Annotated in this window: 51 protein-coding genes (1 of these 51 only partly in view); 28 read left to right on the top strand and 23 right to left on the bottom strand. The window is 73.5% G+C overall.

The window, feature by feature from the left end; genetic code table 11:
* A protein-coding gene (locus AB0H75_RS47595) for a carbohydrate-binding module family 20 domain-containing protein (RefSeq protein WP_367808207.1) crosses the window boundary here: on the top strand, positions 1–1,011 show its 3' portion. It extends 696 nt beyond the left edge of the window; 1,011 of the gene's 1,707 nt are visible here — the last part of the coding sequence; its start codon lies beyond the left edge, outside the window; it ends in the stop codon at positions 1,009–1,011.
* 21 nt (positions 1,012–1,032) lie between these two features.
* Here the strand turns inward: AB0H75_RS47595 and AB0H75_RS47590 are convergent, their stop codons facing one another.
* Positions 1,033–1,566 (bottom strand): hypothetical protein, encoded by a 534-nt coding sequence (locus AB0H75_RS47590; protein WP_367808205.1) that lies wholly within the window; start codon positions 1,564–1,566, stop codon positions 1,033–1,035.
* 497 nt (positions 1,567–2,063) lie between these two features.
* Here AB0H75_RS47590 and AB0H75_RS47585 point away from each other — a divergent pair, with 497 nt between their 5' ends.
* The 7 genes from AB0H75_RS47585 (at position 2,064) to AB0H75_RS47555 (ending at position 9,916) form a co-directional block, all read left to right on the top strand.
* On the top strand, positions 2,064–2,234 hold the full coding sequence (locus AB0H75_RS47585) for a hypothetical protein (protein WP_367808203.1): 171 nt from the start codon (positions 2,064–2,066) through the stop codon (positions 2,232–2,234).
* A gap of 396 nt (positions 2,235–2,630) precedes the next feature.
* Entirely contained in the window at positions 2,631–3,620 is a 990-nt protein-coding gene (locus tag AB0H75_RS47580; protein ID WP_367808201.1) for an aldo/keto reductase, read from the top strand.
* Between the two features lie 145 nt (positions 3,621–3,765).
* Positions 3,766–6,264 (top strand): glycoside hydrolase family 3 protein, encoded by a 2,499-nt coding sequence (locus tag AB0H75_RS47575; protein ID WP_367808199.1) that lies wholly within the window; start codon positions 3,766–3,768, stop codon positions 6,262–6,264.
* Positions 6,265–6,442: 178 nt separating this feature from the next.
* Positions 6,443–7,468, top strand: coding sequence for a LacI family DNA-binding transcriptional regulator (locus AB0H75_RS47570; protein WP_367808197.1), 1,026 nt, complete (start codon positions 6,443–6,445; stop codon positions 7,466–7,468).
* Positions 7,469–7,618: 150 nt separating this feature from the next.
* Entirely contained in the window at positions 7,619–7,990 is a 372-nt protein-coding gene (locus AB0H75_RS47565) for an STAS domain-containing protein (RefSeq protein ID WP_367808195.1), read from the top strand.
* 75 nt (positions 7,991–8,065) lie between these two features.
* A complete protein-coding gene (locus AB0H75_RS47560) occupies positions 8,066–8,668 on the top strand; it encodes a chemotaxis protein CheB (RefSeq protein ID WP_367808193.1) in 603 nt (200 codons plus the stop codon).
* A 351-nt stretch (positions 8,669–9,019) separates the two neighbouring features.
* Entirely contained in the window at positions 9,020–9,916 is an 897-nt protein-coding gene (locus AB0H75_RS47555) for a TauD/TfdA dioxygenase family protein (RefSeq protein WP_367808191.1), read from the top strand.
* A gap of 54 nt (positions 9,917–9,970) precedes the next feature.
* Here the strand turns inward: AB0H75_RS47555 and AB0H75_RS47550 are convergent, their stop codons facing one another.
* Genes AB0H75_RS47550 through AB0H75_RS47505 form a run of 10 tightly spaced genes read right to left on the bottom strand, consistent with a single transcriptional unit; the run spans position 9,971 to position 21,166 of the window.
* Positions 9,971–11,632, bottom strand: a complete 1,662-nt coding sequence (locus tag AB0H75_RS47550; protein WP_367808189.1) for a dipeptide ABC transporter ATP-binding protein — start codon at positions 11,630–11,632, stop codon at positions 9,971–9,973.
* Entirely contained in the window at positions 11,629–12,507 is an 879-nt protein-coding gene (locus AB0H75_RS47545) for an ABC transporter permease (protein ID WP_367808187.1), read from the bottom strand. Before AB0H75_RS47545 ends, AB0H75_RS47550 begins: the two co-directional genes overlap by 4 nt.
* Positions 12,508–12,513: 6 nt before the next feature.
* Complete coding sequence (locus tag AB0H75_RS47540) at positions 12,514–13,419, bottom strand: ABC transporter permease (protein ID WP_367808185.1); 906 nt, start codon at positions 13,417–13,419, stop codon at positions 12,514–12,516.
* Positions 13,416–15,020, bottom strand: coding sequence for an ABC transporter substrate-binding protein (locus tag AB0H75_RS47535; RefSeq protein ID WP_367808183.1), 1,605 nt, complete (start codon positions 15,018–15,020; stop codon positions 13,416–13,418). Before AB0H75_RS47535 ends, AB0H75_RS47540 begins: the two co-directional genes overlap by 4 nt.
* Positions 15,017–16,111 (bottom strand): MsnO8 family LLM class oxidoreductase, encoded by a 1,095-nt coding sequence (locus AB0H75_RS47530; RefSeq protein ID WP_367808181.1) that lies wholly within the window; start codon positions 16,109–16,111, stop codon positions 15,017–15,019. Before AB0H75_RS47530 ends, AB0H75_RS47535 begins: the two co-directional genes overlap by 4 nt.
* Positions 16,108–17,142 (bottom strand): LLM class flavin-dependent oxidoreductase, encoded by a 1,035-nt coding sequence (locus AB0H75_RS47525; protein ID WP_367808179.1) that lies wholly within the window; start codon positions 17,140–17,142, stop codon positions 16,108–16,110. The genes AB0H75_RS47530 and AB0H75_RS47525 overlap by 4 nt, the downstream gene beginning before the upstream one ends.
* Entirely contained in the window at positions 17,139–18,308 is a 1,170-nt protein-coding gene (locus AB0H75_RS47520) for an LLM class flavin-dependent oxidoreductase (protein WP_367808177.1), read from the bottom strand. Before AB0H75_RS47520 ends, AB0H75_RS47525 begins: the two co-directional genes overlap by 4 nt.
* Positions 18,305–19,624: an NtaA/DmoA family FMN-dependent monooxygenase gene (locus AB0H75_RS47515; RefSeq protein WP_367808175.1), complete on the bottom strand. Its 1,320-nt coding sequence runs from the start codon at positions 19,622–19,624 to the stop codon at positions 18,305–18,307. The genes AB0H75_RS47520 and AB0H75_RS47515 overlap by 4 nt, the downstream gene beginning before the upstream one ends.
* Positions 19,621–20,550, bottom strand: coding sequence for a glutathione S-transferase C-terminal domain-containing protein (locus AB0H75_RS47510; protein WP_367808173.1), 930 nt, complete (start codon positions 20,548–20,550; stop codon positions 19,621–19,623). The genes AB0H75_RS47515 and AB0H75_RS47510 overlap by 4 nt, the downstream gene beginning before the upstream one ends.
* Positions 20,551–20,563: 13 nt before the next feature.
* A complete protein-coding gene (locus AB0H75_RS47505) occupies positions 20,564–21,166 on the bottom strand; it encodes a flavin reductase family protein (protein ID WP_367808171.1) in 603 nt (200 codons plus the stop codon).
* A gap of 860 nt (positions 21,167–22,026) precedes the next feature.
* On the opposite strand from AB0H75_RS47505, the gene AB0H75_RS47500 reads away from it, so the two are divergent.
* From AB0H75_RS47500 to AB0H75_RS47475, 6 genes are read left to right on the top strand one after another with little or no spacing between them, the layout of a single operon-like run.
* Positions 22,027–23,367, top strand: a complete 1,341-nt coding sequence (locus tag AB0H75_RS47500) for an extracellular solute-binding protein (RefSeq protein ID WP_367808169.1) — start codon at positions 22,027–22,029, stop codon at positions 23,365–23,367.
* Between the two features lie 57 nt (positions 23,368–23,424).
* Complete coding sequence (locus AB0H75_RS47495) at positions 23,425–24,381, top strand: carbohydrate ABC transporter permease (RefSeq protein WP_367808167.1); 957 nt, start codon at positions 23,425–23,427, stop codon at positions 24,379–24,381.
* A complete protein-coding gene (locus tag AB0H75_RS47490; RefSeq protein ID WP_367808165.1) occupies positions 24,378–25,208 on the top strand; it encodes a carbohydrate ABC transporter permease in 831 nt (276 codons plus the stop codon). The genes AB0H75_RS47495 and AB0H75_RS47490 overlap by 4 nt, the downstream gene beginning before the upstream one ends.
* Positions 25,205–26,614 carry a GH1 family beta-glucosidase gene (locus tag AB0H75_RS47485; protein ID WP_367808163.1) on the top strand — a complete coding sequence of 470 codons (1,410 nt, stop codon included), beginning with the start codon at positions 25,205–25,207 and terminating at the stop codon, positions 26,612–26,614. The genes AB0H75_RS47490 and AB0H75_RS47485 overlap by 4 nt, the downstream gene beginning before the upstream one ends.
* The gene (locus AB0H75_RS47480) at positions 26,595–27,593 is read left to right on the top strand and encodes a LacI family DNA-binding transcriptional regulator (protein WP_367808161.1); all 999 of its coding nucleotides are present in this window, start codon (positions 26,595–26,597) and stop codon (positions 27,591–27,593) included. Before AB0H75_RS47485 ends, AB0H75_RS47480 begins: the two co-directional genes overlap by 20 nt.
* Before the next feature lie 24 nt (positions 27,594–27,617).
* Positions 27,618–28,673 carry a phosphotransferase family protein gene (locus AB0H75_RS47475; RefSeq protein WP_367808159.1) on the top strand — a complete coding sequence of 352 codons (1,056 nt, stop codon included), beginning with the start codon at positions 27,618–27,620 and terminating at the stop codon, positions 28,671–28,673.
* Here the strand turns inward: AB0H75_RS47475 and AB0H75_RS47470 are convergent.
* On the bottom strand, positions 28,569–30,905 hold the full coding sequence (locus tag AB0H75_RS47470; RefSeq protein WP_367808157.1) for a M64 family metallopeptidase: 2,337 nt from the start codon (positions 30,903–30,905) through the stop codon (positions 28,569–28,571). The genes AB0H75_RS47475 and AB0H75_RS47470 overlap by 105 nt on opposite strands.
* A 42-nt stretch (positions 30,906–30,947) precedes the next feature.
* A complete protein-coding gene (locus tag AB0H75_RS47465) occupies positions 30,948–32,006 on the bottom strand; it encodes an anti-sigma factor (protein ID WP_367808155.1) in 1,059 nt (352 codons plus the stop codon).
* Positions 32,007–32,124: 118 nt separating this feature from the next.
* Between AB0H75_RS47465 and AB0H75_RS47460 the strand changes: the two genes are divergently transcribed.
* The 3 genes from AB0H75_RS47460 (at position 32,125) to AB0H75_RS47450 (ending at position 35,670) form a co-directional block, all read left to right on the top strand.
* Positions 32,125–33,342, top strand: a complete 1,218-nt coding sequence (locus AB0H75_RS47460) for an FAD-dependent oxidoreductase (protein WP_367808153.1) — start codon at positions 32,125–32,127, stop codon at positions 33,340–33,342.
* A 61-nt stretch (positions 33,343–33,403) separates the two neighbouring features.
* Positions 33,404–34,741, top strand: a complete 1,338-nt coding sequence (locus AB0H75_RS47455) for a class II 3-deoxy-7-phosphoheptulonate synthase (protein ID WP_367808151.1) — start codon at positions 33,404–33,406, stop codon at positions 34,739–34,741.
* A gap of 161 nt (positions 34,742–34,902) precedes the next feature.
* On the top strand, positions 34,903–35,670 hold the full coding sequence (locus tag AB0H75_RS47450; RefSeq protein ID WP_367808149.1) for an SAM-dependent methyltransferase: 768 nt from the start codon (positions 34,903–34,905) through the stop codon (positions 35,668–35,670).
* An 87-nt stretch (positions 35,671–35,757) separates the two neighbouring features.
* On the opposite strand, the gene trxA is transcribed toward AB0H75_RS47450, so the two are convergent.
* Positions 35,758–36,132 carry a thioredoxin gene (trxA, locus tag AB0H75_RS47445; protein WP_367808147.1) on the bottom strand — a complete coding sequence of 125 codons (375 nt, stop codon included), beginning with the start codon at positions 36,130–36,132 and terminating at the stop codon, positions 35,758–35,760.
* A 120-nt stretch (positions 36,133–36,252) separates the two neighbouring features.
* Positions 36,253–37,953 carry an ExeM/NucH family extracellular endonuclease gene (locus AB0H75_RS47440; RefSeq protein ID WP_367808145.1) on the bottom strand — a complete coding sequence of 567 codons (1,701 nt, stop codon included), beginning with the start codon at positions 37,951–37,953 and terminating at the stop codon, positions 36,253–36,255.
* A 105-nt stretch (positions 37,954–38,058) separates the two neighbouring features.
* On the opposite strand from AB0H75_RS47440, the gene AB0H75_RS47435 reads away from it, so the two are divergent.
* Positions 38,059–39,399 (top strand): pentapeptide repeat-containing protein, encoded by a 1,341-nt coding sequence (locus AB0H75_RS47435; protein WP_367808143.1) that lies wholly within the window; start codon positions 38,059–38,061, stop codon positions 39,397–39,399.
* 78 nt (positions 39,400–39,477) lie between these two features.
* A complete protein-coding gene (locus tag AB0H75_RS47430) occupies positions 39,478–40,146 on the top strand; it encodes a permease prefix domain 1-containing protein (RefSeq protein WP_367808141.1) in 669 nt (222 codons plus the stop codon).
* A gap of 3 nt (positions 40,147–40,149) precedes the next feature.
* Here the strand turns inward: AB0H75_RS47430 and AB0H75_RS47425 are convergent, their stop codons facing one another.
* A complete protein-coding gene (locus AB0H75_RS47425; protein WP_367808139.1) occupies positions 40,150–40,485 on the bottom strand; it encodes a PadR family transcriptional regulator in 336 nt (111 codons plus the stop codon).
* Positions 40,486–40,580: 95 nt separating this feature from the next.
* Here AB0H75_RS47425 and AB0H75_RS47420 point away from each other — a divergent pair, with 95 nt between their 5' ends.
* The 8 genes from AB0H75_RS47420 (at position 40,581) to AB0H75_RS47385 (ending at position 48,716) form a co-directional block, all read left to right on the top strand.
* The gene (locus tag AB0H75_RS47420; RefSeq protein WP_367808137.1) at positions 40,581–41,750 is read left to right on the top strand and encodes a cytochrome ubiquinol oxidase subunit I; all 1,170 of its coding nucleotides are present in this window, start codon (positions 40,581–40,583) and stop codon (positions 41,748–41,750) included.
* Positions 41,751–41,760: 10 nt separating this feature from the next.
* The gene (locus AB0H75_RS47415; protein WP_367808135.1) at positions 41,761–42,525 is read left to right on the top strand and encodes a cytochrome d ubiquinol oxidase subunit II; all 765 of its coding nucleotides are present in this window, start codon (positions 41,761–41,763) and stop codon (positions 42,523–42,525) included.
* 6 nt (positions 42,526–42,531) lie between these two features.
* Positions 42,532–44,361 (top strand): thiol reductant ABC exporter subunit CydD, encoded by a 1,830-nt coding sequence (gene cydD, locus AB0H75_RS47410; RefSeq protein WP_367808133.1) that lies wholly within the window; start codon positions 42,532–42,534, stop codon positions 44,359–44,361.
* A 26-nt stretch (positions 44,362–44,387) separates the two neighbouring features.
* Positions 44,388–46,070 carry a thiol reductant ABC exporter subunit CydC gene (gene cydC, locus AB0H75_RS47405; protein WP_367808131.1) on the top strand — a complete coding sequence of 561 codons (1,683 nt, stop codon included), beginning with the start codon at positions 44,388–44,390 and terminating at the stop codon, positions 46,068–46,070.
* An 82-nt stretch (positions 46,071–46,152) separates the two neighbouring features.
* Positions 46,153–46,776 carry a hypothetical protein gene (locus AB0H75_RS47400; RefSeq protein WP_367808129.1) on the top strand — a complete coding sequence of 208 codons (624 nt, stop codon included), beginning with the start codon at positions 46,153–46,155 and terminating at the stop codon, positions 46,774–46,776.
* Positions 46,773–47,096: a transcriptional regulator gene (locus AB0H75_RS47395; protein ID WP_367808127.1), complete on the top strand. Its 324-nt coding sequence runs from the start codon at positions 46,773–46,775 to the stop codon at positions 47,094–47,096. The genes AB0H75_RS47400 and AB0H75_RS47395 overlap by 4 nt, the downstream gene beginning before the upstream one ends.
* A complete protein-coding gene (locus tag AB0H75_RS47390) occupies positions 47,093–47,983 on the top strand; it encodes an ABC transporter ATP-binding protein (RefSeq protein WP_367808125.1) in 891 nt (296 codons plus the stop codon). Before AB0H75_RS47395 ends, AB0H75_RS47390 begins: the two co-directional genes overlap by 4 nt.
* Positions 47,976–48,716: an ABC transporter permease gene (locus AB0H75_RS47385; protein WP_367808123.1), complete on the top strand. Its 741-nt coding sequence runs from the start codon at positions 47,976–47,978 to the stop codon at positions 48,714–48,716. Before AB0H75_RS47390 ends, AB0H75_RS47385 begins: the two co-directional genes overlap by 8 nt.
* 99 nt (positions 48,717–48,815) lie before the next feature.
* On the opposite strand, the gene AB0H75_RS47380 is transcribed toward AB0H75_RS47385, so the two are convergent.
* The 7 genes from AB0H75_RS47380 to AB0H75_RS47350 all read right to left on the bottom strand — a co-directional run bounded on the left by AB0H75_RS47380 (position 48,816) and on the right by AB0H75_RS47350 (position 55,686).
* Positions 48,816–50,057, bottom strand: a complete 1,242-nt coding sequence (locus tag AB0H75_RS47380; protein ID WP_367808121.1) for a S1C family serine protease — start codon at positions 50,055–50,057, stop codon at positions 48,816–48,818.
* Positions 50,058–50,290: 233 nt separating this feature from the next.
* Positions 50,291–50,512, bottom strand: coding sequence for a hypothetical protein (locus AB0H75_RS47375; RefSeq protein ID WP_367808119.1), 222 nt, complete (start codon positions 50,510–50,512; stop codon positions 50,291–50,293).
* A 6-nt stretch (positions 50,513–50,518) separates the two neighbouring features.
* Positions 50,519–52,063: an acyl-CoA synthetase gene (locus AB0H75_RS47370; protein WP_367808117.1), complete on the bottom strand. Its 1,545-nt coding sequence runs from the start codon at positions 52,061–52,063 to the stop codon at positions 50,519–50,521.
* A gap of 63 nt (positions 52,064–52,126) precedes the next feature.
* Entirely contained in the window at positions 52,127–52,972 is an 846-nt protein-coding gene (locus AB0H75_RS47365; protein ID WP_367808115.1) for a MetQ/NlpA family ABC transporter substrate-binding protein, read from the bottom strand.
* Positions 52,973–52,981: 9 nt separating this feature from the next.
* Entirely contained in the window at positions 52,982–53,638 is a 657-nt protein-coding gene (locus AB0H75_RS47360) for a methionine ABC transporter permease (RefSeq protein WP_367808113.1), read from the bottom strand.
* Positions 53,635–54,588, bottom strand: a complete 954-nt coding sequence (locus AB0H75_RS47355) for a methionine ABC transporter ATP-binding protein (RefSeq protein ID WP_367808111.1) — start codon at positions 54,586–54,588, stop codon at positions 53,635–53,637. Before AB0H75_RS47355 ends, AB0H75_RS47360 begins: the two co-directional genes overlap by 4 nt.
* A 285-nt stretch (positions 54,589–54,873) precedes the next feature.
* Positions 54,874–55,686: an SAM-dependent methyltransferase gene (locus tag AB0H75_RS47350; RefSeq protein WP_367808109.1), complete on the bottom strand. Its 813-nt coding sequence runs from the start codon at positions 55,684–55,686 to the stop codon at positions 54,874–54,876.
* A 40-nt stretch (positions 55,687–55,726) separates the two neighbouring features.
* Here AB0H75_RS47350 and AB0H75_RS47345 point away from each other — a divergent pair, with 40 nt between their 5' ends.
* A complete protein-coding gene (locus AB0H75_RS47345; RefSeq protein ID WP_367808107.1) occupies positions 55,727–56,161 on the top strand; it encodes a winged helix DNA-binding protein in 435 nt (144 codons plus the stop codon).
* Positions 56,162–56,259 lie beyond the last annotated feature (98 nt).

Here is a 56,259-nt window from a genome sequence, read left to right as displayed (position 1 = left end):
CGGCTGAACGGCTCGCCCTACATCTACCAGGAGGTCATCTACGGCTCCGGCGAGGCGGTCCAGCCCGGCCAGTACACCGGGCTCGGCGACGTGCTGGAGTTCCAGTACGGGCGCTACCTGCGCGAGAAGTTCGCCGGCGGCGCCATCGCGGACCTGCGCACGTTCGGCGCGTCGTGGGCCGGCATGCAGCCGTCGGGCAAGGCGGTCACGTTCGTGGCCAACCACGACACCGAGCGCGGCGGCGGCACGCTCAGCTACAAGGACGGGGCGGCGTACCGGCTGGCCACGCTCTTCCAGCTCGCCTGGGACTACGGCACGCCCCAGGTGTACGACGGCTTCACCTGGAGCGACCGCGAGGCCGGGCCGCCGCACTCCGGCGGGTTCGTCACCGACGCGGTGTGCGGCGCCGGCTGGCAGTGCCTGCACCGCGACCCGGCGGTCGAGGGCCTGGTGCGCTTCCACAACGCCGTCAGGGGCACGCCGGTCGCCAACTGGAGCTCCCCCGGCGCGAACGTCATCGCCTTCGGCCGCGGCGCCACGGGCTGGACCGCGCTCAACAACGGCGGCGGCGCCCACACCGGCACCTTCGCCACCGGCCTGTCCGCCGGCACCTACGCCGACCTGGCCGGCGGCGGCCTGGTCACCGTGGACTCCGCCGGCCGGGCCACGGTGACCGTGCCCGCGGGGGGCGCGGTCGCGATCCTCGCCGGGACGCCGTCCGCGCAGGTCGCGGTGACCTTCGACGTCACCGCGACGACCACCTGGGGCACGAACGTCTTCCTCGCCGGCTCCCTCGCCGCGCTCGGCGGCTGGGACCCCGCCAGGGCGGTCCCGCTGCCCCCGGCGGCCTACCCGGTGTGGAGCGCGACGGTCACGCTGCCCGCGAACACCACCTTCGAGTACAAGTTCATCAAGAAGGACGGCGGCGGCAACGTGACCTGGGAGAGCGGCGCGAACCGGACCCACAGCACCGGCTCGGCCGCCTCGACCGTCACCGCCACCTGGAAGTAACCGGGCGCGCCGCTCCCGGGGTCAGCCCCCGCAGTGGACGGGGTAGACCGCCTCGGCGGACGGCTTGTTCTGCGTCAGCACCTCGATCCGCACCGTGCCGTCGGTCCTGGCCGGGCGGGACCAGTTCGAGGACTGCAGGGCCAGGACGCCGCTGTCCGGGACGGTGTGCGTGTACTGGCCGAGCACCGCGCCGTCCACCACCCAGCGGTAGGTGATCTCCGTTCCCGCGGGGGCGCTGAGCCTGGCGTGCGCCCCGAGGTAGGGCGCCTCCGCGCAGTCGCCGTAGTACGCCTGCGGCCGCAGCTCGCTGACCCGCACCGGCGTGGCCGACGGATCGGCCGGGGCGCACGTCCAGGAGTAGGCCGCCTGGTTGGCGGGCCGGTTGTGGTTGAGGATCTCCACGCGGACCACGCCGCTGCCGCTCGCCCTGGCGTTGGTGTACCAGAAGTCGCCGAGCTTGCTCCTGACGCCCGGCTGGAGCTGCGCGGTGCGCAGGGCGCCGGCCCTGCCGTCCACGACGAGGCGGTACTTGACCTCGGCGGCGCGGTCGGTCATCACCAGGGCCTCGGCGCCGAGCGAGAAGGAGGTGCCGTCGCACTCGCCGTGGTGGACGGGGGCCAGCAGGTACTGGAAGGAGAGCTGGGCGTCGCCGCCCTCGGCCGCGCAGGCGAAGGTGAAGGAACGGGTGGCGGCCGGTGGCCTGGTAGGCGACGGGCTCCAGGCAGCTTCCCTCGTAGTCCCCGGGGGTCAGCTCGGCGATCCGCGGGACCGGCGGCTGCGCGGGCGGCGGCCTGGTGGTGGGGGTGGTCGTCGGCGTGCGGGTGGGGCGCGGTGACGGCCCGCCGGCGCGGCAGCGGACGGCGTAGGCGGCGCGCCCCGAGTCGTGCCCGGGCGTCAGCAGCCGGACGGCCTTCCAGCCGCTCGTGGAGCCGCCCGCCGTCAGCGGCAGCCTGACCCGCTTGACCCGCGGGCCGCCCGCGGCGAAGGCCAGCGACGCGGCCCGGCCCTCGCCGGTGGCGCTGTCGATCCAGCGGTAGGCGACCTCGGCGGGCGTGCGCGAGACCTGGATGGTGGCCGTGAACGTCAAGGTCGCGGGGCAGGCGCCGCGGTGGGCGGCCGGGCTCGCGGTGACGTGGGCGGAGGCGGTCAGCGGCGCGCCGGGCCCGGCGGGCAGCGAGTGCGCGGGGTCGTACACGACGGGGCCGCCGTCGCAGGTGACCTAGAACCGGGCCTTGGCCGACAGCGACTTCCCGCCGAGGAGGCGGCGGAGAAGCCGACGGTGGTGGGGCAGGTGCCGGTCTTCCCGGCGGAGCTCGCCTTCGCCTTGGCGACGGCCGTCCTGATCACGGCCGGCTTGGCGGCGGCGGCGGGGGCGGCGAGCGCGGGAGGGGCGGCCAGCAGGCTGCCGAGCGACGCGGTGCCCAGCAGCAGCGCCGTCCTTCTCATCGAGGGGGTTCCCTTTCTTGACGACGATGGCGCGAAAGGGACTCATGGTGGTGGAACGGGCTTGTGAGTCACTTGGAGTCCGCTGGTCAGGGCCCTGGACGGCCCGTTCTGCATAGATCGGTACAAAAGGGACGGATGCGCTAACGTAGCCGGTAAAACGTTTCATCGCGATCATGCGGAAGGTCACCTTGGACTACGAACGCCAGCCGTACCGCAGGTGCGGCCGCAGCGGGCTCCTGCTCCCCGCCGTCTCGCTGGGCCTGTGGCACAACTTCGGCGAGGGCAAGCCCGTCGAGAGCCAGCGCGCGATCCTGCACAAGGCACTGGACCTGGGGATCACCCACTTCGACATCGCCGACCGGTACGGCCCGCCGCTCGGCGCCGCCGAGGCCGCGTTCGGCCGGATCTTCCCGGCGTCGCTGCGTGACGAGGTCGTCGTCACCACCAAGGGCAGCAACCCCATGTGGGACGGCCCGTACGGCAAGGGCAACTCCCGCAAGCACCTGCTGGCCACGCTGGACCGCTCGCTGGCCAGACTCGGCCTCGACCACGTGGACATCTTCTACCTGCACCGCGACGACGAGGAGACGCCGCTGGAGGAGCAGGCGGCCACGCTCGACCACATGGTGCGCACCGGCCGCGCCCTCTACGTCGGCGTGTCCAACTTCTCCCCCGAGCGCACCGCCGAGATCTCCCGGCTGCTGCGCGGGCTCGGCACCCCGCTGCTGGTGCACCAGCCGCCGTACTCGCTGCTCGCGCGCGGCATCGAGGAGCGGCTGCTGGGCGTGCTGGAGGCCGAGGGCGTGGGCTGCGTGGTGTACTCGCCGCTGGCGCAGGGCCTGCTCACCGACCGCTACCTCGACGGCATCCCGGCCGACTCGCGGGCCGCCGAGGGCCGCTTCCTCACGCCCGACCGGGTGACGCCGCAGGTGCTGGCGTTCGTACGGGCGCTGGCCGGCATCGCCGCCGGGCGCGGGCAGACGGTCGCGCAGCTCGCGCTGGCCTGGGCGCTGCGCGACCCGCGCGTCACCTCCGTCCTGGTCGGCGCCTCCAGCCCCGAGCAGCTCGAGGCCAACGTGGCCGCCGTGGACCACCTCGGCTTCACCGACGACGAGCTGGCCGCCATCGACGACGCCGCCAAGGAGGCCGGCATCGGGGCGTAGCCCCCGCGCGAGGTGGGCGCGCAAGGTAAAAGTCGGGGCGGGAAGTCCTCCGTTCGGCGGAGAACGCGGTGTCCGGCCCCCGCCGCACCCTTATGTTTCGGGGCGCAACCGAGCCTGTCAGCCCACCTCGTGAAGGAGCTGTCCCATGGCCGTAGCGCCCGACCCCGCGCTGACGCGCCGCGACGCGGCCCGCCTGCTGGCCGGAGCCGCCGCCCTCGTCACGCTGCCCAGGGCCGCCCGCGCCGCCGACGGCGGCGGGCGGCCCGGCGTGGACGCCCTGCTGCGCGAGCTGACGCTGGAGGAGAAGGTCTCGCTGCTGCACGGGGCCACCGACCCCGCCTCCAAGGGCCAGGCCGGGTACGTGCCCGGCGTGCCGCGCCTCGGCATCCCCGAGCTGCGCCTGGCCGACGGCCCGGCCGGGGTGCGGGTCGCCGCCCGCGCCACCGCGCTGCCCGCGCCGGTCGCGCTCGCCTCGACGTTCGCCCCGGACCTGGCCCGGCGCTTCGGCGCGGCGGCCGGGCGGGAGGGCCGGGCCCTCGGCATGGACGTCCTGCTGGCGCCGATGACGAACATCGTCCGCGTCCCCCAGGCCGGCCGCGACTTCGAGACGTTCGGCGAGGACCCGGTGCTGGCCGCCGCCCTGGTGGCCGCCGAGGTGCGCGGCATCCAGGACGAGGGCCTGATCGCCACGGTCAAGCACTACGCCGCCAACAACTTCGAGCGCGACCGCCAGAGCGTGGACGTGCGCGTGGACGAGCGGACGCTGCGCGAGATCTACCTGCCGGCGTTCGAGGCGGCGGTGGCGGCCGGCGTGGGCGCGGTCATGGCGGCCTACCCGCGCGTCAACGGCCTGTACTGCTCGCAGAACCCGCACCTGCTCACCGGGATCCTGCGCGAGGAGTGGCGTTACCAGGGCTGGGTGATGTCGGACTGGGGCGGCACCCGCAGCGGCGTGCCCGCGATCACCGCGGGGCTGGACATGGAGATGCCCTCCGGGGCCCGGTTCGGGGGCCTGGCCGGGGCCGTCGCCTCGGGGCGCCTCGCCGAGGCCGTCGTGGACCGGGCGGTGCGGCGGATCCTCGTCCAGCTCGACCGGTTCGGGCTGCTCGGCGGCGGCCGGCCGCGCCCGGCGTACGACGCGGCGGCGGGGGCGGCGACGGCGCGCGCGATCGCGCTGGCGGGCGCGGTGCTGCTGCGCAACGAGCGCGACCTGCTGCCGCTGGACCGCGCCGACCTGGCGGATCTGGCCGTCATCGGCCCCACCGCGGCCGGCCCGCTGGTCGGCGGGGGCGGCAGCGCCCGCGTGGTCCCCGCCACGGCCGAGGCCCCGCTCGACGCGCTGCGCCGCCGGGCGGGGCGGAAGGCGCGGGTGCGCTTCGCCACCGGCGTGGACCTGGAGGGCGTGCCCGTCCCGGCGAGCGCCCTGTCGCTGCGGCGCACCCGCCGGGGCGGCGGCGCGGAGAACGTCGCCCAGGTGGACCACACCGGCGACGCCGCGCTGCCCGCCGGATCGGCGTGGACGTGGACCGGCACGATCACCGCCCCCGCGACCGGCGACTACGACCTGCGCATCCAGGGCGCGGGCGGCGCGCCGTCGTCCCGTGGCTCGATCACGCTGACCGTGGACGGCACCAGGATCGGCTCGGCCGGGGCGCTGTTCGACGGCGGCAACAGCCTCATCGCGACCACGGACGGCCTGGACAACGCCGGGGCCCTCGTCCGGCTGGAGGGCGGGCGCCCCGTCCCCCTCCGGATCACCGCCACCGGCACGGCCGGGACGCCGCTGCGGGTCCGGCTGGCCTGGGTCACGCCACGGCGGCGGCGGGAGGCGCTGGAGGAGGCGGTGGCGCTGGCCCGCGGCGCGCGGGCGGCGGTCGTGTTCGCCTTCAACGAGGGCACGGAAGGGGCCGACCGGGCGGGCCTGGCGCTGCCGAAGGCGCAGGACCCGGTGATCGAGGCCGTCGCGGCGGCCAACCCGCGCACCGCCGTCGTCCTCAACACCGGCGATCCGGTGCTCATGCCGTGGCTGGCGAGGGTGCCGGCGGTCCTGCAGATGTGGTACCCGGGGCAGGAGGGCGCGGACGCGACCGCGGCGCTGCTGCTCGGCGCGGCCTGCCCGGGCGGGAAGCTGCCGGTGACGTTCCCCGCGCGGGCGGAGGACGCGCCGGCCGCCGACCCGCGGCGCTACCCGGGGAAGGGCGGGACGGCGCTGTACGGCGAGGGGGTGTTCGTCGGCTACCGGCACTACGACGCGCGCGGGATCGAGCCGCTGTTCCCGTTCGGGCACGGGCTGTCGTACACGCGGTTCGCGTACTCGGGCCTGTCGGTGCGGCCCTCCGGCGAGGGGCTGCGCGTCGCCTTCACCGTCGCGAACGCGGGGCGCCGGGAGGGCGTGGAGGTGGCGCAGGTGTACGTGTCGCCGCCCGCGGACCCGCCGGTGCCGATGCCGCCGCGCCTGCTCGCGGGCTTCGCCCGGGTCCGGCTCGCGCCCGGCGAGCGGCGTCGGGTCACCGTGACGGTGCCGGGGCGGGCGCTGCGGTACTGGGACGGCGGGCGGTGGGTGCTCGCGGCCGGGCGGCGCGCGGTCCACGTCGGCTCGTCCTCCCGGGACCTGCGGCTGCGCCAGGAGGTGACGGTCCGATGACGGCCGGGCGGCGGCGCGGGATCGGCGTAAATCGTTTCACAGGCGCCGCGCCCGCCTGAGGTATGCTCAGGCAGGCGGATCCGGTGGTGATGTGAGGCTTTTGACGACTTAAGAGCTTGGCACGATTCAACTCCTGTTGTCATGCCGTCCGCGCGCCGCCCACCTGACACGAGGAACGATGTCGAGCATCAAAGAGGTCGCCCGCCTCGCCGGAGTCTCTGTCGGCACCGTGAGCAACGTGCTCAACAGGCCCGACGTGGTGGCCCCCGACACCCGGCAGCGCGTGCAGGCCGCGATCGCGCAGCTCGGCTACGTCCGCAACGGCTCGGCCCGCCAGCTGCGCGCCGGGCGCAGCCGCACGCTCGCCGTGGTGGCGCTCGACCTGGCCAACCCGTTCTTCATCGACGTGCTCAGCGGGGTCGAGGGCGCCGCGCAGCGCGACAAGCTCACCGTGATGGTGTTCAACAGCAGCAAGGACGCCGAGCGGGAGGCGCGGCTGCTGGAGGAGCTGGAGGAGCAGCGGCCCCTCGGCGTGCTCATCACGCCCGTCAACGACCGGGGGCAGCGCGAGCGGCTGGACCGGCTGGTCTCCCGCGGCATCCCGGTCGTGGTGTTCGACAACTCCGCCCGGCTCAGCCACGGCTGCGCGGTGGCGGTGGACGACGTGCTCGGCGGGCGGCTGGCCGGGCGGCACCTGCTCGACCGCGGGCACCGGCACATCGCCTACGCGGCCGGGCCGTTCAGCGTGCGGCAGGTGGAGGACCGCCACGACGGGCTGGCCGGCGTGCTGGGCGAGCGCGAGCGGCTGACCGTCATCCGGCTGCCCGACCTCAACGTGGCCACCGGGCGCACGGCGGGCCGGGAGATCGCGGAGCTGTCCCCCGGCGCCCGGCCCACGGCGGTGTTCTGCGGCAACGACCTGGTGGCGCTGGGGGTGCTGCAGGAGCTGACGCAGCGCGGCCTGCGGGTGCCGGACGACGTGGCGATCATCGGTTACGACGACATCGACTTCGCCGCGGCGGCCGCGGTGCCGCTGTCGTCGATCCGGCAGCCGCGCGAGCAGATCGGGCACACCGCCACGGTGATGCTGCTGGAGGAGGCCGACCAGACGTCGGGGCACCAGCACCGGCACGTGCTCTTCCAGCCGGAGCTGGTGGAGCGGACGTCCACGGCGGCGCGGGCCCCGGTGACGTCCGCGCTCTGAGGCCCCGGCCCTCAGGAGGGGCTTCGGGACGGCGCGCCTTCCTCCGAGGTCCGGCCGCTGCCGTCACCCTGGAAACGTTAGGGTCGTCGCTGGTGCGCCGGGGTGTCCGGTCGGTGGCGCCCGCACCGATCCTTGGAGAGCCCGATCGAGATGCCGCCCACCGATCCCGCCGCAGGCGACGACTTCTCGATCAGGATCCGCACCTTCGGGGGCGTCCTGCTGATCCAGCTCGACGGCCCGCTGTCCGGCACGCCGGTGGACATCGTGCGGATGTACCTCATGCGCACGCTGGTCACGCAGCCGCTGCCCGCGCTCGTCGTGGACCTCGCCGGCGTGACCGCGCTGGAGGAGGCGGGGCGCGAGGTCCTGCGCTCGGCCACCGGCCAGGCCCGGGAGGCGGGCGGCCGCCTGGTGGTCACGGGCGTCCCGCCGCTGCTCGGCACGGCCGGGGAAGCCGGCCTGGACCTGCTCCCCACGATGGGCGACGGCCTCACCGCCCTGGGCGCGCCGCAGGAGCGGTGAGCGGCGCCCAGGGACGAACGGCCCTACCCCGGGCAGTGGCGGTTGGGGAGGATGGGTACGAGGAGAGGGGACCTGATGCCACGCGCACCCGCCGGCCCGGGAAGGTTCCCGGTCATCGCCCTGGTGTCGTCGGCGGGGGGCCTGACGGCCACCGGGCGGGTCCTGCACGACCTGCCGGGCGGCACTCCCGCCGCGATCATCGTGCTGCAGCACATCTCGCCCACGCACCGTAGCCTGCTGCCGGACATCCTGGGCCGGCGCACCGGCCTGCCCGTCGCCGCGGCGCGGGACCGCGAGCCGCTGCGGCCGGGCCGGGTGTCGGTCGCGCCCTCCGGCCACCACCTGCTGGTCACGCCGGGGTGGCGGCTCGCGCTCATCGAGGCGGGCTCGGCCCCGCCGCCCCGCCCCTCGGCCGACCTGCTGCTGACCAGCCTGGCGCTGGCCTGCGGCCCGGACGCCATCGCGGTGGTCCTGTCGGGGCACGGCAACGACGGCGCGACCGGCGCGACCGCGGTCCACCGGTTCGGCGGCACGGTCGTCGCCAGCGACGCCACCTCCAGCGACCACTTCTCCATGCCGCAGGCGGTGATCGCGCGGGACGAGATCGTGGACCACGTCGTGCCCGTGGGCGACATGGGGCCGCTGCTGCACGCCATGGTGCGCGCCCCGGCGACCTGAGCGCCGCCTCCCGAGGGTGCCGGTCCGCGCCATCGCGAAGTTCGGGACCATCGGCCGTACGGCCCGGGCCCTTCGCCTCTCCGCCGGGAGGGCGGGACGGGCGGAGGCTGGAGGGGTGCGCGCGCCGCCGGGGCGAGCCCACGAACCCGCCCCGGCCGCCGCAGGGCCACATCCCCTATTTCATGTATTCCCTACTGGATATGTTGACTTGGTGGTAGGCCCGATCTACGTTGGACGCGTGACGACCACGGCTCTGACCATCCGGGGTCACGTGGACTTCTGCCGCGTGGCCAGCGCCCTGTGTCCCTCCTTCCGACCGCAGGCCCACCCTCTACCGGAAGGACGAAACCCATGTCATCCCTGTCCATCGCCCCCGTAACCGGCCGCGTAGGCGCCCAGGTCACCGGCGTGCGCCTCGGCGGCGACCTGCCCGCCGGCGTGGTCGCGGAGATCCGCCAGGCCCTCCTCCAGCACAAGGTCATCTTCTTCCGCGGCCAGGAGCACCTCGACGAGCACGGCCAGGTGGCCTTCGCCCGCCTGCTCGGCGAGCCGACCGCGGCCCACCCGACCGTGCCGTCCCTCGACGGCAACGCCCACATCCTCGACCTCGACTACCGCAACGGCCACAAGGTGGACCGCTGGCACACCGACGTGACGTTCGTGGACCGGCCGCCGCTGGCCTCGGTGCTGCGCGCGATCACCGTGCCCGAGGCGGGCGGCGACACGCTCTGGGCCAACACGGTCAGCGCGTACGAGCACCTGCCCGCCGAGCTGCGCGACCTGCTCGACCGGCTGCGCGCCGTGCACACCAACCAGTACGACTACGCCCGGCTGGCCGGCGGCGACCGGCGGGCACGCGAGTACGCCGAGGTGTTCACCTCGACGGTGTTCGAGACCGAGCACCCGGTGGTGCGGGTGCATCCGGAGACCGGCGAGCGCTCGATCCTGCTCGGCGACTTCGCCAAGCGCCTGGCCGGCCTGTCGCCGTCCACCTCGGCGGCGCTGATCCGGCTGATCCAGGAGCACGTCACCGCGGTGGAGAACACCGTCCGCTGGCGGTGGGCGCCCGGCGACGTCGCCGTCTGGGACAACCGGGCCACCCAGCACCGGGTGGTGCACGACTTCGGCGACCGCCCGCGCCGCCTGCACCGGGTCACCATCGCCGGTGACGTGCCGGTCGGCGTGGACGGGCGGCCCAGCGAGGCGCTGTCGGGCGACGCGGAGGCGTACTCGCCGGTCGCCGCCTGACCCGCCCGGGCGGCTCCGGCTCCGGCCCCGGCGGCGTGGCCGGGGCCGCCCGGCTCAGGCGGGCCTGGAGGGCAGGCGGGGCACGGCGGCGACCAGCGCCCGCGTGTACGGGTGCCGCGGCCGGGCGAACACCTCCTCCGCCTCGCCCTCCTCCACCACCCGCCCGTCCTTCATGACCAGCACCCGGTCGGCGACGTGGTGGACCACGCCCAGGTCGTGCGAGATGAACACCATCGCGGTGCCGTACTCGGCCTGGACCTCGGCCAGCAGGTCGAGCACCTGTGCCTGCACCGACACGTCCAGCGCCGAGACCGGCTCGTCGCACACGAGCACGTCGGGGCGGGGGCCGAGGGCGCGGGCGATGGCGACGCGCTGCCGCTGCCCGCCGGACAGCTCGCGCGGGTGCCGGCCGGCGGTCTCCGGCGGCAGGCCGACGCGCCGCAGCAGGTCGAGCACGCGGGCGCGGCGCTCGGCGCGGGGCAGCCGCAGCGGCTCGGCGACCAGGCGGCCCACCGTGTGCCGGGGGTCGAAGGAGTCCAGGGGGTTCTGGGAGACGAGCTGGACGCGGGGGCGCAGCGGCCGGCGGCGGCGCTCCCGCAGGCCGGTCCAGGGGCCGCCGCGCAGGGTGATCGCGCCGTGCTCGGGGTCGAGCAGGGCGAGCGCGAGGCGGGCGAGCGTGGTCTTGCCCGAGCCCGACTCGCCGACCACGCCCAGGGTCTCGCCCGGCCGCAGCGAGAAGGAGACGTCGTCCACGACGCGGCGCGGCCCGTACGAGCGGACGAGCCCGCTCCCGGCCAGCACCTCCCCGCCGGACCCGGGGCCGGTGGCGGTGGCCGTGGCGAGAGCGAGAGCAGGGGCGGGGGCGGGCCGGGGCAGCGGCTCTCCGGTGGTGAGGCGGGTGCCGCGCGAGGCCGCGGACGGCACGGCGGCCAGCAGCGACCTGGTGTAGTCGTGGGCGGGCGCGGCCAGCACGTCCGCCGCCCGGCCCTCCTCCACCACCCGGCCGTCCTTCATGACGAGGATGCGGTCGGCGATCGAGGCGACCACGGCCAGGTCGTGGCTGATCAGCAGCAGCGCGGTCCCCGCGGCCTTGCGGGCGGCCAGCAGCCGCAGGACCTGCGCCTGCACGGTGACGTCGAGCGCGGTCGTGGGCTCGTCGGCGATGATCAGGCCGGGGTCGGCGGCGATGGCCGAGGCGATGAGCACGCGCTGCCGCAGCCCGCCGGAGAGCTGGTGGGGCCGCTGGCGGGCGCGCAGCTCCGGCTCGGGCACGCCCACGGCCTCCAGCAGCTCCAGGACCCGGGCCGCGCGGCCGGCGCGGGGGGTGACCTCGTGCGTGGCCAGGACCTCGGCGATCTCGGCCCCGACGGTGCGCAGCGGGTCGAGCGAGACCAGCGCGTCCTGAAGGACGAGCCCGGCGAAGCGGCCGCGCAGCCGCCTCCAGTCGCCGGGGCCGAAGGCGAGCGCGTCCCGGCCGTCCACGGTGAACGCCGCGGCCCGTACCTCGGCGCCCGGCCCGGCCAGGCCGAGCAGGGTGCGGGCGGTGACGCTCTTGCCGGAGCCGGACTCGCCGACGACCGCCACGCACTCGCCGGGCGCGACCGACAGCGACACGCCGCGGACCACCTCGGTGCCGCCGAAGCTCACCCGCAGGTCCTCGACGGCCACCAGGGTGGCCAGGGCGGGCGGAGCGTGCCCGATCATCGGTGCGGTCATGGGGTCCTCCCCTCGAAGCGGCGTTGCAGGCGCCGCCCGGCGACGGTCAGGCAGACGACGGTGAGCGTGATCGCCAGGCCCGGGAACAGCGCCTCCCACCAGGCGACCCGCAGGTAGTTGCGGGCCTCGGAGAGCATCGCGCCCCATTCGGCGGCCGGCGGCTGCGGCCCCATGCCGAGGAAGCTGAGGCCCGAGCCGGCGATGACGGCGGTGCCGAGCCCGATGGTGGCCAGGACGGGGATCGGGCCGAGCACGTTGGGCAGCACGTGGCCGAGGGTGACGGCCAGGCGGGAGCGGCCGAAGGTGACGGCGTGCTCGACGTAGCCGGCGTGGCGGACGACGAAGGTCTGGGCCCGGATCACGCGGGCGTAGTTGGGGAGCTGCGCGATCGCGATCGCGAGGGTCACGTTGACGGTGCCGGGGCCGGTGATGGCCACGACGAGCAGGGCCAGCAGCAGCTCGGGCAGCGTGGACAGGACGTCGAACGCCCGGGCCAGCGCCTCGTCCAGCCACTTGGGGGCGAGGCCGGCGGCCAGGCCGAGCAGCACGCCCGCCGAGACGGCCAGGGCGGTGGCCACCGCGCCGATGCTGAGGGAGTGGCGGGCGCCGTGGACGACCCTGGCCAGGACGTCACGGCCGAGGTGGTCGGCGCCGAGCCAGTGCCCGGGACCGGGCGGCGCGAGCGCGGCGAGGGGGTCGGCGGCCAGCGGGTCCGCCCCGGCCAGCACGCCGGGCGCCGCCACGGCCACGCCCAGGACCACCAGGAACCCCATCGCCGCCGGCAGGCCGATCCCCCTCGCCCGCCGGCGCCCCGCGGTGGCGGCCCGGCCGCTCGCGGCGGCGGGGCGGGCCAGGTCGGGAGCGGTTGACGTCATCCTCCCTCACCCCCTGATCCGCGGGTCGATGACCCGGTAGGCGAGATCGAGCAGGGTGCTGATGGTGACGTACACGACGGCCGACAGCAGCACGACGGCCATCACCACCGGCAGGTCGCGCCCGGTGACCGCCTGCATGGCCACCTGGCCGAGCCCGGGCCGCCCGAACAGCACCTCGGTGATCACCGCGCCGCCCAGCAGCGTCCCGGTGAACCAGCCCGCCAGCGTCACGGCAGGGATGAGCGCGTGCCGCAGCGCGTGCCGGACGACCAGCGCCCGCTCGGTGAGCCCGCGCGCCCGCGCCGTCACGGCGAACGGCTGCTCCAGCGCCCGTTCCAGCCCGCCGCGCAGCACCTGCCCGAGCACGCCCGCCAGCGGCAGCCCGAGGGCGAGCGCGGGCAGCACCAGCGCCCGCGCCCCCTCGGCCCCCGAGACGGGGAACCAGCCGAGCGTGAACGAGAACACCGACAGCAGCACGATCCCGATGAGGAACGGCGGCACCGACACCGACACCAGCTCGGCCGCCGCCGCCACGCCGCGCCACCACCGGCCCCGGCCCGCCGTGACGACCGCGATGGCCCCGGCCAGCAGCACCCCGGTCCCGGCCGCGGCGAGCGTGAGCTGCGCGGTCGGCCCGACCTGGGTGGCCAGGATCTCGCCGACGCCGCGCTGGAGCTGGTAGGAGCGGCCGAGGTCGCCGTGCAGCAGCCGCCACAGGTAGGACAGGTACTGGACGGGCGCGGGCCGGTCGAGCCCCCACTCGGCGATGATCCCGGCCCGGATCTCGGGCGTGTCGGGCCCCTCGCCGACCAGGATGTCCACGGTGTCGCCGGGGGCCAGCAGCAGCGCCAGGTACGCGGCCGTGGCCGCCGCCCACAACACGCCGGCCCCGGTGGCCAGCCGTTTGATCATGTGCCGATCCGCACGTCGTAGGCGCTCGCCGGGGTGCCGGAGGCCGGGTCGAAGCCGAGGCCCTGCACGCTCCTGCGGGCGGCGATCTGGTCGGCGGGCACGTAGATCGGGAAGACGACGGCGTTCTCCCGCACCGCGGCCTGCTGCACCTTGGTGTAGAGCTTCTTGCGCTCGGCCTGGTCGGAGGTGGCCGAGGCGGCGGCCAGCCACTTGTCCACCCGCGGGTCGGAGAAACGGGTGCGGTTGATGGCGGCCTTGGCCGGCAGGATGAGGTTGAGCGCGGCGCCGGCGTCGGAGTCGCCCCGCGAGTTGCCGAACAACTCGTAGGCGTCGTCGTCGAACGCCTTCTCCGCCGTGCCCTGGTCGACCATCCTGACCTGGAAGTCGATGCCGGCCCGCTGCTTGACCTGGGCCTGGACGGCCTGGGAGAGGATGTCGCGGCGGTCGCGCACGAACGCCGCGGAGGCGACCTCGCGCACGGTGAGCCGCTTGCCGTCCTTGGTGCGGTAGCCCTCGGCGTCGCGGCCCGTCCAGCCGGCCGCGTCGAGCAGGGCGTTGGCCTTGGCCGCGTCGCCGCCGAAGGAGCGTTCCAGCGAGGCGTCGTAGAAGGGGCTCTTCTGGCCGACGATGCTCCAGGCCCGGGTGGCGGTGCCCTGGTAGACCGCCTTGAGCACGGCGTCCACGTCCACGGCCTCGCGGAACGCCTCGCGCACGCGGCGGTCGTCGAAGGGCGGGTGGGAGGTGTTGAAGTAGTAGGAGTAGGCGGTGCCGGAGTTGAGCGAGGTCGTGAGCGCCAGCTCGGGGTCCTTCTTGATCAGCTCGACCTCGGTGGCGGGGACGCCCTCGATGACCTGCACCTGGCCGGAGGTGAGCGCGCCGACCCGGACGGCGGCCTCGGGCAGGAACCGGTAGGTCAGCTCGGTCAGGTGGGCGGGGCCCTGGTGGGCGGCTCCGGCGGGCGGCCAGTTGTAGGCGGGGTTGCGGCGGTAGCGGATCTCCTGGCCCTGCACGTACCGCTCCAGGATGAACGGCCCGGTGCCGGCCAGGTCGGGGCCGCCGAACTTGAGGTCCTTGGCGTTCTTCAGCGACTTCGGCGAGATCTGCCCGGAGTAGGGCGAGGCGAGGAAGTCGGGGAACAGCGCGTCCGGCTCCTTGAGCGTGATCGTCACCTGGTACGGCCCGGTCACCTCGGCCTTGTCGAAGGCGTGCAGCTGGATCGCCGCCACGGACGGGTTGTAGCCGGGCACCTGGAACTGGTCGAGGTTGGCCTTGACGGCGGCGGCGTCGAACGTCGTCCCGTCGTGGAAGGTGACGTCCTCGCGCAGGTCCAGCGTGTACGTCCTGCCGTCCGCCGACACCCGCCACGCCTTGGCCAGCCACGGCTGGAACGAGCCGTCCGCGCCCCGCGACAGCAGCGCGTCGAACTGGTTGAACACCAGCAGCCTGGCCTTGTTCTGGGCCCAGAGCTGCGGGTTGAGGGTGATGGGCTGCGTCTCGACGGCCCAGGTGAGGGTGGTGGTGGCCGTGGTCTCGGCGGCGGGCCCGGTGCCGCAGGCGGTCAGGGTGAGCAGCAGGGCGGCGGCGGGTATCAGGCGTCTCACGGGCGTTCCCATGCCTCGGCGAGCAGCTCGTAGGAGCGCACGCGGTCCTCGTGGTCGTGGGTGATGGTGGTGACCAGCAACTCGTCGGCGCCGGTCACCCGGCGCAGCACGCGCAGCCCCTCGGCCACCTGGTCGGGCGTGCCGACGAACTGGGTGTCGAGGCGGTCCTTGACCAGCGCCCGGTCCTCGTCGGTCCAGACGTGCGCGTCGGCCTCCTCCGGCGTCGGGTAGGGGATCGCGCCGGCCCCGGTGCGGATGCTGCGCACCCACAGCCCGTACGGGCGGGCCAGCTCGCGGGCGCGGGCCTCGGTCTCGGCGACGACCACGTCGGCCGAGACGACGACGTACGGCTCGGCCAGCGTGTCGGACGGCTTGAACGCCTCCCGGTAGCCCTCGACGGCCTCCAGCACGCTGGAGGGGCTGACGTGGTAGTTGGCCGCGAACGGCAGGCCGCGCTCCCCCGCGACGCGGGCGCTCTGCCCGCCGCTGCTGCCGAGGATCCACACCTGGAGGTCGGCGCCCTCGCCGGGCACGGCGTGCGCCTGGTGCGTGCCGGCCAGGAACGCCAGGACGTCGTCGATCTGGTCGGCGAAGTCCGGCGTGCGGGCGCCCGGCTGTTGCAGCAGGGTGGCGTAGTGGGCGAGGTGGGGGTGCTTGGCCAGCCGGGACCAGTCGAACGGCGGCGGGATGAGCAGCCCGTCCACGATCTTGGCGTCCCGGCGTTCCAGCGCCGGGTTGGCCGTGGCGAGCTCGGCGCGGCGCTGGCCGGAGCGGCCGATGCCGAGGTCGATGCGGCCCGGGTGCAGCGCGTCGATGAGGCCGAACTGCTCGACGACCGACAGCGGCGTCTGGTGGCCGAGCTGCACGGCGCCGGAGCCGACGCGCAGGGTGGAGGTGGCCGCGGCGACCAGGGCGATGAGCACGGCGGGGGCGGAGCTGGCCACGCCGGGCGCGAAGTGGTGCTCGGCCAGCCAGTAGCGGCGGTAGCCGAGCCGCTCGGCGTGGCGGGCCAGGTCGAGGGTGTTGCGCAGCGCGTCGGCGGCGGTCCCGCCGGAGGAGATGGGGGCCAGGTCGAGGATGGACAGGGTCATGGCGTGCCTCCGGGGAAGGGCCTGCTCGGGATCTCCGCGCGCAGCACGGGCGCGATCTCGGCCTGGAACAGCTCCAGCGCGTCCCGGTGCTGCCGCTGGGTGAGGCCGTCGGCGTCGGCGTGCAGGTGCATGACCTCGTGGCCGAACCGCTTGTGGTAGCGCAGCACCTTGTCGACGATCTGCTGGGGGCTGCCGACCAGGATGGAGCTGCGCTCGATGGCGTCCTCCAGGGTGGGGAAGACCACCGGCAGGCCCAGCTTGCGCTGGAAGGCCACCCGGGCGTCGTAGACGGGCCGGTAGGTGGCGACGGCCTCCTGGGAGGTGCGGGCCGCGTAGTAGCCGGCGGTGCCGGCGCCGACCAGCGCGGCGGCCGGGTCGTGGCCGTGGAAGGCCCAGCGCTCGCGGTAGTGGTCGATCAGCTCGGCGTAGGGGTCGATGGGGTGGGTGACGTTGGCCGAGAACAGCGGGTCGCCGTGGCGGGCGGCCAGCTCGACCGACTCCTTGCTGGTGGCGCTGCCGTGCCAGATCCTGATCGGCCGCTGGAGCGGGCGCGGCCAGGTCTCGGCCTCGGTGAGCGGCGGGCGGAAGCGGCCGGTCCAGGTGACCTTGTCCTCCCGCCACAGGCGGCGGAACAACTCGTAGCCCTCGCGGTTGCGCTCCCACTGGTCCTCGGGCGTGACGTGGAAGAGCTGGGCCTGCGCCGCGCCGTTGCCCTTGCCGATGATCAGCTCCAGCCGGCCGCCGGACAGGTGGTCGAGCGTGGCGTAGTCCTCGTAGGCGCGGACCGGGTCCAGCAGGCTGAGCGTGGTGACCGCGGTGAACAGCCGGATCCTGGACGTCCTGGCCGCGATGTGGCTGAGCACGACCGGCGGCGAGGAGGAGATGAACGGCCGCTCGTGCCGCTCCCCCACCCCGAACCCGTCGAAGCCGAGCTCCTCGGCCAGCACCGCGTTGTCCACGACCTCGCGGAAGCGCTCGGTGGGCGAGCGGTCGTCGTTGTGCACGATGAGCGTGATGGCCAGGAACTTCACGGCGCCGCCTCCGCGTACCGGCTGGCGGGGCGGGGCAGGCCGAGCAGGCCGCGCAGGGTGGCGGCCTCGTAGGCGTGCCGGAAGGCGCCGCGGGCGCGCAGCTCGGCGGTCAGGTCGCGGGCGATCCGCTCCAGGTCGTACGGCAGGACGCCGGGCCGCAGCCGGAAGCCCTGGACGCCGGCCCGCCGCCACTCCAGCAGCACCTCCGCCAGCTCGGCGGGCGTGCCGGTGAAGATCGCGGCGTCGGAGGCGAGCTCGGCCCCGTCGAGCTCGTCGAGGCGCGCCTTGCGCCGGGCCGCGTCCGCGCCCAGGAACACCAGCAGGTCGGCGAAGATCTTGATGTCCGGGGACAGGCCCCTGACCTCCTCGACGATGGCGCGGGCCTGCTCGGCGGAGTGCGGGGTGACGTACACGACGTCGGCGGCGCGGGCGGCGAACTCGTACGGCAGCCGCGCGTGCGCCAGCGCGGTCACCACCGGCTGCCCCTGCGGGGAGCGCGGGGTGATCGACGGGCCCTTGACGGAGAAGAACCGCCCGGCGAAGTCGATGTAGTGCAGCTTGTCCCGGTCGATGAAGCGGCCGGTCGGCAGGTCGCGGATCTCGGCGTCGTCCTCCCAGCTGTCCCACAGCCGGCGGGCCACCTCCACGGCGTCGCCGGCCTCGGCGAACAGGTCGCGCACGTGCGGGTCGGCGGACAGGTCCGCGCCCCCCGGCCGGTTCAGCACCTGGTCGAGGGGCGGGAACTCGCGGCGGCCGAAGTGCCGGGCCTCGGTCGCGCCGGCGGAGATCCGCGGCCGCCAGCCGGCCCGGCCGCCGCTGACGTGGTCGAGGGTGGCGATGCCGATCGCGACGTGGAACGGCTCGGTGTGGGTGGTGGTGGCGGTCGGGACCAGCCCGATCCCGCGGGTGAGCGGGGCCAGGCGGGCGGCCAGCAGCACCGCGTCGAAGCGGCCGCGTACCTGGTCGGTGCGGTCGTCGGGGCCGTCGGGCAGGGTGGACTGCAGGGCGAGGGCGTCCTCGATGGTGACCAGGTCGAGCAGGCCGCGCTCGGCCTCGGCCACCAGCCCGGCCCAGTAGGGGGCCGAGAAGACGTCCGCCGGGGACTCGCGCCAGGCGGCGGGGTGCCAGCCCGCGCCGTCCAGCGCCACGGCGAGGTGCAGGGTCATTCGAGCTCCAGGTGGTCGCGCAGGGTGGCGCCGGTGTAGCCGGTCCGGACGGCGCCGCGCTCGCGCAGCAGCGGCACCACCCGGTCCACGAAGTCGTCGAGACCGCCGGGGGTCAGGTGCGGCACGAGGATGAAGCCGTCGGCGGCGTCGGCCTGGACGTGCTCGTCGATCTGCCGGGCGACGCTCTGCGGGGTGCCGATGAACGTCTGCCGCCCGGTCACCTCGATCACCAGCTCGCGGATGGTCAGCTTCTTGTCCTCGGCCAGCGCCCGCCAGCGGGCGGCGACCTCGGCCCGGTCCTTGATCGCGACGCGGCCCTGGGAGAGGTCGTGCGACAGGTCGGGCTCGACGTCGGGGAACGGTCCATCAGGGTCGTGGGCGGACATGTCGCGGCCCCACACCTGCTCCAGGAAGGCGATCGCGGTCTGGGGGCCGACCTGCTGGCGGCGGATGACGGCGGCGTTCTCGGCGGCCTCCTCCTCGGTGTCGCCCAGCGCGTACGTCGCCGCCGGCATGATCTTGAGCTGGTGCGGCTTCCTGCCGTACCGGGCCAGGCGGCCCTTGACGTCGGCGTAGAACGCCTTGCCCGCCGCCAGGCCGCCGTGCCGGCTGAAGATCACGTCGGCCTCGGCGGCGGCGAACTCCCGGCCCTCGTCCGAGTCGCCCGCCTGGATGATCACCGGGTGCCCCTGCGGGGCGCGGGGCAGGGTGAACCGGCCGCGCACGGAGAAGTGCGGGCCCTGGTGCTGGACCTCGCCGATCGCGCCCGGCCGGACGAACGTGCCGGACTCCCGGTCGGCGGCGACCGCGTCCGGCTCCCAGGAGTCCCACAGGCGGCGGGCCAGGCGCACGAACTCGGCCGCCCGCTCGTAGCGGTCGGCGCGGTCGAGGAATCCGCCGCGGCGGAAGTTTTCGCCGGTGAAGGCGTCGGAGGTGGTGACCACGTTCCAGGCGGCCCGGCCGCCGCTCAGGTGGTCCAGCGTGGACAGGCGGCGGGCCAGCTCGTACGGCTCGTTGAAGGTCGCGTTGACCGTGCCGGCCAGGCCGAGCCGGTCGGTCACGGCGGCCAGCGCGCTGAGCACGGTCAGCGACTCGGGCCGGCCCACGACGTCGAGGTCGTGGATGCGGCCCTTCAGCTCGCGCAACCGCAGCCCCTCGGCCAGGAAGAAGAAGTCGAAGGCGCCGCGCTCGGCCGTGCGCGCGAGGTGGACGAACGAGGCGAAGTCGATCTGGCTGCCGGAGCGGGGGTCGGCCCAGACGGTGGTGTTGTTGACGCCGGGGAAGTGGGCCGCCAGGTGGACGCGCTTGCGGGTCATGCGCCCCGCCCGTGCGGCCGGTCCCAGGAGGCGGGCAGCCCCTCGGTCGTCTCGCGGAAGGCCGGGCGCTGGTAGAGGTCGCGGGCGTAGGGCCACAGGTGCTCGAAGTCGCTCAGCTCGCGCTCGCTGACCAGGTGGTCGCGGTTGTACTCGGCGTCGAACCTGGCCAGCGTCACCCACAGCCGCACGTCGGCCTCGGTGATCGTGTCGCCGGTGAGGAAGCGCTGCTCGGACAGGCGCTCGTCCAGCTGTTCCAGGGTGGACACCACGCGGTGCCGCTCGGTCTCGCGCTCGCCGTCGGTGGCGGCGCGGGCCACCCGGGTGACGCCGGTGTTGACGTCGTGGTAGATCCAGCCGTTGAGCTTGTTGATCTCGGGGCGGAGCGCGTCCGGGTACAGGTCGATCGAGGTGTCGGCCCACCGCTCGAACTGGGTGGCCAGGTCGAGCGTGATGTCGGGGAAGTTGTTGCTGACGATGCCGCCGGTGTGCCGGTCCCACAGGACGGGGACCGAGATGTGGCCGCCGTAGCCCTTCTCGGTGGCGTCGTAGGCCTGTTCGAGCAGGGTGAAGCCGTTGACCGGGTCGGCGCCGCGGCGCTGCCTGAACGCCCAGCCGCGGCCGTCGCGCTCGTCGTCCACGTACGACAGGGAGACCACGTCCTCCAGGCCCTTGAGCTTGCGGACGATGGCGGCGCGGTGGGCGTACGGGCAGACCCAGGCGACGTAGAGGTGGTAGCGGCCGGGCTCGGCGCGGAAGCCGCTGGAGCCGTCGGCGGTGACGCGGCCCTGGAAGGGGTAGAGCGGGCGGCTCCAGTCCGGGGACAGGTGCAGGCGGCCCGGGCCGTAGTGGCCGTAGGCGACGTGGTCCACCGGGGTGGCGTAGCCGGGCTGCGTGATGGTGCCCGGCTGCGTGGTGATGGTCGTCACTCGTGGCTCCAGGTCAGGATTCGGGGTGGGCCAGGAAGCGGCCGAAGCGGCCCTGGTGGTACAGCAGGGGGCGGCCGGGGCCGTGCACGCGGGCCTCGGCGACCAGGCCCACGACCAGCTTGTGGTCGCCGACGTCGGCGGTCTCGTACGGCAGGCAGATCAAGTGGGCCGTGACGTCCTGCAGCAGCGGCGCGCCCAGCGGGCCGGCGCGCCAGCGGGTGGGCTCGGCGAAGCGGTCGATGCCCTTGCTGGCGAAGCGGGCGGCCAGCTCGGCCTGGTCGCTGGCCAGGATGTTGACCGCGAAGTGGTCGGCGGCGCCGAGCCGGGGCCAGGTGGTGGAGGCGCGGTCGACGTAGAAGGAGACGAGCGGCGGTTCGAGGCTGACGGAGGAGAAGGAGGTGGCGGTCAGGCCGACGGGGGCGCCGGCGTGCTGCGCGGTGATCACGACGACGCCGCTGGCGTGCACGGCGAGCGCCTGCCGGAAGTCGGCGGCGGTGACGGAGCGGCCCGGCAGGCCCTCGGGCTCCGGCAGGGCGTCGGGCAGGCCCTCGGGCAGATCGTCGGGCAGATCCTCGGGCAGGGTGTCCGGCAGGGAGTGGGGCAGCGTGTCGGTCATGCGTGCGCCCCGCTCCTGGACGTGCGGGACATGGCTGAAGGGTTGATCACGAGAAGGTTCCTCACGGGTGGAGACAGGCTCGCGCGACGCCCCGGGACGGCGGGGCGCGGGAATGGGGTCGGCGGTGGCGTGGGCGGCGTCGGCCACGCGGGAGCACGAGGGTGGAGGGAGGCGACGAGGTCCGTGATCAGCGACACTGGGCGCTGGTGACGTGGCCGAAGTCCACGTGGGGGCGCCTGGTCAGGAGGAGTCCCTGGCTCATACCCATGACGGTAGGCCGCCCGCGGCCGTAAGTCAACATTCCCTACTGGTTTTGAAGGGAACTAGGACGGGAAAGGAAGGCCCCGCGGCCGCGGAACGCCCGGCTCCGTGATCCAGCCGGGCCGGGCGTTCCCGTGTGAGCGGTCTCAAGCGGCGGCGGTCACCGGCCCGCCCTCAGGACCCCGGGCGGCGGCGCCGCGTCCGCTCGTGCGAGGCGTCGCGGTATCGATCACCCCTCTCGGTCGGAACGGCCCGAGTCCACCACCGCGCGGCTGCATCTCACTTGGATCGTCTTGCGGCCTGGTTGGAACCGTCCTTTCTCGCGGTAAGAGCCCTGCGTGCGGGCGACATGCCCTTCATGCGACACAAAACGTGTCTGTTGTGATGGGAGCGCTCCCAATCCGCCTTTTGCGTGATACCTCCCTCGGAATCCCTTTTCACGGTTACAAATCGCACCATTGGTAACGGTTGCGTTTCGGTGGATTGACGTGCAGAGCAGGCAAGTGCACCCTTTGTGGGAGCGCTCCCAAAGTCTCCCACCGCGGCGGAGCGCGTGCCGCGGTGCACTCCCCCAACATTCACCCGAGAAGGGGTTCCCCATGATGATCAGCAAGCGTCGCGGTGGTCTGGCCGCGGCCTCGGTGCTCGCCGCGGCGGCGCTGACCGTCGCGTCCTGCAGCTCAGGAGGCGGCACTTCGCAGTCCGGCGCTCCCGCCTCCTCCGGGGCCGCCGCGCCCGTCACCATCCGCGTGCAGACGTTCGGCGGTGGCACCAACTTCGGTTACAAGAACGCCATCGCCAAGTGGAACGCCGAGCACAAGGACATCCAGATCAAGGAGGAGCACCTGACGGACCAGTTCGAGCAGCAGTACTGGCCGCAGATGATCCAGTGGCTCACGTCCGGGACGGGCGCGGGTGACGTGGTCGGCATCGACGAGGGCGGCATGGGCCTGGCCAAGGCGCACCCCGAGTGGTGGGCGGACCTCAAGGAGTACGGCCTGGACTCGCGCAAGGCCGACTTCCCCGCCTGGAAGTGGGAGAACGGCGTCACCGCCGACGGCAAGCTGTTCGGCCTCGGCACCGACATCGGTGGCATGAGCCTGTGCTACCGCGCCGACCTGTTCAAGAAGGCCGGGCTGCCGAGCGAGCGCGACAAGGTCAGCGCCCTGTGGCCGACGTGGGACGAGTTCATGAAGGTGGGCCAGCAGTTCCAGTCGAAGGTCAAGGACACCAAGTGGGCTGACGGCACCAACACGCTGTACCAGGTGTACCTCTACCAGGAGGCCGCCAAGAACGGCAACGTCACCTACTTCGACCAGCAGAACAACCTCATCGTCGACAAGAACCCGGCGGTGAAGAACGCCTTCGACTTCGCCTCCAAGATGAGCCAGCAGGGCCTGACCGCCAAGCTGCGCAACTTCACCGACGAGTGGGCGGCGGGCACCCAGAAGGGCGCGTTCGCCACGGTCGGCTGCCCGTCCTGGATGCTCGGCGTGGTCAGCGGCAACGCCGGCGACGACGCCAAGGGCAAGTGGGACGTCGCCTCCGTGCCCGGCGGCGGCGGCAACTGGGGCGGCTCGTGGGTGGCCGTGCCCAAGCAGTCCAAGCACCCGAAGGAAGCGGCCCAGGTCGCCGACTACCTGACCCAGGCGCAGACCGAGGCCAGCATCTTCACCGACTTCGGCAACATGCCGAGCAACACCAAGGCTCAGCAGGACCCGGCCGTCCAGGGCGCGAAGAACGCGTTCTTCAACGACGCCCCGATCGGTGAGATCTTCGCCAAGTCCGCCTCCTCCCTCCAGCCGGTCTTCCTCGGCGTGAAGCACGCCCAGGTCAAGAACGCCGTGGAGTCGGTCATCCAGGGCATGGACGACGGCTCGGTCGCCTATGACAAGGCCTGGCAGCAGCTGGTCGACGACGCGGTCAAGGCCGCGGGCTGATCCTCCCGCCCGGCCCGCCGACAGCGGGCCGGGCATGTTGCCGCCGAAAGGTCTGTTATGAGTCTCGACACCCTCCCGCGGGCGGCACGGAGCAACCATCGCCGCTCCCGCCCGCCCGGCCGCCGCTGGCGCTCGCGATTCGACGTCAAGGCGATGCCGTACGCACTGGTGTCCCCGTACTTCCTGCTGTTCGCCGCCTTCGGGCTCTTCCCGCTGGCCTTCACGCTCTACTACTCGCTCTACGACTACGACCTGGCCGGCACCACCGAGTGGGCCGGGCTGGGCAACTACACCGCCCTGCTGGGCGACGAGGACTTCTGGCGGGCCGTGATCAACACGGTCGGCATCTTCGTCCTGGCCACCGTGCCGCAGATGTTGCTGGCGCTGTTCCTGGCCAACGCGCTCAACAAGCGCTTCAAGTTCCGCCTGGCGATCCGCATGAGCGTGCTGCTGCCGCTGGTGACCTCGGTGGTCGCCGTGGCCGTCGTGTTCACGCAGCTCTTCGCCCGCGACTGGGGCCTGGTCAACTGGATCCTGAGCTGGTTCGGCATCGACGCCTTCAACTGGCGGGCCGAGCGCATCCCGTCCTGGATCGCCATCGCCACCATGGTCGACTGGCGCTGGACCGGCTACAACGCGATCATCTTCCTGGCCGGCATGCAGACGATCCCCCGCGACCTGTACGAGGCCGCCGCGATCGACGGCGCCTCGCGCCGGCGCCAGTTCTGGCAGATCACGCTGCCGATGCTGCGCCCGACCCTGATCTTCGTGGTGCTCAACTCCACGATCGGCGGCCTGACGCTGTTCTCCGAGCCGACCACCTTCTACAACGGCAACGTGGACGGCGGCTCGCAGGGCCAGTTCCAGACGGTGGCGATGTTCATCGTCAAGCAGGGCTTCCGCGAGTTCGACTACGGCTACGCCGCCGCGGCCGCCTGGCTGCTGTTCCTGCTCATCCTCATCGGTGCCGCGATCAACTTCCTGTTCGTGCGCAGGATCGGAGGCACGAAATGACCAACTGGTCTCCGACCGTCTTCACGCGCGTCATGCTGGCGCTGGCGGTGCTCCTGTCGGCGTTCCCGCTGTACTGGATGCTGGTGATCGCCTCGCGCACGAACGCCGACGCGGTGTCGGTGCCCCCGCCGTTCCTGCCGGGCGGCAACCTGGGCGACAACATCATCGCGGTGCTCAACAACGAGGACGCCAAGTTCCTGCTGGGCCTGACGAACTCGTTCATCGTCGCGGCCACCGTGACGGTCTCGGTCGTCATCATCTCCACGCTGGCCGGCTTCTCGTTCGCGAACCTGCAGTTCAAGGGGCGCAACGCGCTGCTGGTGCTGGTGCTGCTGACGATGGCCGTGCCGCTGCAGCAGATGGGCGTGGTGCCGCTCTACCGGCTCATGGTGAGCCTGGAGTGGACCGGCACGCTCAAGGCGGTCATCCTTCCGTACCTGCTCAACGGGTTCGGTGTGTTCCTCATGACGCAGTACACGCGCCAGGCCGTGCCGATGGAGCTGGTCGAGGCGGCCCGGGTGGACGGCGCCGCGACGCTGCGCATCTGGTGGAACGTCGTGCTGCCGGCGGTGCGTCCCGGCATGGCGGTGCTCGGCATCAACACGTTCATGCTCATGTGGAACGACTTCATGTGGCCGCTGATCGTGCTCACCCCGGACAACCCGACCGTGCAGATCGCGATCACCTCGCTCAACGCCAGGTTCTCCACGAACTACACGTTGATCTTCGCGGGCACGGCGCTGTCCATCATCCCGCTAGTCGCAGTATTCATCGCATTCGGCCGTCAGATCGTGGGCGGACTCATGGAAGGTGCGGTCAAGGCGTGACGACACAAGAGGAACAGACGCGTTCCGGGCTACGCTTCCCCACGGGCTTCACATTCGGCGCGGCGACCTCGGCGTACCAGATCGAGGGAGCCGTCGCGGAGGACGGGCGGGGCACCTCGATCTGGGACACCTTCGCCAGGACGCCGGGCCGGATCCTCAACGGGCACAACGCGGACGTGGCCACCGACCACTACCACCGCTTCCGCGAGGACGTCGCGATCATGGCGGACCTGGGCCTGACCGCCTACCGGTTCTCCGTGTCCTGGCCGCGCATCCAGCCGACCGGCTCGGGCAAGGTCAACCAGAAGGGCCTGGACTTCTACAAGCGCCTGGCCGACGAGCTGCGCGGGCACGGCATCGACCCGTGGCTGACCCTCTACCACTGGGACCTGCCGCAGGAGCTGGAGGACAAGGGCGGCTGGCCGAACCGGGACATCGCCTACTGCTTCGCCGAGTACGCGGCGACCGTCCACGCGGCACTGAAGGACCACATCCACACCTTCAGCACGGTCAACGAGCCATGGTGCGCCGCGTTCCTGGGTTACGCCTCCGGGGAGCACGCCCCCGGCAGGCGCGAGCCGGAGAACGCGATCAGGGGCGCGCACCACCTCAACCTGGCCCACGGCCTGGCCGTGCAGGCGATGGGCGCGCGCCGGGTCGGCGGCTGCGTCAACCTGTACGCGGTCAGCCCGGCGACCGGCAGCCCCGAGGACCTGGACGCCGCCCGGCGCATCGACGGCCTGCAGAACCGTTTCTTCCTGGACGCGCTGCTGCTCGGCCGCTACCCGGAAGACGTGCTCAACGACGTGCCCGGCGAGATCGACTTCATCAAGCCGGGCGACATGGAGACCATCAACGCGCCCATCGACGTGCTGCTCGTCAACTACTACAGCCGCTTCACGGTCTCGGGAGCACCAGGCGGCAAGAAGTCGGCGGCGGCGGCCCCCACGGACGCGGGTTCTCCGTGGGTCGGCAGCGAGCACGTGTCGTTCGTCAACGGGGGCCGCCCGACGACGGCGATGGACTGGGAGATCGACGAGGGCGGCCTGGTGGAGGTCCTCACCCGGGTGGCGCGGGACTACCCGCCGGTCGCGATGGTGGTCTCCGAGAACGGCGCCGCGTTCGACGACGTCATCGAGGACGGCCGCGTGCACGACCCGCAGCGGCAGGCGTACGTGGAGGCGCACCTCGGCGCGTGCCGGGAGGCCATCGACGCCGGTGTGCCCCTGGAGGGGTATTTCGCCTGGTCGCTGATGGACAACTTCGAGTGGGCGTGGGGCTACGGCAAGCGGTTCGGCCTGGTCCATGTGGACTTCGACACCCAGGAGCGGCTGCTCAAGGACAGTGCGCTCTGGTATTCGGAGATCATCCGGCAGAATAGGACCCATGAACCGACCGACTCTTGAGGCCGTCGCGGCCCGGGCAGGTGTAGGCCGGGGCACGGTGTCGAGGGTCATCAACGGCTCGCCCAACGTCAGCGCCAAGGCTCGCGAGGCCGTCGAGCTGGCCATCCGTGAGCTGGGCTACGTCCCCAACCGTGCGGCGCGGGCACTGGTGACGCGCCGCACGGACACGGTGGCGCTGGTGGTGTCGGAGTCACAGCTGCGGGTCTTCGACGAGCCGTACTTCGCCGGCACCATCCGCGGCATCGGCTCGGCGCTGGCCGAGACGGGGCTGCAGCTCATCCTGGCGATGGCGCGCACCCCGGAGGAGCACGCGCGGCTGGAGCACTACCTGACGGGGCAGCACGTCGACGGCGTGCTGCTGCTGTCGCTGCACGGCGCCGACCCGCTGCCGGAGCGGCTGGAGGCGATGGGCGTGCCGACCGTGCTCGGCGGCCGCCCCGTCGGCCTCGATCCGTACAGCTACGTGGACATGGACAACAGGGCCGGGGCCCGGCAGGCGGTCAAGCACCTGCTGGGCCTCGGCCGCGGCGCGATCGCGGCCATCGCCGGCCCCCAGGACATGGGCGTGGGCGTCGACCGTCTGGCCGGCTACCGCGACGCGCTGCTGCCCTCGGGCCTGTCGGAGCTGGTCGCCTTCGGCGACTTCTCCGAGCAGAGCGGCTCGGCGGCGATGGTCGAACTGCTGGCGCGCCATCCCGACCTCGACGCGGTCTTCGCGGCCTCCGACCCGATGGCGCTCGGCGCGATGCGCGTGCTCAAGGCGGAGGGCCGCCGGATCCCGCAGGACGTCGCGGTGATCGGGTTCGACGACTCCAAGGCCGCGCTGCACGCCGACCCGCCGCTGACCACCGTCCACCAGCCGACCGAGGCCATGGGCCGGCAGATGGCCCAGCTCCTGGTGGCCCGCATCAACGGCGAGGAGCTGCGCCAGCCCGTCGTGATCCTCGACACCCATCTCGTCCGGCGGGAGTCGGCCTGACCCCGGCCATGTGAGGGAGCCCTTGTGGACAGCAGGACCAAGCGCCGCTTATCGGCCGCCGAGCTCGACGCCCTGGCCCGGCGGGCCCTCGGCACGGGCGTGCGGTCCGCCACCGAGCTGACCGACGGCTTCGCCAACGCCGTGTGGCGGCTGACCCTGGACGACGGGCGCGAGACGGTGCTGAAGCTGGCGCCGCCGCCCGAGCTGGATCAGCTCAGCTACGAGCGCGACCTGCTGCGCATGGAGGCGACGGCCATCGCGCTGGCGGGCGCGGCCGGCGTGCCGGTGGCGGAGCTGCTGCACGCCGGGTTCGACGACCCGGTGCTGGGCGGCGACTACCTCATGCTGGCCGCCCTCGACGGGGTGTCCTGGAACGCCGTCAAGGACGCGGTGGAGCCGCTGCACGGCGCCGAGCTGCGCCGCGAGCTGGGCCGCCACCTGGCCAGGTTCAACGGGGTGACCGGCGAGGTGTTCGGCTACCCGCACGCCGGCATCACCGGCGCGACCTGGCGGGAGGCGTTCCTGGCGATGGTGCGGGCGCTGGTGGGCGACACCGAGCGCTACCCGACGCCGCTGCCGCGCCCGGCCGGCGAGGTGCTGGCGGTGTTCGAGGCCGCCGCGCCCGTGCTCGACGAGGTGACCACGCCCCACCTGGTCCACTTCGACGTGTGGGTGGGCAACGTCTTCCTGGACCTGCGCGGCACGCCGCGGATCCAGGCGCTCATCGACCACGAGCGGGCGTTCTGGGGCGACCCGATCGCCGAGTTCGTCACGCCGACGATCTTCGACGAGCTGCGCGAGGACGACCCGCTGCTGGCGGGCTACCGCGAGGTGACGCCGCTGGAGCTCACGCCGTCCGCGCTGACCCGGCTCGACCTCTACCGGGCCTACCTGTCGCTGATCCTGCTGGTGGAGAACGGACCCCGGCAGTACCCCGAGGAGGAGTACGCCGGGCTCCGCGACGCGGCCTTCGCCTCACTGGCGCAGGTTCTGGACCGCCTCGTACGCTCCGCCCCGGACGTCCGCTCTCCCCTGGGCACCTCTCCCCTGGGCACCTCTCCCCTGGACACCGTGGGATAGCGGCGCGCACTGGCCGGACCCGGCGCCGGCCAGGTCGTTCGGCACGCCCAGGTCGGCCGGGGCCGCGCTGTTGCCCGAGCAGGCGAGCGCGCCCCTGACGGCGGTGCCGGACAGCACCGGCGCGGCGTTGCCGGTCAGCAGCGCGGCGCCGCGCACGTCGGCGCCGACGACCACCAGCTCCCCCGCGCCGGAGACGGTCAGCGCGCCCTGGACGCGGGTGCCGAGCAGGTGCACGGCGGCCGGGCGGGCGGCGGCCAGCGCGCCGGTGACCCGGCCGCCGGTGGCCACCAGCGAGGCGCCCTCGCGTACGGTGACGGGGCCGGTGACCCGGGCGCCGTCGAGGCAGGTGACGCCGTCGGCGACGACGAGCGGGCCGCGGTGCTCGCCGGTGACCGTGCGGGTGCAGGCGGGCGGCGGCGCGATCGTGGTGACCGTGAAGCTCCCGGCCGCGCCCGTGTTGCCGGCGGCGTCGATCGAGCGGTACTCGACCGTGTGGCGGCCGCGCGGCAGCCTGCCGTAGACGAGGGAGTCGATGACGGTGCCCTGCTCGGAGAAGGTCCACGGCAGCTCGGAGGAGGTGGGCCAGCCGAAGTAGTCGAACCAGCCGTCGCCGTCCACCCGCGACTGCGAGACGACGTGGCCGGCGCGGTCGTCGTCGCCGGTGAGCCGCATGGTGAAGGGGCCGTTGTAGACGTAGGTGTCGCCGGCGCGGGCCAGGGGCCGCGACAGCTCGTACGCGGTGACCGGCGGCTCGGCGTCCACCTCCCAGGTCAGCGTGCGCCCGGCGAGCGCGGCCGTGACCGTGTGCGCGCCGGGCGCGAGGCCGAGCGCGCCCAGGTCCAGCTCGGTCGTGCCCGGCACCGGCCCGCCGTCGAGCGCCCAGGAGACGCGCGGGATCGCGGCGGCCGGGTGGGTGGTCTCGACGTGGACGACGGCGGCGTGGCCGAGCGGCCGGTCGGTGGGCGTGGCGGAGACGATCGCCGGCTCGGTCCCGTCGGACGGGGTGGTGAGCGCGGTGTCCACCGTCCAGGTGCGCGTGGCGGTGAGGGCGGCCCTGATCTCCGGGTCGCGGACGAAGCCGGTCGGGTCGGTCACGGTGGCGGTGACCGTGTGCGTGCCCGGCGCGAGACCGAGGTCGCGCAGGTCGAGGGCGTCCCGGTCGCCGGGCAGGGCGCGGCCGTCCACGCTCCAGGCCGTCGTGAGCGAGTGCCTGGCGGGGTGCATCGGCTCCACCCACAGGACGCGGTCGGCGCCGACGGGCGCGGCGGCGGGCGCGGCGTCCTGGACCACGGCGGTCCTGGCCGTGATGCGCTGCGTCATCACCTCGCGGGCGACCTGGTCGAAGGCGTAGCCGAGGGTCTTCATCATCGAGTGCGCGCTCGGCCGCCACACGCCGGTCGTGGCGTACAGGCCGCCCTCGTAGCGGCCGATCGGGCCGCCGGACTCGCTCGGCTCGCCCAGCCAGCGCCACCACTTCTTGCGCTGCTCGCGCAGCTGCCGCTCGGTGAGCAGGGTGTGGTGGGCGCTGGCCGGCTCGGGGCCGGTGTAGGCGCCGCCGGGGACGCCGCGCTGGTAGTAGTCGTACTCGTCCTGCAGGCCGCCCAGCGAGTGGCCCAGCTCGTGCGGGCTGATCAGGGCCGACATGCTGTTGCTGCCGGAGGCGGTGGCGTACGAGCCGCCCGCGCCGCCGTAGGTGCCGCTGTTGGCCAGGGCGAGGATCTGCCGGTTGCCGGGGGTCGTGCCGGTCACCAGGTCGGCGTAGCGGGTGGCGGCGGCGTTGTCCATGGTGATCAGGCGCTGGACGCTCGCCGGGTTGCAGCCGCCCCAGAAGCCCATGCTCAGGGGGGTGGCGCGGCGCGGGGCGTCCAGGCCGGGGTCGCAGCTCACGCCGGACTCGCCGGAGACGATGTCGATCCGGTAGACGTTGACGTAGGTGCGGTAGGACGCGAACGGCTCGATCGACCACATGACGTTGAGGTGCCGGTCCACGTCGGCACGGAACTTCGCCTGGTCGGCCTCGGTGTAGCCGTCGCCCATGACGATGAGGTTGAACCTCTTGCCCACGGGGCCGGTGACCTGGACGGGAACGACGGTGGCGGGGGGCGCGGCGGCGGGGGTCGTGGCGGCTGCGGTGGCGGCGGCTGCGGTGGCGGCGGCTGCGGTGGAGGGGGCCGCGGTGGCGGGGACGTGCAGCAGGGCTGCGGCCAGGGTCAGGGCCGCTAATCTACGCATGCCCCGCACTATCCCCCCAAGACGATCTCTTGCCCAGATCCCTCAGCCGGCCGGCAGCTCGGCGAGCATGACCGGCTCCGTGGTCGGCCGCTCCGAGCCGCCCGCCGGCTCGACGGTGAGCGCCACCCGGGCGTCGTCGCGGCGCGGCGCGACCACGACCGGCCGGGTGACGCCGTCCTCGGCGCGGCCCAGGAGCCCGGCCGGGCGCGGGCCGTCAGGACCCATGAGCCACAGCTCGTACCCTCGGGACCTCGGCAGCTCCGGCAGCCCGGACGAGGCGAACACCATGCGGCCGGCGGCGCGCGAGACCACGACCGTGCCGGTGCCGCCGGAGGTGAGCGGATGGCGCAGCGTCTCGGCGTCGGGGGCGGACAGCACGGCGGCGACCTGCCGGTCGGCGGCGGCCAGCAGGCGGTTGGCGGCGGCCAGGCCGGCGGCGTCGCGGCGGGCGTCCAGGGCCGTGGCGCCGAGCCCGACGGCGGCCGCCGCGCACACGGCGGCCAGCCCGGCCAGCACCCTCGACGACCGCCCGCGCCACCCCGCCCGCGCACCGGACCGCCCGAGGACGGGCCACCCGGGGACGGGTTCCGCGACGGGCTCCGCGACGGGTTCCGGGGCGGGCTCCGGGGCGGGGCCGCGCGTCATCCGGAGGGTGCGCCCGCCGGGAGGGGCGGGTTTGGGCGGGACCCAGAGAGTGGGGGCGTCGTCATGGGGCTGAGCCGGGGGCGGCAGCGGAGCGAGGGGCGGTGTCGCGACCGGGGGCCGAGCTGTGGCCGGGGGCCGAGCCGGAGCCGGGGGCCGAGCCGGAGCCGGGGGCCGAGCCGGAGCCGGGGGCTGAGCTGTGGCCGGGGGCTGAGCCGGGGGCGGGGGGCCGGGCCACGGGCGGCGGCGGTAGGCGGCGGTGAGCAGGCGGGTGCGCAGCGGGGCGGGCGGCGGCACGGCGACCGCCTCGGCCAGCCGGGCGGCTGTCTCCCGCAGCCGCCGCACCTCGGCGCCGCACACCCCGCACCCGCGCAGGTGCTCCTCGAACACCACCCACTCGGCGTACGGCAGCGCGTGCACGGCGTAGGGGCCGGAGAGGGCGTGGAGGTCGTCGTTCATGGTCTACTTCCGGGGTGAGAGGCGGCTCACCCTTGTACTTCGGCCGCTCCGGCGCGCCGGATGCCCCGGCCCTTGCTTCTTTCGCGGAACGTGAGACGATATCAACGGGTGATGAATTATGACATGCGTGATAGCGGGCGGCGGCCCGGCGGGCGCGATGCTCGCCCTGCTGCTGGCCAGATCGGGTGTGCGGGTCACGCTCCTGGAGAAGCACGCCGACTTCCTGCGTGACTTCCGGGGCGACACCGTCCACCCCTCGACCCTGCGGATCCTCGACGAGCTGGGACTGGCGGACGAGCTGCTGAAGCTGCCGCACCGGAAGCTGCGCGACCTCGGCATGGTGACCGACGACGGCGAGATCCGGCTGGCGTCCCTGCGCCGGCTGCCCGCCCCCTACGACTACGTCGCGTTCGTCCCTCAGTGGGACTTCCTCAACGTCGTCACCTCGGCGGCCCGGCGCTACCCGGGGTTCCGGCTGCTGATGCGGGCCGAGGCGTACGACCTGATCCGCGAGCGCGGGGCGGTGCGCGGGGTGCGCTACCGCGACGAGTCCGGCGAGCACGAGCTGCGCGCGGAGCTGACCGTCGCCGCCGACGGCCGGCACTCGGCGCTGCGCGGCCGGGCGGGCCTGGTGCCGCGCGAGCTGAGCGCGCCGATGGACGTGCTGTGGTTCCGGTTGCCCTGGCGGGAGGGCGACCCGGAGGAGACGTTCCTGCGCGTCTCGCGCGGCCACATGATGGTCGGCATCAACCGGGTGAGCTACTGGCAGCTCGCCTACCTCATCCCGAAGGGCGGCTACGACCGGCTGGCCGGCCTGGGCATCGAGGCGCTGCGCCGGCCGGTGGCCCGGCTGCTGCCGTTCCTGGCCGACCGGGTCGGCGAGCTGGCCGGCTACGACGACGTCAGCGTGCTCACCGTCGCCGTCGACCGGCTGCGCCGCTGGCACCGGCCCGGCTTCCTGTGCATCGGCGACGCCGCCCACGCCATGTCGCCGGTGTTCGGGGTCGGGATCAACCTGGCCGTCCAGGACGCGGTCGCCGCGGCCAACCTCCTGGCGGCTCCCCTCGGGGCCGGCGGGCCGGTCCCCGAGTCGCTGCTGCGCCGGGTGCAGCGGCGCCGCATGCCGGCCGCCGTGATCACGCAGGCGGCCCAGCGGGTGGCCCAGAACGTGCTCATCAGCAGGGCGCTGCGCGGGCGCTTCGACGCCTCCGGGCTGCCGCGCGACCTGACGCGGGTCCCGCTGCTCAACCGGCTGGCCCCGCGCCTGGTGGGTTTCGGTGTCCGGCCCGAGCACGTGCGGACGCCGGAGGTGGTGCGGCCGCCCGCGCGCGGGTGATGGCCAAAACGTGGACAACGGGGTCGGTAGCGGCGGGCTCTGTGGAATACCCTCGTATCTCGTGAGCAGCAATCTACTGGATCTCGATTCCTGGCGAGCCCTCCCCGCGGCCCAGCAGCCCGACTGGCCCGATCGCAGCGAGCTCGACAAGGTCGTCGCCGAGCTCGGCGGCCTGCCCCCTCTGGTGTTCGCCGGCGAGTGCGACCAGCTGAAGGACCAGCTGGCCGCCGTCGCCCGCGGTGAGGCGTTCGTCCTGCAGGGCGGCGACTGCGCCGAGACCTTCTCCGGCGCGACCGCCGACAACGTGCGCAACAAGCTCAAGACCTTGCTCCAGATGGCGATCGTGCTGACGTACGCCGGCAAGGTGCCCGTGGTCAAGATCGGCCGGGTGGCCGGCCAGTTCGCCAAGCCGCGCTCCAAGCCCACCGAGGTCCGCGACGGTGTCGAGCTGCCCGCCTACCGCGGCGACATGGTCAACGGGTTCGAGTTCACCGCCGAGTCGCGCAGGCCGGATCCGTGGCGGCTGCTCAAGGCGTACCACTCCTCGGCCGTGACGCTCAACCTGGCGCGCGCCTTCACCAAGGGCGGCTACGCCGACCTGCGGCAGGTGCACGCCTGGAACCAGGACTTCGTGGCCGGCTCGCCCGCCGGCCGCCGCTACGAGCAGCTCGCCCGGGAGATCGACCAGGCGCTGGCCTTCATGCGGGCCTGCGGGGCCGACCCCGAGGAGTTCCACACCGTCGAGTTCTACTCCTCGCACGAGGCGCTGATCCTCGACTACGACCGGGCGCTGACCCGCATCGACTCGCGCACGGGGCTGCCCTACGACGTCTCGGCGCACATGGTCTGGATCGGCGAGCGCACCCGCCAGCTCGACGGCGCGCACGTCGACTTCTTCGCCCGCATCCGCAACCCCATCGGCGTCAAGCTCGGGCCGACGACGACGCCGCAGGAGGCCCTCGCCCTGATCGAGCGGCTCAACCCGACCAACGAGCCGGGGCGGCTCACGTTCATCACGCGGATGGGCGCCACCAAGATCCGCGAGCACCTGCCCGCGCTGGTCAAGGAGGTCACGGCGAGCGGCGCGCAGGTCGCCTGGATCTGCGACCCGATGCACGGCAACACCTTCGAGGCGCCCAGCGGCCACAAGACGCGGCGGCTGGACGACGTCCTCGACGAGGTGGCCGGCTTCTTCGAGGTGCACCGCTCCCTCGGCACGCACCCGGGCGGCATCCACATCGAGTTCACCGGCGACGACGTGACCGAGTGCGTGGGCGGCGGCCACGGCATCGTCGAGACCGACCTGGCCACCCGCTACGAGACGGCCTGCGACCCGCGGCTCAACCGCAGCCAGTCGCTCGACCTCGCCTTCCGCGTCGCGGAGCTCTACCGGGGCTGATCCTCCCGCGCCCGCTCCCCCGGCGGCGGGCCCCGCCAGGCCCGCCGCTCGCGGCGGGGGTGATCTGCGTCACTGAGCCCTGAAGCCGAACGGAATTCAGGTTCTTCTCGGCCTGCCGCGGCTATGATCACCCGAAAGAGGGCGAAAGCTTGGAGCCGAACGTGGACAGTGCCCCGGAGGGGGTGGACCCCAACGTCCCCAACGTCGCACGGATGTACGACTACTACCTCGACGGCAAGGACAACTTCGCGGCCGACCGGGCGGCGGCGGAGCAGATTTTGAAGAACTTCCCCCACACCAAGGAGGGGGCCCGCGCCAACCGCGCGTTCCTGCGCCGCGCCGTGCGCCACGTGGTGGACCAGGACGTCCGGCAGATCGTGGACCTGGGGGCGGGCCTGCCGACCCGGGGCAACACCCACGAGATCGCCCCCGAGGCCCGCGTCGTCTACGTGGACTACGACCCGGTGGTGTGCGTGCACGGCAGGGCGCTGCTGGCCAGGCGGGAGAACGTCGACTTCCTCCAGGCCGACGTGCGCGAGGCGGACGTCCTGCTCGACAAGCTCGCCGACCTGGTCGACCTCGACCGGCCGGTGGCGTTCCTGGCGCTGGCGGTCCTGCACTTCATCCCCGACGACCTCGCCTACGGCCTGGTGAAGAAGCTGCGCGAGGCGAGCGCCCCCGGCAGCTACCTGGTGATCAGCCACGCCGTGGATCCCACGCCGCAGGTCACCCCGCAGGCGCTGGAGGTCTACCGCAAGGCCACGGCCGCGCTCAACCTGCGTGACCGGGACGGCGTCCTGCGCTTCTTCGACGGCTACGAGCTGGTCGAGCCGGGGCTGACCTACCCGGCGGGCTGGCGTCCCGACGACCCGCTGGCGCCGGGCAACGGCATCGACTTCGGCTACGTCGGGGTCGGCCGCAAGCTCTGACCCCCGCGACGGGAAAAGCCCCGCCGGTGGCGGGGCCTTTTCTTTTCGTGGCCGGCTTTTCGTGGCCGGCGCTTTTCGTGGCCGGCGTCAGTTCTGCTCGGCCTTCTTCAGCTCCTCGCTGAGCTCGGCCCTGATGGCGTCCATGTCGAGCGCCCGGACCTGCCGGATGAGGTCCTCCAGCGCGGGGCTCGGGATGGCACCGGCCTGCGCGAAGACCACGATCCCGTCGCGGATGGCCATGAGGGTGGGGATCGAGGTGATGTCGAAGCCCTGCGCGAGCGCCTGCTCGGCGTCGGTGTCGATCTTGCCGAACGTGATGTCCGAGTGCTGCTCGGAAGCCTTCTCGAAGATGGGCCCGAACTTCTTGCACGGCGGGCACCAGTCGGCCCAGAAGTCGAGCAGCACGATCCCCTTGTCGGCGATGTCGTTGAAGTTCTTCTCGGTTACTTCGATGGTCGCCACAAGTGGCTCCTCGCTCTCTGATGAAGTCTGTGCTTCCCTGCAAACCACGTACCCGCCTCCAGCATTCCATGCGCGGTCCCCCGCCGGGGACCGCGCACGGCACCGGTCGGCGGCGGCGGATCAGCGGCCGCCGGGCAGGGTCAGGCCGACGACGAGGGGGTCGTGGTCGGAGGAGCGGAAGGCGTCCGGCTTGTAGAGGGCGGGCGGGTTGTACTCGGTGTTGTAGTCGAGCACGCGCGGCTCGTCGGAGTTGATGTGCCAGATGGTCGCCGACGTCACCCGCCTGAGCAGCTGCTTGCCGACCAGGGCGTGGTCGAGCTCGCCGTACCGGCCGTCGAAGGCGTAGCTGTAGCGCAGCGGCGCGGGCACGAACCGCTTGGTGACGCTGGTCAGGCCGCCGGCCTCCAGGGTGTCGATGGGGTCCTCCTCGCCGTAGGCGTTGAGGTCGCCGAGCACGATGGGGTTGGGCAGGTCCTGGCCGTCGACGAGGGCGAGCAGGGCTTTGGCCTGGGCGACGCGGGTGGCGTTCCAGCAGCTCTGCCCGTCGCCCTGGTCGGCGTCGGGGCCTCCGGAGGGGCAGGAGCCCTTCGACTTGAGGTGGTTGACCAGCATGGTGAACGGCTGGCCGCCGGCCTTCCTGCGGAAGGTCTGGATCAGCGGCGGGCGGCTGAAGACCGCGTCCTGCGACGTCGTGGGCGCGCCGACGGGGGTGAGCTTGGCGGGCTTGTAGATGAGGCCGACCTGGATGGCGTCGGTGCCGGGGTAGGGGTGCGTCAGCGCGGCGTACGTGCCCGCCCCGACCTCGGCGTTGACGGCGTCCACGAGCGCCTGGAGCGCGGTCTGCCCGTTGTTCTCGACCTCCATGAGGGCGACCGCGTCGGCGTCGAGCCCCTTGAGCGCGCTGACCAGCTTGGCGAGCTGGCGCTGCTGCTCGGCGGCGTTGGACGCGCCGCGCGAGCCGACCGTGGTGAACCAGTTGAGGGTGTTGAACGAGGCGACCTTGACGTTGCCGATCACCGGGAACGGCCTGGGCAGGCGCGGGTTGAGATCGGCGTAGCCGACCGGCCTGGTGGGCTGCAGGCGGTACGCGCCGAAGCCGTAGCCGAGCACGCCGGTGAGCCCGGCGGTCACCTCGCCGGCGCGCACGACGGGCGGCAGCGTGGCCGGGTTCTCCCGGTTGGAGCCGTCGTCCACGAGCAGCGAGCGGCGGGCGTCGAGCGCGGGGTCCACGCCGGGGCGGTCGGTCGGCTGGAAGAGCCTGCCCTGGGAGGAGAGCGTGACCTCGCCGTAGCGGCCCAGGTTGTAGTTGTCGGTGACGGTCAGCGGCTGCGGGAAGGTCAGCAGCATGTTCTCGACGGGCTCCATGCCGTCGCCGGGCAGCCGGTACGGCTGCGGCGTCACGCTCCCGGTGCCGCACACGTCCACGGCGGTGACCGGCGACAGCTCGGTCCAGCCGTTGTACTCGGTGGCCCGGCCGGTGACCAGGACCCGGTCGCCGGGCTTGACGTCCTTGAACGTGTCGCGAGCGAAGGCGAACAGCCCCTCGGAGGTCCTGGGGTCGCCGTCCGGCCGCGGGTCCTGGAGGAAGAAGCCGCTGAGCTGGTCGGTGCGCTGGAAGTCGCCGGTGACGACGCCCTCCACCCGCACGGTCGTGCCGGCCAGCGGGGTGGCGTCGCCGTCGCCCTGGACCTGGGCGACGCGGTGCGTGGCGGGGGTGCCGCAGGGGTCGGCGGGATCGGCTGAGGCGGGGGCCGGAGCGGTGGACAGCGTCACACCGGCCGCCACCACGGCGGCCAGGAAGCCTCGGGATAAAGCGCGCATGTCCGGCACTGTAGAGGCTTTTTTGACCGCATATTTCCACGTAAAAGTGGATAGAACATTAAAACATCGAACCTTGACACCTCCGTACGCGGGTATGACCAGTGCATGGACTGGGTCACCTGCGCGTACTCGGCTGCCTGCACCGGAATCGCTAGCCGGCCGTCCGGCCTCTGCCTCGCCCACCTGTCGCCCGAGCAGCTCTCCGAGGCGCTCGCCCCCCTCGCTCCCGGCCGCCTGCTCGACCTGCGCGGCACGACCGTCACCAGCGACCTGCTGTCCCGGGTGCTGGAGGCCGCCGGCGGCCGGCCGGGGCGGGCGCGGCTGGACCGGGCCAGGTTCACCGGTGACGTCCGGCTGCCGGACGTCACCTTCGCCGGGGACGTCTCGCTCGACGGCGCCAGGTTCGACCGGCTGGCCTCGTTCTTCGGCGCCCGCTTCGAGGGCAACCTCTCGCTGGCCGGCGCCCGCTTCGCGCGCGAGCTGTCCTTCCACGGGGTCAGCGTGCGCGGGCACGTCTCGCTGGACCGGGCCGTCATGGCCAGGGACGCGCTGTTCAGCCAGGTCGTCTTCGGGCGCGGGCTGTCGTGCGAGCGGGCCAGGTTCGACGGCTACGCCACCTTCGACGGCGCCCGCCTGGGTGACGGGGCCGCCTTCCGCGGCGCGCGCTTCGGCCGCACCCTGTCCTTCCGCAAGGTCAGCGGGACCGCCGGGTTCGAGGCGGCGCACTTCGTGGCGGACGCGTACCTGTCGGCCACCGGCCGGCTGTCGCTGGCCCGCGCCCGCGCCGACGGGCTGCTGGACGTGTCGGTGTCGCGCTGCGGCGTGGACCTGCGCGGCGTGGAGGTGTCCGGCGCGACCGCGGTCAAGCTCACCGACTCCTCGGCCGACCTGGAGGGCGCGGTGCTGCGCGGCCCGGCCGTGGTCAGCGGCCGGGGCCGGTCGGCGCTGACCTCGCTGCGCCAGGTGGACGCCACCGACCTGGCGCTGCGCGGGCTGGACCTGTCCGCGTGCCGGTTCGCCGGCATCGCCCATCCGGCGGGGGTGCGGGTCAAGGACTGCACGTTCGCGCTCACGCCGCGCGGGGTGCAGGTGAGCCTGCGCTGGCCGGTGCTGCGCTGGTTCTCCCGGCGCAGCGCGCTGGCCGACGAGCACGACAGCGGCGGCGGGAGGGCGCCCGGCGGCCCGGAGGTCACGCCCGACAACCTGGCCGCGCTCTACGCCGGGCTGCGGCCCAGCGACCGCGCCACCTCCGCCGACTTCGCCTTCGCCGCGATGGAGATGCGCCGCCGGGCCGGCCACCACTGGTGGTTGTCGGTGTCGTGGCTGCTGTTCGGCTACGGCCTGCGGCTGGGCCGGGCGGTGGGCTGGTTCGCCGTGCTGGCCGTGATCGCCGCGGCCGCCGCGCTGTGGACCTCGACGGGCCACGCGGCGGTGGTCCGCCCCTGATGCCGGGGCCCGTGCCCGCCCGATATCAGGGAGTTCCCGGAGTGACCCCCGAGGGGGCCGGTTCGTAAACTGGGGATCATGCGCATCGACGACTACGTTGCCGAGCTGAGCCGTACGCTCGCCGGCCCGTCCGGGCCCAAGCGCGACCTGGTCGTCGAGGCGCGCGACAGCCTCACCGACACCGCCGACGCGCTGGAGGCCGGCGGCCTGGACCGCGCGGAGGCGGAGCGGTTGGCGGTGGCCGAGTTCGGCCCGGTCGCCGAGATCGCCCCCGCCTACCAGGGCGAGCTGACCCGCGCCGCCGGTCGGCGGCTGGGCATGCTGCTGTTCGTCGGCGTGCCGGTCACCGTGCTCATGTGGTCGATGTTGTGGCGGCTCTACCCGGCGCCCGACGAGGTGTGGCTGCACCAGCCCGCCTGGTACGGAGCCGCCTCGCGGCTGCTCGACGTCATGCAGGTGTCCGTCGGCCTGTACGGCGGGCTCGTGCTGCTCGCGCTGGGCCGGGGCGCGCGCTGGATCCGCCGGCCCCGCCTGCTCACCAGGTCGCTGGCGCTGGCGGTGTGGATCTCGCTGCCGCTCACCGGCGGGCTTAGCCTGCTGCTCGCCTACGGCCTCGACCAGCCCAACACGCTCACGGCGCTGCCCGCGCTGCTGGCCAACCTGGTGACCGCGGCCCTGTGGGGGCTGCAGGTCTACGGGGCCTCGCGCTGCCTGCGCGTCACGCGTGCCGTGCCGGCCTGCCGCTAGAGGTCAGCCGGAGGCCCGGGTCTGGGGGCGCAGGACGCTGCCGATCGCGTCCGTGAACTCGCGCCAGGCCGAGCGCTCCCCTTCGAGCTGCCTCCTGCCCGACTCGGTCAGCCGGTAGGTGCGGCGCTTGCGCCCGCCCACGGTCGCCCACTCGCTGGACAGGTGGCCGATGCGCTCCAGCCTGCGCAGCGCCGGATAGACCGTGCCCGTCGGCACGCTGAGCGCGCCCCCGCTGCGCTGCTGCAGCGCCTCGATGATGGCGTAGCCGTGCAGCGGCTCCCGCTCCAGCACTGAGAGCAGCAGCGCGTCCATGTGCCCGCGCAGCGCGTCCGGATTCATGACTCAGATCTTAGGCAAGCGGTGCCCATGTAGCTAGCCTACATGTAGGCTCTCTATATGTAGGTAGACACAATGTCGGAATGACCGGAGTCGTGATGGATGTAGTCGATCTGGCACGCACGCAGTTCGCCGTGACCGGCGGGCTGCACTTCCTGTTCGTCCTGCTCACCCTCGGACTGGCGCCGCTGGTGGCGCTCATGCACACCCGCTGGGCGCGGTCGGGCCGGCCGCGGGACGAGGCGATGGTCCGCTTCTGGGGACAGATCTACGTCATCAACTACGCGCTCGGCATCGTCACCGGGCTCGTGATGGAGTTCCAGTTCGGGCTGGCGTGGAGCGGCCTGTCCCACTACGCCGGGGACGTCTTCGGCGCGCCGCTGGCCATGGAGACGCTGGTGGCCTTCTTCCTGGAGTCCACGTTCCTCGGGCTGTGGATCTTCGGCTGGGGGCGGCTGCCCCGGTGGCTGCACCTGGCCTGCATCTGGCTGGTGACGCTCACCGCGTACGCGAGCGCGTTCTTCATCATGATGGCCAACTCGTTCCTGCAGAACCCGGCCGGCGCCGTCGCGCGCGGCGACCGGCTGGAGCTGGTCGACTTCGGCGCCATGCTGACCAACAAGGCGCTGGTGTTCTCCCTCCCGCACGTCGTGGCGGCCGGGCTGTTCACCGGCGGCATGGTGCTGGTGGGCGCCAGCGCGTACCGGCTGCGGCGGGGCGCCGGCGAGCACCAGGACTTCTTCGCCCGCTCGATGCGCCTGGGCGTGGTGACGGCCGCGATCGGCGCCTTCTTCACCCTGGGCTTCGGGTACGCGCAGTTCGCCGGGGTACAGGAGGGCAAGTTCGAGAACACGGGGGCCGCGCTCGGGCTGGCCGTCATGATGGAGATCGGGCAACTTCTCGTGCTGTTCGTGCTGTTCGTCATGTTGCCGATGATCCGCTCGCTGCCGCGGCGGCGGTGGGCGCACCCGCTGCTCATCGCGCTGACCCCGCTGCCGTTCGTGCTGGCCATCGCCGGCTGGATCGCCAGGGAGGTCGGGCGGCAGCCCTGGATGGTCTGGGGCCGGCTCACCGTGGCCGACGCCCTGTCGCCCGGCCTGAGCGCGGGCATGGTCGCCGCCTCGCTGGGCGCGTTCGCGGGCGTGCTGGGGCTGCTGGCGGTCGTCGACTACGCCCTCATCGCGCGGGTCGTCCGGCGCGGGCCCGGCGGGAACGACCTCGGCGCCGGGGTGCCCGGCGAGAACCGCGCGCCCGCGCTGACCTTCTAGGAGAGCTGACATGGACGTCGTCTGGTTCGTCTTCTTCGCCGTGCTGCTGGCCGGCTACTTCGCGCTGGAGGGGTTCGACCTGGGGGTCGGGCTGCTGCTGCCCCTGCTGGGGCGTACGCGCGAGGGGCGCGACCGCATGGTGGCGGCGATGGCGCCGTACGTGCTGGCCAACGAGGTGTGGCTGGTCGCCGTGGCCGGGACGCTGTTCGGGGCCTACCCCGCGCTGGAAGGGAAGGTGCTGTACGGGCTGTACCCGGTCGTGGTGGCGATGCTGCTGAGCTGGGTGCTGCGCGACGCCGGGCTGTGGTTCCGGCGGCGCGCGGGCGGGACGCGCTGGCGCGGCTTCTGGGACGCGATGATCGCCTTCGGGTCGCTCGGGCTGTCGTTCGGCTGGGGCATGGCGCTGTACGCGGCGGCCACCGGGTTCGCCGCCCCCGCGGTACACCCGCTGGGGCTGATGCTGGGCATGGTGGTGACGCTGCTGTTCGCCTGGCACGGGTGGACGTTCCTGGCCTGGCGGGCGCCCGGCGAGTTCGGGGCCGCGCGGCAGGGACGGGCGCTGGTGGTGTCCGGGGCCGTGGCGGCGCTGCCCGCGGCCGGGGTGCTGGCGGGGGCGATGCCGTACCTGATGGAGCACAGCGCGCCCGCGGCTACCTTGAATGTGCTCAGTCTCATGGTCCTGCCGTTCGCACCCATCATGCTGGGCGCGCAAGTATGGGTATGGCGGACTTTCCGTCCAGGTAAGGACGCCTTCCGGCTCCCGTCGTTCTTCTGAGGGCACGTGCACAAGGATCTCCTGCGGCTCATGCGGACCGAGCGGTCGGTACGCCGCCACCTGGCCGTCACGCTGGCGGCGGCCCTGCTGGCCGGGCTGCTCGTGCTCGTGCAGGCCGAGCTGCTGGCCGGGGTGCTGTCCGGCCGCTTCACCGCCGCCGCCCTGGGCGCGCTGGCGGCCGTCGTCGGCGTGCGGGCGCTGCTCGCCTGGACCCAGGGCGTCTTCGCCGGGCGCACCGCCACCGGCGTCAAGTCGGCGCTGCGCCACCGGCTGCTGGCCCGGCTGCGCGAGCTGGGCCCCGGGCGGCTGGCCGCGCACCGCTCGGGCGAGCTGGTCACGCTGGCCGGGCGCGGGCTCGACGGCCTGGACGCCTACCTGACCGGCTATCTGCCGTCGATCGCGGTGGCCGCGGTCGTGCCGCTGGCCGTGCTGGTGCGGCTGTTCGCCGCCGACCTCACCAGCGCCGTCATCGTGCTCGTCACGCTGCCGCTGATCCCGATCTTCGGGGCGCTGGTCGGCATGACGACCAAGGCCGTCACCGAGCGCCAGTACCGGGCGCTGGCGCGGCTCGGCGGGCACTTCCTCGACGTGGTGCGCGGGCTGCCCACCCTGCGCGCCTTCGGCCGGGCCCGCTACCAGGCCGGCGTCATCCGGCGGGTGGCCGACGAGCACCGCGGCGCCACCATGCGGACGCTGCGGGTGGCGTTCCTGTCGTCGCTGGTGCTGGAGTTGTGCGCGTCGCTGTCGCTGGCCCTGGTGGCCGTGCCGGTCGGGCTGCGGCTGCTCGGCGGCTCCCTGGACCTGACGACGGCGCTGCTGGTGCTGCTGCTGGCGCCGGAGGCGTACCTGCCGCTGCGGGCGATGGGGACGCGCTTCCACGCCTCCATGGAAGGGGTGGCGGCGGCCGACGCGGCCTTCGCCGTGCTGGACACGGCCGGCGACCCAGCCGACGACCCAGCCGACGACCCGGCCGGTGACCCGGCAGGCGATCCGGCAGGCGATCCGGCCCGTCCGTCCTGGGCGGGCGCCGCGGCGCCGCCGGCCGCCGGGGCGCCGGAGATCCGGCTGGAGCACGTCACCGTCCGCTACCCGGGGCGCGACGGCGCCGCGCTGGAGGACGTGACGCTCACCATCCGGCCCGGGGAGCGGGTGGCCCTGGTGGGTGAGAGCGGCGGCGGCAAGAGCACGCTGCTGCACCTGCTGCTCGGCTTCGTACGGCCGGACGAGGGGCGGGTGCTCGTGGACGGGACGGACCTGCGGGAGCTGGACCCGGCCGCGTGGCGGGCGCGGCTGGCGTTCGTGGCGCAGCGGCCCCACCTGTTCGCGACGTCGGTGGCCGACAACATCCGGCTCGGCGCGCCCGCGGCCTCCGACGACGACGTGCGCCGCGCCGCCGCGGCCGCCCACGCCGACTTCGTGGACGCGCTCCCCGAGGGCTTCGGCACGGTGCTGGGCGAGCGCGGCGCGAACCTGTCCGCCGGGCAGCGCCAGCGCGTCGCGCTCGCCCGCGCCTTCTGCCGCCCGGACGCCTCCGTGCTGCTCCTGGACGAGCCGACGGCCCGCCTGGACGGGCGCAGCGAGGCGGCGGTGGTGGCGGCGACCGCCGAGCTGGCCCGGGGCCGCACGGCCGTCGTCGTCGCCCACCGCCCCGCCATGATCGGCCTCGTCGACCGCGTCATCCGCCTGCACGCCGGCCGCGTCCTCTCCGACACCTCCCCGCCCCCCACGCCCACGGGCGACGAGCACGCGGCCGGGCGGGCGGGTGGGGACTTTCCCGCCGTCCCCTCCGTCGCCGCGCTCGGGGACGGCCGGGACGGGACGAGGGGGCGGGTGTGAGCCGGAGCGGCGGAAGGAGGCAGGGCGTGCGGCGGATCGCGGGAAAGCGGCTGTGGTGGGCCGTGCTGGCGGGGGCGGCGGCGGACCTGGCCGGGCTGGGGCTGATCGCCGCGGCGGCCTGGCTGATCACCCGGGCCGCCCAGCAGCCGCCGCTGGCCGCGCTGAGCGTGGCGATCGTGGCGACCAGGGCGTTCGCGACGGGCAAGGGCGTCTTCCGCTACGCCGAGCGCCTCACCGGCCACGACGTGGCCCTGCGCGCCCAGGCCGGCACCCGCGAGGAGCTGTACGAGGCGCTGATCCCGCCCCAGCGCCCCCGCCACGGCGGCGCCGACCTGCTGAGCCGCATGGTGGACGACACCGAGGCCGTGCAGGACCTGCTGGTGCGCTGCCTGCTGCCCGCCGCCGCGGCGGCCGTGGCCGGGCTGGCCGCCGTGGTCGTCGGGCTGGCCGTCCTGCCGGTGGCGGCGCTGGTGCTGGCGGCCGGGCTGGCGCTGGCCGGGCTGGCGCTGCCCGCGGGCACGGCGGCCGCCGCCCGCCGCTGGTCGGCCAGGATCGCGCCCGCCCGCGCGGCGCTGGCGGGCCGGGTGGCCGACCTGGTGCACGGCTCGGCGGACCTGGCCGCGTACGGGGCCGACGAGCAGGCCCTGCGCCGCGCGGAGGCCGCCGACGAGGCGCTGGCCGCGCTCGAACGCCGCCAGGCCCGCGTCCACGCCGCCGCCCTGGCCGGGGGCACGCTGCTGCAGGGCCTGACCGTCGCCGCCGTCGTGCTGCTCGCCCAGGGCACGGGGGTGGGCTCGGTCGGCACGGCGGTGCTCGCGCTGACCGCGCTGGTGTCGTTCGAGCCGGTGCTGCCGCTGGCCGCGGCGGGCGAGCGGATGGCGGGCGTCATGGCGGCGCTGCGCCGCCTGCGGGAGGTACGCTCCGCGGCCCCCGCCGTCGCCGAGCCCGCCGCCCCCGCCCCCAGGCCGCAGGCGCCGCTGACCGTCGAGGTCGAGGACCTGGTCGTGCGCCACTCCCCCGCCCCGGCCCGGCCCGCGCTGGACGGGGTCTCGCTGCGGCTGACGCCCGGCAGGCGGGTGGCGGTCGTCGGGCCGAGCGGCGCGGGCAAGAGCACGCTGCTGGCGGCCCTGATGCGGCTGGCCGAGCCGGAGTCGGGGCACGTGCGCGTCAACGGCGTGGACGTGCGCGACCTGGCCGGCGACGACGTGCGGGCGCTCATGACCGGCCTCACCCAGGACCCGTACGTCTTCCGCACCACCCTGCGCGACAACCTGCGCCTGGCCGGCCCCGAGGCCGACGACGAGCGGCTGCGCCGCGCCGTGGACGACGCCCGCCTCGGCGACTGGGTGGCGCGCACCGGCTGGGACGCGGAGCTGGGCGAGGACGGCCGGACCGTCTCCGGCGGCCAGCTCCAGCGGCTGGCCCTGGCCCGGGCCCTGCTGTACGACCCGCCGGTGCTCCTGCTCGACGAGCCCGCCGAGGCCCTGGACGAGGAGACCGCCGACCGCCTCATGGCCGACCTGCTCGACGTCACCAGGCACCGCACCACGCTGCTGGTCACCCACCGGCTCAAGGGCCTGGAGGGCGTGGACGAGATCGTGGTGCTGGAGGAGGGCCGGGTCACCCAGCGCGGCCGCCACGACGAGCTGGTGGCCGTCCCCGGCTACTACCGGGACCTGTGGGAGTCCGAGGTCCTCACCAGGCGATAGCCCCCGCCCCCGGCGGACCCTTGTGGTGGCGCGGCCATCAGGTTTACGATACAAACCAGTTTGCCGGGCCGAGGGGTTTGTGATGATGGAAGACAGCGACCGGGCATCCACCCCGGAGGAGATGCTCCGCATCATCGAGGAGCAGCAGGCCACCGCGGCCCGCCACATCTACGTCGACCCGCTCCTGCTCTACCTGCCCTGGGGCGTGGCCTGGCTGATCGGCTTCACGGCCCTGTTCCTGCACTTCGGGTTCGACGGCCACGGCTACGCGCCGATCAGCCAGGACCAGGCGGTGGCCGTCCTGGTGATCGCCCAGCTCGTGGCGGCGCCCCTGTGCTTCTTCGGCATCAGCCGCATGACCCTGCGGCTGCGCGGCGAGATCCGGGCCAAGGGCACGATGTACGGCTGGACGTGGTGCGCCGGCCTGGTGGCGGCGACCGTCCTCGACGTCCGCCTGTCGCCCCTGCTGTCGCCGCAGGACGCCCACCTCCTCTGGGGCGGCTCCATGCTGACGATCGTGGCGGTGCTCTACATGACGGGCGGGACGTTGTGGTCCAGCCCGCACATGTTCTCCGTCGGGGTCTGGACCGCCGCCGTCAACGTGCTCGGCGTGCTGCTCGGCGCCGGCTGGCACGCGCTGCTCGCGGCGGTGCTGCTGGGCGGCGGGTTCATCGTGGCGGGCCTGTGGTGGAGGCGCCGCGCATGACGGCGGACAAGGGGCTGCCCGAGCTCGACCCGGTGATCCACGCGCAGGCGAGGCTGCGGGTGGTCGCCGCGCTCAACGTCCTCGGCGAAGGGGACGAGATGACCTTCGGCTCGCTCAAGGACCTGCTCGGCATGACGGCGGGCAACCTGTCGGTCCACCTGACGAAGCTGGAGGAGGCGGAGTACGTCCGCATCACCAAGACCCACAAGGGCCGCACGCCGGTCACGTACGTGGCGCTGACCAGGCGCGGACGGCTGGCCTTCGAGGACTACACCCGGGCGATCCGCGCCCTTCTCGACCCCACGGGAGGAACACCATGACAGTCCTCGCCAGAGCGATCGAGGTCACCCGCCGCTACGGCGACGTGCTGGCCCTCGACCGCGTCTCGCTCGCCGTCCGGGCGGGCGAGCTGGTCGGCCTGCTCGGCCCGAACGGCGCCGGCAAGTCCACCCTGATCAACCTGTTCGCCGGGTTGCGCCGCCCCACCTCGGGCACGGTCGAGCTGCTCGGCGGCTCCCCGCTGGACCCGGCGCGGCGGCGCGGCATCGGCGTGACGCCGCAGGAGACCGGCCTGCCGGAGACCTTACGGGTCGGCGAGATCGTCGACTTCGTCTCGGCGCACTTCCCCGACCCGGTGCGGCGGGAGGAGCTGCTGGCCAGGTTCGGCCTGGAGGAGCTGGCGCGGCGGCAGGTCGGCGGCCTGTCGGGCGGGCAGCGGCGGCGGCTGGCCGTGGCGCTGGCCTTCGTGGGCCGGCCCCGCCTGGTGTTCCTGGACGAGCCCACGACCGGCCTGGACGTCGAGGCCAGGCGGACGTTGTGGGACGGCGTCAGGTCCTTCCACGACGACGGCGGCACGGTGCTGCTGACCAGCCACTACCTGGAGGAGATCGAGGCGCTCGCCGAGCGGGTCGTGGTCGTCGGCCACGGGCAGGTGCTGGCCGACGACACGGTGGCGGCCGTGCGCGACGTGGTGGGCGTCCGCAAGGTGTCGCTCACCGTCGCGGACCTGCCCGAGCTGCCCGGTGTCCTCAGCGCCGAGCGCCACGACGACGGCCGGACGGACCTGCTCACCACCGACCCCGACCGGCTGGTGATCGAGCTGGTGCGCAGCGGCGCCGCGTTCTCGGGCCTGGAGATCAGGCCCACCACCCTGGAGGAGGCGTTCCTCACCCTGACCGCGAACCCCAAGGAGACCGCCCATGCCTAGTCTGGTCGCCGCGCACACCCGCTACCTCCTGACCGAGGAGATCAGGGTGCCGATCGGGCTGCTGGCCAGCTCGTTGTTCCCGGCCGTCTCGATGGTGGCGTTCGTGGTGCCGTTCGCCGGCGGGGACGCGATGGCCGCGACCGTCGCGACGGGCGGGCTGATGTTCTTCGGTGCCATGTCGTCGGCCCTCCTCGGGCTCGCCACGACGGTGGCCCAGGACCGCGAGCTGCCGTGGAACCCCTACCTGCGCACCCTGCCGGCGGGGCCGCTGCCCCGCTTCGCCGGGCGGATGCTGGCCAGGCTCGCCGTCATGCTGGTGTCGGTGGTGCCCGTGCTGCTGGTGGCCGCGCTGCTCACCGAGGCGGCGATCACGCCGGTGCGGCTGCTGCTCGGGCTGGGCGCGCTGGTCGCCGGGAGCGTGCCGTTCCTGCTGATGGGGCTGCTCCTGGGATTCTCGCTGTCGTCGAAGGCCGCGATGGCGGTGGCGCAGGTGTTGTTCTTCCCGATGGCGATCGTGGGCGGGCTGCTGCTGCCGCCGTACATCCTGCCGGACTTCATCGACGTCGTCTCGCCGTACGTGCCGACGCGCGGCGCGGCCGAGCTGGTCTGGTGGGCCATCGCGGGCCTGCGCCCCGGCACCGTGTCGCTGGTCATGCTGGCCGTCTGGACCGTCGCCCTGGCGGCGGCCGCCGCCTGGGCCTACCGGCGCGACGAGGGCCGGCGCTTCTCCTGACCGGCCTCTCCTGGCCGGTCTCTCCCGGTCAGGGGGACGGGGGTGTGCCGCCGAGTCCGCAGCGATCTCAACGGCACACCCGTCCGAGAGGGGGTCCGGTTATTTCTTTTCGACGAGGGTGACCGTGGCATCGTGGGGCTGCCCGTCCCTCATATATGTGATCTTGACCGCTTGCCCGGGTTTGAAACCTCTGACCTGTCCAACAACCGTATCGCCTCCGTCAACCGTCTTGTCGTTGATTTTGGTGATGAGGTCGCCTTGCCGCAGACCGGCCTTCTCCGCCGGGCTTCCGGCGGTGATCTCCCTGATCAGGGCGCCGGGTACGTCGCCGGTCGCGTCCGTCACGCTCACGCCGAGGAAGGCGTGGGTGACCTTGCCGGAGCTGATGAGCTGGTCGGAGACCTGCTTGGCGGTGTTGACCGGGATGGCGAAGCCGACGCCGCCGCCGGCCGCCTGCGAGGCGATGGCGGTGTTGATGCCGACCAGCTCGCCGGCCGCGTTCACCAGGGCACCGCCGGAGTTGCCGGGGTTGATCGAGGCGTCGGTCTGGATGGCGCCGCCGATCGTGGTGGGCTCGTCGGCCGGGGCCTGCTCCTGGCCCCAGCCGGGCGGCACCTGCCGCTGCTCGCCGCCGACGGTGAGCGTGCGGTCCAGGGCGCTGACGATGCCCTTGGTGACGGATCCGTCCAGGCCGAGCGGGCTGCCGATGGCCAGCACGTCGTCGCCGACCTTGAGCAGGTCGCTGTTGCCGAGCGTGGCCTTGGTGAGCCCGGAGACGCCCTCGGCGCGGATGACGGCGAGGTCGGTGGCGGGGTCGGTGCCGACCACGGTGGCCTTGGCGGTCTTGCCGTCGCTGAACTTGACCGTCATCTGCCCGCCGCCCTGACCGGCGCCCACGACGACGTGGTTGTTGGTCAGGATGAGCCCGTCCTCCGACAGCACCACGCCCGAGCCCTCGCCGCTCTGGCCCTGGATCATCACCACGCTGGGCTGCACCTTGGCCGCCACCTGGGCGACGGTCAGCTCGTTGGCGGTGTTCCTGAACACCGGGCTGGGCGTGCCGGGGTTGCTGGATGTGGTGGAGACGGCGACGGGGTCGGGCTGGAACGCGTTGGCGACGACGCCGCCCACCACTCCGCCGCCGACGGCGGCGGCCGCCAGCGCGAGCCCGGCGACGGCCTTGCTGCCGTAGAAGGGCTTCTTCGGCGGCGCGGGGGGCGGCGGCGGGGGCGGCTGCTCCATGATGATCGTGTCCCGCCGGGGGAAGCCCCCGGCGGCCGGCGGGGTGGCACCGAACTGGCTCCACCCGGTGCCCTGCTCGCGAGGCTCGTTCGCGTCCATCTGTCATCTCCTCGAGTTCACTGACTCAAGGGTGCCAAAGGGCGCGTAAGACCTGGTTAAGCCGATGATCAGAATTGTATGAGAGCCCTCATGGCCGGCTTATCCACGCTGCTCAGCACGGCGGCGGGCGCCGGGGCGGGCGGAAGAAACTCTCAGAAACCCAGCAATGTAGCAGCTCCACACGCCGAAGCCAACCCCGAACCACCCCCGGCGGCCCTCTCCGGCGCCCCCGGTCATGGGAGCAGCGGCGGCAGGATGCCGAACCCGCGCAGGATCCCCACGGACACGGTGACGGCGACGCCGATCAGGAGCATCGCGGTACGCGCCCGCCGCGCCAGGTGGGCGAACCTGCGTACCTCGCGCCACTCCCGCTCCCTGGCGCGCTCGGCTCTCGATCGGGCGATCTGCCGGCGGCTGGTGACCTTGAGTCTGCTCCGGTCGATGTGTCCCTTCATGATCCCTCATTCTGCGCCGGGGCGGGCGGGCCAGTACTCGTCGCGCAGGAGGCGCTTGTAGAGCTTGCCCGTGGGGTGGCGGGGCAGCTCGGGGCGGAAGTCGACGGATCTGGGGCACTTGTAGTGGGCGAGGTGGTCGCGGCAGTAGGCGATGAGCTCGGCCTCCAGCCCCGGCCCCGCCTCGGCCATGCTCACGGGCTCGACCACGGCCTTGACCTGCTCGCCCATCTCCTCGTCGGGCACCCCGAAGACGGCCACGTCGGCGACCTTGGGGTGCACCGACAGCACGTTCTCGGCCTCCTGCGGGTAGATGTTCACGCCGCCGGAGATGATCATGTAGGAGCGGCGGTCGGTGAGGTAGAGGAAGCCGTCCTCGTCGAGGTAGCCGATGTCGCCGAGGGTCGTCCAGCCGCGGCCCTTGGGGTCCTGCGAGGAGCGGGTCTTGCCGGGGTCGCCGTAGTACTCGAAGCGGCCGCCGTTCTCGAAGTAGATGGTGCCGTGCTCGCCGGGCGGCAGGTCCTCGCCCTCCTCGTCGCAGACGTGCACGACGCCGAGCAGGGAGCGGCCGACCGTGCCCTTGTGCTTGAGCCAGTCCTCGGGGCCGACGTAGAGGAAGCCGTTGCCCTCGGTGCCGGCGTAGTACTCGTGGATGATCGGCCCCCACCAGTCGATCATCCGCTCCTTGACGGGGACCGGGCACGGGGCGGCGGCGTGGATGGCGTACCTCAGCGACGACAGGTCGTACCGGCGGCGGGTCTCCTCGGGCAGCTTCAGCATCTTGATGAACATGGTGGGCACGAGCTGCGAGTGCGTGACCTTGTAACGCTCCACGAGCTCCAGGAACCGCTCGGGCTCGAAGCGCTCCATCACCACGACGGTCGCGCCGAGGCGCTGGAAGGTCATGCAGTAGCGCAGCGGGGCGGCGTGGTAGAGGGGCGCGGGAGACAGGTAGACGCTGCCGGAGTCGGGCGCGAACAACCCCTGGACGAGCCTGAGCAGCATGCCCGGCTCCTCCAGCGGGCCGTGCGAGGCGGGCAGCTTGACGCCCTTGGGGCGGCCGGTGGTGCCGGAGGAGTAGAGCATGTCGGCGCCGGTGCACTCGTCCGCGACGGGGGTGACGGGCTGCCCGGCGACCGCCTCCTCGTACGAACGGAAGCCCTCGGCGGTGCCGTCGATCATCAGGCGCAGCTCGACCTTGGGGGTGGCGGCGGTGACGGAGGTGGCCACGCCGGCCAGGTCGGCGCTGGAGATGAAGACCCGGGCGCCGCAGTTGTCCACGATGTACGACAGCTCGTCGGTCTGCAGCCGGGAGCTGATGGGCGTGTAGTACAGGCCCGAGCGGTGCGCCGCCCAGGCCACCGCCAGGAAGAGGGGGTGGTTGGCGAGCATGAAGGCGATGTGGTCGCCGGGGCGCAGGCCGGCCGAGCGGAACAGGTGGGCCAGCCGGTTCGACTCCTCGTCCAGCTCGCGGTAGGTGATGATCCGTCCGGAGCCCGCCATGATCACAGCGGGCTTGTCGGGGGTGACTGCTGCGATGGCTCCCGGATGCATGACCAGAACAGTATTCGGTCCGCGGGCGGCCCGCCAGCGTACGGCGGGCCGCCCCGGGGGAGGTCACTCCGCGGCGATGACCGAGCCCTGGTACTTCTGCTGGATGAACTCCTTGACCTTCGGGTCGCGCAGGAGCTTGCCGAGGGTCACGATGTTGGCGTCCTTCTCGTGGCCGGCCTGCACGACCAGGCCGTTGACGTACGGGTTGCCCTCGCTCTTCTCCAGCACCAGCGCCTGCGAGGCGGGCTTGAGCCCGGCCTCCAGGGCGTAGTTGCCGTTGATGACCGCGGCGTCCACGTCGTCCAGCGAGCGCGGGAGCTGCGCCGCCTCCAGCGGCTTGAACTGCAGCTTCTTCGGGTTGCCTGTGACGTCGCGCTCGGTGGCGGCGGTGCCGGCGCCCTCCTTGAGGGTGATCACGCCGTTGTCGGCGAGCAGCTTGAGCGCGCGGCCGAGGTTGGTGGCGTCGTTGGGCAGGGCGACGGTGGCGCCGCTCGCCAGCGCGGACAGCGCGGTGATCTTCTTGCTGTAGAGGCCCAGCGGCTCCAGGTGCACGGGGGTGACGAAGCTGAGCTTGGTGCCCTTGGAGGCATTGAAGTCGTCCAGGTACGGCTTGTGCTGGAAGAAGTTGGCGCTGAGCTGCCCCTCGTCGAGCTGCACGTTCGGCTGGACGTAGTCGGTGAACTCCACGATCTCCAGCTTGAGCCCGGCGGCCGGGGCCAGGTTCTCCTTGACGAAGTTCAGGATCTCCGCGTGCGGCACGGGGCTGGCGCCCACCTTGAGCACGGTGTCGGCCGACTCGGCGGTCTTGGTCCCGGCCCCGGTCCCGGCGTCGGTCGCGGACTGCGACGAACCGCATGCGGCGAGCGACAAGGCCAGAGCAACCACACCTGCGATACTGCGAATTTTCATGATTTTCCTTTACTTGTGCGATAGACGCCGGGCGACCCAGTCGCCCAGGCTCTGCAGCAGTTGCACGATGACGATGAGCAGCACGACGGTGACGATCATCAGCAGCGTCTCGAAGCGCTGGTAGCCGTAGCGGACGGCCAGGTCGCCGAGGCCGCCGCCGCCGAGCGTGCCGGCCATGGCGGAGTAGCCGATGAGCGCGACGACGGTCACGGTCAGCCCGGCGACCAGGCCGGGCAGGGCCTCGGGCAGCAGCACCTTCCACACGATGGCGGTCCTGCTCGTGCCCATGGCCTGGGCGGCCTGGACGACGTCCGTCCCGACCTCGCGCAGCGAGGTCTCCACCAGCCGGGCGAAGAACGGCACCGCCCCGACGGTGAGCGGCACGACGAAGGCGGCGGTCCCGATGGTGGTGCCGACGACGAGCCGGGTGAACGGGATGATCGCGATCATCAGCACGATGAACGGCAGCGACCGCCCGACGTTGACCACGAACCCGAGCACGGCCCTGACCGCGGGCGCCGGCCGCAGCCCGCCCCGGTCGAGCACCACGAGCGCCACGCCCAGCGGCAGCCCGAGCAGCACGGTGAACAGCGTGGACCAGCCCACCATCTGGGCCGTCTCCACCGTCGCCGGCCACAGCAGCGGCAGCATCTCGTCCCAGGTCACGACGCCTCCTCGACGATCACTCCGGACTCGCGCAGGTACGCGAGCGCGGCGGCGGCCTCCGCGCCCTCCAGCGCGACGCGCAGCCGGCCGACCGAGCCGCCGGCCAGCTCCTCGATCGAGCCGCCGAGGATGCTGAGGTCCACGTCGAACTTGCGCACGACCTCCGACACCACCGGCCGGCCCGGGTCCCCGGCGAACGTCAGCGTCACCGACCCGGCCGGGGCGGGCTCGGGCAGCGGGAAGATCTCCCTGGTCAGGCGGGAGCCCGGGGTCGCGACGAGGTCGGCGATGGCGCCGGACTCCTCGATGCGGCCGCCGGCCATGATGGCCACCGAGTCGCAGACGCTCTTGACCACGTTCATCTCGTGGGTGATGAGCAGGATCGTCAGGCCCAGCTCGGCGTTGAGCCGCTTGAGCAGGGCCAGGATCGACTGCGTGGTGGCCGGGTCGAGCGCGGAGGTGGCCTCGTCCGACAGCAGCACCGACGGGTTGCCGGCCAGCGCGCGGGCGATGCCGACGCGCTGCTTCTGGCCGCCGGAGAGCTGGTGGGGACGGTGCCCGCCGCGGCCCTCCAGCCCGACCAGCTCCAGCAGCTCGCCGACGCGGCGCGCCCGCTCGGCCCTGGGCACGCCCATGACCTCCAGCGGGAAGGCCACGTTCCCGGCGACCGTGCGCGAGGAGAGCAGCGCGAAGTGCTGGTGGATCATGCCGATGCGGCGGCGGGCGCGGTTGAGGTCGGCCTCGCGCAGCGCGGTCAGCTCCTGGCCGTCCACGGTGACGGTGCCCGCGTCGGGGCGTTCGAGCAGGTTGACGCAGCGCAGCAGCGTGCTCTTGCCCGCGCCGCTCTGGCCGAGCACGCCGAAGATCTCGCCTTGGCGCACGCTGAGATCGACGCCGTCGAGCGCGACGACGTCACCGTACTGCTTGCGCAGGCCGGAAGCCTGGATCACGGAAGAACCCCACGACTGAGGGCGGCCGGAGCCGCGGAGATGGACATGCCGGACGAGGAGCGGCCGGTGTCAGCGGGTTCCCGGGTGGAACGGCAGGTGGCTCAGCCTGCGCAGCACGAAGACGGGTGCGATCATGATGACCTTCGGGTGGAGGGGCGGGCGGTCTGGTCTAGCGGGCCGGCATTCGCCCCATACGCATGCGGCGACACGGGGCTGCCCGGTGGGCGCTCTGGTCGTTCGCGTATGCCGTGGTCACGCCGTTGCCAACGACGCCCGGATATTTCCCTATTCCCGATTGTTTGAGTGATGTACGTCACGCTCCGCGACGAGGAAGCCCGCCGCCCCCTCCCACGGGCGCCCGTAGCGTCGTGCCAGCTCGGCGCGGCTCACGACGCGCGGGCGCCAGCCGCGGGCGGCGAGCCAGGCGGCGGCGTCCTCGCCGAGCCCGCCCTTCCACAGGGCGCCCATGTGCCGCAGGGACGGCCAGGCGCGGGCCGCCCTCATCAGGCGGGCGGCGGCGCCGGCGTCGTGCTCGAAGGCCAGGCTGCTGCCAGGGGCGGACAGGTCGCCGACGCGCGCCAGCAGCTCCCCCGCCTCCGCGGCGGTCAGGTAGATGAGCAGGCCCTCGACCAGCCAGGCGGACGGGACGGCCGGGTCGTGGCCGGCCGCGCGCAACGCCGCCGGCCAGTCCTCGCGCAGGTCGGCGGGCACGGGGACGCGCTCGCAGCGCGGCCGGGCGCCCAGGCGGGCCAGCACGCCGTCCTTGAACGCCAGCAGCTCGGGCAGGTCCAGCTCGAACAGCCGGGTGCCGGGCGGCCACGGCAGCCGGTAGGCGCGGCTGTCGAGCCCGGCGGCCGGCAGCACCACCTGGGGGTGCCCGGCGCCGACGAGGTGGTCGTCGAAGAAGCGGGTGCGGAGGGCGAGGTGGTCGGCGAACAGCCCGCCGGTCTCCGTGCCCTCCCCCGCCCCCTCTCCCGCGGCGGTCACGAACGCCGTCGCGTAGGGGTCGTCGAACAGCCGGTCGGGCCGCTCGCTCTCCGCGGCCCGGATGCGGGCCGCGCCGATCGCCGTCCTCGCCACGGCGGGAAGCTCAGTCATATCGGCAACGATACATCTCCAGCGATGTAGTATGGCAACCATGAACATCGCGGGACTGCGCAGGCTCGGACGGCGGCTGGTGGAGCTGGCCAGGACGACGGACACCGGAACGGGCCGGCCGGTGCTGACGCCCGGCGAGGAGGCGGTCTTCGTGGACGTGCTGCGCCACCCGGGCAGCGCGGTACGGGACATCCAGAGCCGCACCGGCTTCGCCCAGAGCCACGTGTCGGCCTCGGTGGCGCGGATGCGCGAGCGCGGCATCCTGGAGACCGCGCAGGACCCGGACGACGGGCGGCGCACGCAGGTGCGGGTGGCCGACGTGGCCGTGGACGCGTTGTTCCGGCGGGCGGCGTCCTCCGTGGACGAGGTGGTGCGCGCGGCCCTGCGCGACCCCGCCGACACCGAGCGGGCGGTGGCGCTGCTGGAGGAGCTGGAGTCCCTGCTGATCACCGACGAGTCCCACGGCGCCGACTGACCCCTCCGGCGTCCCCGCTCGCCGATCTGGCCACCGGCCACGACATGCACCTGGAGGCTCCGCACGAGGTGGCGCGCCTCATCCTCGGCCGGCTGGGC

Source organism: Nonomuraea sp. NPDC050783, assembly GCF_040802095.1.
In the GTDB taxonomy this organism is placed as follows: Bacteria; Actinomycetota; Actinomycetes; order Streptosporangiales; family Streptosporangiaceae; genus Nonomuraea.
Note: the sequence above shows the minus strand (reverse complement) of the source record. Positions and strands in the feature narration are given on the sequence as shown.

Bases quoted from the DNA above. Each gene is read 5' to 3' on its own strand.
- AB0H75_RS47590 (WP_367808205.1), bottom strand. From the start codon at position 1,566: ATGACCGACCGCGCCGCCGAGGTCAAGTACCGCCTCGTCGTGGACGGC.
- AB0H75_RS47580 (WP_367808201.1), top strand. From the start codon at position 2,631: ATGCGGAAGGTCACCTTGGACTACGAACGCCAGCCGTACCGCAGGTGC.
- AB0H75_RS47575 (WP_367808199.1), top strand. From the start codon at position 3,766: ATGGCCGTAGCGCCCGACCCCGCGCTGACGCGCCGCGACGCGGCCCGC.
- AB0H75_RS47570 (WP_367808197.1), top strand. From the start codon at position 6,443: ATGTCGAGCATCAAAGAGGTCGCCCGCCTCGCCGGAGTCTCTGTCGGC.
- AB0H75_RS47565 (WP_367808195.1), top strand. From the start codon at position 7,619: ATGCCGCCCACCGATCCCGCCGCAGGCGACGACTTCTCGATCAGGATC.
- AB0H75_RS47560 (WP_367808193.1), top strand. From the start codon at position 8,066: ATGCCACGCGCACCCGCCGGCCCGGGAAGGTTCCCGGTCATCGCCCTG.
- AB0H75_RS47555 (WP_367808191.1), top strand. From the start codon at position 9,020: ATGTCATCCCTGTCCATCGCCCCCGTAACCGGCCGCGTAGGCGCCCAG.
- AB0H75_RS47550 (WP_367808189.1), bottom strand. From the start codon at position 11,632: ATGACCGCACCGATGATCGGGCACGCTCCGCCCGCCCTGGCCACCCTG.
- AB0H75_RS47545 (WP_367808187.1), bottom strand. From the start codon at position 12,507: ATGACGTCAACCGCTCCCGACCTGGCCCGCCCCGCCGCCGCGAGCGGC.
- AB0H75_RS47540 (WP_367808185.1), bottom strand. From the start codon at position 13,419: ATGATCAAACGGCTGGCCACCGGGGCCGGCGTGTTGTGGGCGGCGGCC.
- AB0H75_RS47530 (WP_367808181.1), bottom strand. From the start codon at position 16,111: ATGACCCTGTCCATCCTCGACCTGGCCCCCATCTCCTCCGGCGGGACC.
- AB0H75_RS47520 (WP_367808177.1), bottom strand. From the start codon at position 18,308: ATGACCCTGCACCTCGCCGTGGCGCTGGACGGCGCGGGCTGGCACCCC.
- AB0H75_RS47515 (WP_367808175.1), bottom strand. From the start codon at position 19,624: ATGACCCGCAAGCGCGTCCACCTGGCGGCCCACTTCCCCGGCGTCAAC.
- AB0H75_RS47505 (WP_367808171.1), bottom strand. From the start codon at position 21,166: ATGACCGACACGCTGCCCCACTCCCTGCCGGACACCCTGCCCGAGGAT.
- AB0H75_RS47500 (WP_367808169.1), top strand. From the start codon at position 22,027: ATGATGATCAGCAAGCGTCGCGGTGGTCTGGCCGCGGCCTCGGTGCTC.
- AB0H75_RS47495 (WP_367808167.1), top strand. From the start codon at position 23,425: ATGAGTCTCGACACCCTCCCGCGGGCGGCACGGAGCAACCATCGCCGC.
- AB0H75_RS47490 (WP_367808165.1), top strand. From the start codon at position 24,378: ATGACCAACTGGTCTCCGACCGTCTTCACGCGCGTCATGCTGGCGCTG.
- AB0H75_RS47480 (WP_367808161.1), top strand. From the start codon at position 26,595: ATGAACCGACCGACTCTTGAGGCCGTCGCGGCCCGGGCAGGTGTAGGC.
- AB0H75_RS47470 (WP_367808157.1), bottom strand. From the start codon at position 30,905: ATGCGTAGATTAGCGGCCCTGACCCTGGCCGCAGCCCTGCTGCACGTC.
- AB0H75_RS47465 (WP_367808155.1), bottom strand. From the start codon at position 32,006: ATGAACGACGACCTCCACGCCCTCTCCGGCCCCTACGCCGTGCACGCG.
- AB0H75_RS47460 (WP_367808153.1), top strand. From the start codon at position 32,125: ATGACATGCGTGATAGCGGGCGGCGGCCCGGCGGGCGCGATGCTCGCC.
- AB0H75_RS47440 (WP_367808145.1), bottom strand. From the start codon at position 37,953: ATGCGCGCTTTATCCCGAGGCTTCCTGGCCGCCGTGGTGGCGGCCGGT.
- AB0H75_RS47435 (WP_367808143.1), top strand. From the start codon at position 38,059: ATGGACTGGGTCACCTGCGCGTACTCGGCTGCCTGCACCGGAATCGCT.
- AB0H75_RS47430 (WP_367808141.1), top strand. From the start codon at position 39,478: ATGCGCATCGACGACTACGTTGCCGAGCTGAGCCGTACGCTCGCCGGC.
- AB0H75_RS47425 (WP_367808139.1), bottom strand. From the start codon at position 40,485: ATGAATCCGGACGCGCTGCGCGGGCACATGGACGCGCTGCTGCTCTCA.
- AB0H75_RS47420 (WP_367808137.1), top strand. From the start codon at position 40,581: ATGGATGTAGTCGATCTGGCACGCACGCAGTTCGCCGTGACCGGCGGG.
- AB0H75_RS47415 (WP_367808135.1), top strand. From the start codon at position 41,761: ATGGACGTCGTCTGGTTCGTCTTCTTCGCCGTGCTGCTGGCCGGCTAC.
- AB0H75_RS47400 (WP_367808129.1), top strand. From the start codon at position 46,153: ATGATGGAAGACAGCGACCGGGCATCCACCCCGGAGGAGATGCTCCGC.
- AB0H75_RS47395 (WP_367808127.1), top strand. From the start codon at position 46,773: ATGACGGCGGACAAGGGGCTGCCCGAGCTCGACCCGGTGATCCACGCG.
- AB0H75_RS47390 (WP_367808125.1), top strand. From the start codon at position 47,093: ATGACAGTCCTCGCCAGAGCGATCGAGGTCACCCGCCGCTACGGCGAC.
- AB0H75_RS47385 (WP_367808123.1), top strand. From the start codon at position 47,976: ATGCCTAGTCTGGTCGCCGCGCACACCCGCTACCTCCTGACCGAGGAG.
- AB0H75_RS47380 (WP_367808121.1), bottom strand. From the start codon at position 50,057: ATGGACGCGAACGAGCCTCGCGAGCAGGGCACCGGGTGGAGCCAGTTC.
- AB0H75_RS47375 (WP_367808119.1), bottom strand. From the start codon at position 50,512: ATGAAGGGACACATCGACCGGAGCAGACTCAAGGTCACCAGCCGCCGG.
- AB0H75_RS47370 (WP_367808117.1), bottom strand. From the start codon at position 52,063: ATGCATCCGGGAGCCATCGCAGCAGTCACCCCCGACAAGCCCGCTGTG.
- AB0H75_RS47365 (WP_367808115.1), bottom strand. From the start codon at position 52,972: ATGAAAATTCGCAGTATCGCAGGTGTGGTTGCTCTGGCCTTGTCGCTC.
- AB0H75_RS47350 (WP_367808109.1), bottom strand. From the start codon at position 55,686: ATGACTGAGCTTCCCGCCGTGGCGAGGACGGCGATCGGCGCGGCCCGC.
- AB0H75_RS47345 (WP_367808107.1), top strand. From the start codon at position 55,727: ATGAACATCGCGGGACTGCGCAGGCTCGGACGGCGGCTGGTGGAGCTG.